Genomic DNA, 57,671 nt, shown 5'->3' on the forward strand with positions numbered 1-57,671 from the left:
GGCTGTATTTCGGGAGAGCATATAACAGCAGTCGCAATGACCGAACCTGGCACTGGTTCTGATTTGGCTAATATTAAAACTACCGCCATTCGCGATGGTGACGACTATATTGTAAATGGTCAAAAAACATTTATCACAAACGGTATTCAGGCTGATCTCCTATTAGTTGTTGTAAAAACAGATCCGAATGCTGAACCAAAACATAAAGGAATAAGTTTGCTGATGATCGAGGATGGAATGCCGGGTTTCTCCCGTGGACGCAAGCTGGATAAAGTCGGGATGCATGCACAGGATACAGCTGAATTGTATTTTGAGGATTGCCGTGTTCCTGCAACCAATGTAATTGGGGAAGCAGGCAAGGGATTTCGTTATTTGATGGAAAAACTGCAGCAGGAACGATTGGTTGTAGCTATTGCAGGCCAAACAGCATCAGAGGATATGCTGGAAATGACATTGGACTATGTAAAGTCACGAACAGCTTTTGGTAAGTCGATTGGATCCTTTCAAAATACCCAATTTAAGCTGGCTGAAATAGCGACACAAGTTGAACTTGGCCATTCTTTTATAGAGTCGCTGATTGAAGATCATATTGCTGGAGAAGATATCGTAACAAAAGTATCCATGGCAAAATACTGGCTCACAGATACTGCAAGACAAGTAGCTTCTGATTGCATGCAGCTGCACGGCGGCTATGGATATATGGAAGATTATAAGATCGCCAGAAGATACAGAGATGTTCCTGTAGCAACTATTTACGCCGGAACAAATGAAGTGATGAAAATGATTATTGCAAAAAATATGGGGTTATAGCAGGGGGATTGAGGATTACCAAATAACTGATGTCGCATCTGAGACTGAATAAATAGAGGATGCTACTGAATAAATCATAGTCGCAACCGCACCTTTTTGGGATTTCCATTATTATGTTGTTGATCATATAGAGTGGGAGTCTTGATTTGAATCACCATCATTTAATATCTATTTATGATAAATTTGTAGACTGCTGCGGAAAAGATTCCTAATTTCAGCGAAAATATGACATTATTTGTGGTATGATAATGGGAAAATAAGTGAGGAGCAGCTACCTATGAAACGAGGAAGTATAGTTGGCCTTTTCGTAGTCTTATTCATCTTATTGGCAGGATGTACGGATAATAATGATGAGGTTTTATATAGTAATAAACATGAATCAAAAGAAACAATGGTTCAACAAAAAGCTCCAAAAAAAATAATACAGGAAATAACATTATCTGCAATCGGTGATCTGTTAATTCACAGTCCTGTCTTCCAGGATGCGAAAGTAGAAGAAGGATACGACTTCACACCAATGCTGGAAAAAGTGAAACCTTATTTAAGTAATTCCACGGTTACAATAGCCAATCAGGAAACAATGATTGGTGGAGTTCAGTTAGGTTTGTCCTCCTATCCCTCTTTCAATAGTCCTTATGAAGTAGGAGATGCACTGAAGGATGCGGGTGTTGATGTTGTTTCACTTGCAAATAATCATACATTGGATCGTGGAGAAGCGGCAATCCAAAGTGCCATCAAGCATTGGGAAACGATCGATATGATGTACACAGGTGCATATAAAAATCAAAAAGACAGTGAAAATCTTAGAGTTTATGAGACAGATGCAGGTATTTCGATTGCCTTTTTATCCTATACCTATGGGACAAACGGCATCACAGTTCCTGCGGGGAAGGATTATTTAGTTAATTTGATAGATAAAGAACGTATTGCCAGTGAAGTTGCCATAGCAAAAGAACAGGCGGATGTGGTGGCATTAAGTTTACATTTTGGTAATGAGTATGAGCGCATGCCAAATGAAACACAGAAGGAACTTGTTCAGTTTGCAGCAGATCAAGGTGTACATATTGTAATCGGACACCATCCCCATGTACTACAGCCCTTGGAATGGGTAACAGGAAAAGATGGAAATAAAACATTTGTTGCCTATTCGTTAGGTAATTTCCTATCCAATCAACAGGATTTATATAAACGGATTGGAGGAATCTTAACATTTTCTATTAAGAAAACTTCGCAGGGCAGTGAAAATAAGATAGAGATACATTCACCGGAGTTTATTCCGACATTTGTTACGTTTCGTCAAGACTGGGCAGATTATGAAGTCGTACCAATGTATCAGCTGACAAATGAAGATCTATCAGGAGCAGCCAATCATTATAAAGAAATAAAGGCACATATGTCACAATGGATGCCGGAGCTTGAGTTTGTTGAGGAGTAGGATTTTCTATAGTGTTATTTTAAAGGAATGAGAATACCTTTTAATAAGGTTGGTTTTTAAAACCATTATGTGTAAAAGGGTTGGACACTCATAAGGATCCAACCTTTTTTACATACCTCCAAATTCTTCTACAATCCATAAAGTGGTTTCCTGCCTTATGCTAAAAGTAATATAATTCCGTAAAACGGGCCAGTTTGTCGAATATTTAGCAATTGAGGACAGCACCCTAAAGCTGTATAATTTATCAATGAAAGTAAAAAAAGAGCTTATCCATACTTAATAAGCTCTTTTAACCTAGTGGTATTCAATTCTCTCATCATAATTATTCAGCAGGTTCAAGTTCACTTTCAACAACCCATTTATGGTCAACAACTTTTTCTCCACCTGTAGTTGGAGTGAAGTCCACCATATATACGGTAGTATCTTCTGCTGAATCAATTGTTGCAGTTGCGCCATTCATCCCTTTCATATGATCTGTATTCAGGGTAACTTCAGTACCTGGTTCTAAAGGGGTATCTCCCGGATCTTCAACAAGAAGTTCCTCGTGTATAACCCATTTGTGATCTTCCACTGGTTCACCGCCTGTTGTCGGGGTATATGAAACAGTATAGGCAGTAGTGTCATATGCTCCTGTAATGGTAGCTTCAGCGTCGCTCATACCTTCCATATTCATATGTTTGACGTTAATAATAGCAGTACTTTCGGCTTCATATTTTGGATTCTCTGCCTCTTGCACACTGGCAGGAACTTCCCCAGAACTGGACATATGCTCAGACATATTACCTTGTGATTCGGAGGATGATTCCTCACTTGTATTTTGCTGACTTGCATTATTTCCTTTTGTATCGGTTTCCTCTTTACCACCGCCACATGCAGCTAATGTAAATGCGGAAACGATTAATAAAACCGCAATTATTATTATTTTTTTACCTTTCATGTTAATCCTCCTTAAAAATTTTAGAGACATAAGTAGTGCACCAACTGCTAGACTTAATATAATCCTTATCGGAACAATAGCCTGGCAGCTAACAGTATAGCAACAGTATTATATCCGGTTTTGTTCATCTATTAATTTATACCCCATATAGGTATGTATTAAACTGTTGTACTTTGGTAGTTTTTATTTTTTATAAATTTTTATTGCACATAAATAATAGCCCCAACGCAATCGTTAGAGCTTTGTATATTGAGTTTTATAAGTTTAAATCAAATATATAACAATAATGTAAAAGCCTTGCTTTTTATTTGTATCCTACAAATTATTTATTCCTTTAAAGGGCTCGAGTTATGGAGCAAAAACCTGCGCCCATATTACACATAAGTACCATTTAATGGAGTAAATTCTTGTGAAACAAGAAAGATTCTATTAAGGTAAACAGTAGTATATTATACAAAGGCGACAGGAGATAGTAACTATGAAGAAAATACTATTATCAATGGCGATTTTATTTACAACAGCATTATTGCTTATGGCGTGTAGCGATGATGCAAACCAAAACGGAAGCAGTGATACAACAGACACTTCAGAGGATGTCCCTGCTTCTCAATCTGAAACAGGTGATGATACGGAAGAAAGTGACCAAACAGATCAAAAAGAAGATGTGTCGGAGTCTGTGTCAGATTCTGAAATCGATGATTCTGACGAAATATTTTCAAAAGAAAAAGAAAGCGAAGAGGGTAAAGCACTATCCAAGTATACCTCTGAAGAAATAGAATATGCCCGAGTCTGGTTACAGCTTGGGGAGAATCAAGATATAAGTGAATTGAATATTGAACGTATTCCAGCCGGTGAGCCACTCAATCCTGACGATAAAACGAGTGCCAACTATCCGGAAGACGTTATTCAATTGGCAGGTTCTCGCTTAGTAGATGGATCTGTGACTTATAGCAGTAATGGAGATGGAACGATTAATGAGTATAATGTTCCTCTGCGTTGGGACGGCAAATACCCCGCCGGTGAAGACTTTTACAAAGAAATCATCGAGGGTACCAAACAAGTATCCATTGCCCCGGGTGATGACGAAAAGGTCGAAGAATTGATTAAAATACTTAATATGGATTAATAAACAATCGGGCGCACTTGTCGAACAAGGCGTCCTTCTGAATCGGTCATGATTGTTAAAGATCCAAGTTATAGAAAAAGGGGAACATATTTGGAATAATGTGTTAATAACAAGGTCATAGTTTTAACTGTACAATCTACTAATTTATTTTAGGAAGCCAAGCGAGAATCCTCCCTATTTCAATGGGGAGATGAATCGCTTTATCTTTCTATTTGTAGGCAAATTAAAAGCTTATTTATTGTTTTAACCAAATTTTCAGATATAATAATTGTATGGAAGATAAAAGGAAAAAACAAACCTCATTCATGCAAGAACTTGTGTTTATAACGTTAATTATTACATAGCTTGGTCAGTAAAATATCGAAAAAAAATATTGAATTTGAGTAGATTTTATCTTGAAACTGTTGGTTCCATTTCAGAAGATGCAATAAAAGGGATATCGAAAAACAAAATAATAGGGGGAGTGAGCATTTTGTCAGAAACAAAATCTGTTTTTTTATACGGGAAACCGACAGCTTCCAAAGCTAATGCATTATTAGCAACTCAAAAAGCGTATACAAACCTTGTAAATACTTTTATTGAAAAAATGGCTATTGACCATGAGTTTTTGCTAGATTTGTTAAATAACAACAACCAATCTCCGAGGATAAGAGAACTTGAAAAGCAAGTAAGAAAAAGCCATCAACTAGGTTCTGCATACGGCCAAAATGCGATTGATATGGTGGTAAAAGAATTGCATAACCACTCAGTTCGAATCCGCAATAAAGTCTATGGATACGTTCAACAACACCTACGGGATATGATAGATTACATTTCTTTTAAATCATTGTTAAATGCCTCGGTCAAGAATTTGGATGAAATCCAAATTGTGAAGAACATTTTGGAAAAAGAGAAACAGAAGAAGAAGCCCTCTCCATCAAAAATTGAAGAATTTGAAAACCTGCTAGGCAAACTGAAGTCATTAACCGAGGAGAAACGGACGTTTTATAAAGAAACAGTATCTACTCTCTTTTTGGAAAACCTAAAGTACTCCAGACTTCCTTTTATTAAGAACGCACCCCTACAACTAGATTCCCGCCTTTCAACAATCGAAGTATCGCATTCAACAAAAGAACATTTCATTGTTTTCGTGAAATTGCTTGGTGAAAAAGACCGTGTTGCATTTCCGGCAAGTACATCCAGAAATAGTCTTCGTCGTATAAATCAATACAAAACCGGCTCATTGACCTTAACCACAAACAAAAATGGGAAAGTTCGCATTGGAGTTCCATTCACAAAGAAAATCAAAAAGAAAGCAATCTCGAAGAAAAACATCCTCTCGATGGATGCCGGTATTACGGATTTAATCAATACCAACACCGGAACGCTTATGGAACATTTCAAGGAATGGGTAAACTTTACGGGGAGTTAGTTGAACCTAAATTATCGAATCGTTCTTCTTTGCGTAATAAAATGCGAGAGTATCAGAAACGATTAAAGCATTCTAATAATTCATTTGAAAAAGAGCAATTACGCACCAAAATATTTAATATCGCCAAATCATTAAATGGCACAAAGAAAAAAGATAAATGTCTTCGCAGGTATGCACACGAAGCTGATTTAAGGGTAAATATGTCAGTTAGCAGCTTTGTTGATGAAGCAACAAGAACGAATGCAACGTGCGTCTATGAAGACTTGGATATGATGGAATTCGATAGAGGGAAGAAGAGCAATAAACGCGACAGTATGTGGGTTCGTGGCCAACTAATTAAAAAAGTGAAGTCTAAGTTGGATTGGCTAGGAATTCCACATATTTCAGTAGACCCTGCTTACACGTCAAAAGCCTGTTCCAAATGTTCGAATGTTGATGATAAAAATAGAGACGGTAAATCATTTGTTTGTACCGTGTGCAAACATAAAGATGATGCCGACCATAATGCAGCTGTAAATATCGAATTAAGAGCATTTGATGATGAAATAAAAGCGATTGTAGATCAATACACATATAATCCAAAAAAACGTCATGAAGCTCTGAAAAAACTTTTGCTTAAACGTCACCGTAGCTATATGAATACGCCTGCAGCATAGCACATTCATATAGCCAAATGAACCTCTTACCTATCATTTGGGGACAATCTTCGAGTCGGGCATCGCCCATTTGTGATGCACTGGCCGAAGGTGTAATCTATAATAATCGGGAATATTGGTCTTGACCGTATTTTTGAGAAGTTAAAAGATGCTCGGTATTTCAATGCCGAGAGGTTCACGAATGAATACTAAAGGAGCGTGTTTGAATGCTCAGTACACTTTTGAGTTATATTGTTTTGGGCGTTTCTTTATCAGCACCTTTTGGGCCACAGAATGTTGAAATGATTAAAAGGGGTTTAAAGAACGGGATTATCCATTCCTTTTTTGTGCCATTCGGAGGAATTACTGCGGATGTACTATTAATGATCCTTGTCTATCTGGGTATTTCAAGATATTTAACAACACCATTAGCTCAAACTATCTTATGGATATTTGGTTTTATCGTTCTACTATACATAGGTATTAAAAGTATTGTTGTAGCAAGTAAGGGATTAGAAATAAATAATAATAATGTTACTAACGATAAATTAAGTAAATCTTACTTCATTGGATTCCTAATTGCTATTTCTAATCCCCTTAATATTATTTTTTGGGTTGGAATTTACGGATCAGTTTTAACCGATGCGATAAATACGATGGGAAAGGACACTGCATTTTTATATAGTAGTTCCATTTTTATTGGTATTATTCTATGGAATCTTTTTCTTATCCTGATAATTTACTTCGGTAGGAATTTTGTCAAACAGGGATTTCTTAAGTGGTTTTCCATTATTGCTGGTGTCGCCTTAATAGGATATGGTTTATATTTTGGATATAAAGCACTGATTATGGTAACTTGATCTTCTTCCAGACTGGAAAAATGGACTTTCACCCGATATTACTCAATCGGGCGCAAATGTGGAGGGAAATTAATAGCTGTAATATTTAAAGCACAGATTCTCTTGCTGTGCTTTTTTGCAAGAGACAAAAACCAATTGTTTCTCAACTTCCTTACAAAAGAAAAAGAGATAGCTGATTACCTTTGAAGATTTTTAAAAATAAAATAAATCCTCGAATTTTTCATTTAAAGCTAAACAAAGTAATAATGCTAGTCTTGCTGTAGGAACAAAATCACCAGTTTCAATATTACTAATTGTTCGATTCACAGATGATTTTATCATTTTGTGTAAAAGCGAAAAAGGTGCGGAACGGGTAATGCGAAGTGTTTCCAGATTCTTAGAGGAAGAACTGAGCCTTACCGTTAATCAAGAAAAAACCAAGGTAGTATATGCAAGAAAAGAGCCGTTTACGTTTCTTGGGTATGAATTCATAGGAGATATACAAAGGATAGACCCGAAGAAAGAAGCAAAATTCAAGAAACGGGTAAAAGAAATTACTCGAAGAAATCAAACGGTGGATATCCAGACGCTTATCAAAGAAAAGCTAAATCCATATTTGCGAGGATGGGCGAATTATTTCCGTTATGGAAATGTGAAAACCAAATTTGATGATTGGGATAGCTGGATAAGAAGAAGGCTTCGAATGGTCCAACTAAGGAGTTGGCGAAAAGTAAAAAACCTCCATCGTCTTTTGAGAGGAAAAGGATGGAAGGAAGAAAGTCTGAGAGGTATTCGTATGCTTGCATGGCGAAGTTCTAAGAGCCCCATGGTTCATGCGGCCTTAGATAACAAATTTTTCTCAGAACTTGGTTTAGTGAGTCTTGTATCTGTTTACGATGAATGTTATCTCTAAAAGGGATATATGGGAGGAGCCACATGCGACGATCCGCATGTGTGGTTCTGTGAGAGGCGTGGTCAGTAATGACGACGCCTACTCGATTCATGTGGGAGGTTTATTCAATCTTTTACACAACTGGATTCGATGGCATTCCAATGGTTTTCCCTTTCCATAATAAAACAAAAAACAGAGAGTGGATTAGGGTGATTTAGGTAGGAAGAAGGAAGTTCCAGGTATATATCAGCTTGGTTTTGTTCATCAATTTGTATTTCTTATAAATAATCTTGGAGCATCTTATTTAATGACAAATGTAACTACTAACGGGAAATATAAATTGCCATACTTAAGATAACGATAAAGGAAAGGGTGAACAGTATGACGATTGCTTCTATGCAAGGTGTTGTGAAACGGTATAGCTCAGATATTGCACTAGATTATGTAGATTTAGATATTCAAGAAGGCGAAATTATTGGCTTGCTAGGACCGAACGGAGCAGGTAAAACAACATTAATCCAAACTTTAACTGGGATGACACCTTTTGAACGAGGGAAGGTGGAGCTTTTCGGGCAGTCGAAAAATCCATTCTCCATTCAAAATAAGGAAAGGATGGGTCTTGTAACACAAGAGATTACGGTATTTGAAGAATTAACAGCTAGGGAAAACTTGCATTTTTTTGCTGGTGTCTATGGGCTAAAAGGGGAAGAAAAGAAGAGAAGAGTAGAAGAAGCGTTGGAATTTGTTGGCTTAGGAGATAAAGGGGCAAAGATGCCAACTAAATTTTCTGGAGGAATGAAGCGCAGGTTGAATATTGCTTGTGCATTGACACACCAACCTAGGTTTCTAATCATGGATGAACCAACGGTCGGTATCGATCCTCAGTCAAGAAATTATATTCTAGAAACGGTGAAGAAATTAAGAGAGAATGGTACAACGATTTTATATACCACCCATTATATGGAGGAAGTTCAAGCCATTGCTACTAGAGTGGTCATTATGGATCAAGGCCAAATCATAAAAGAAGGTACAGTAGAGGAATTAATTAAGACGGTACAGCACGAAGAAAAAATGAAGATTGATGTGACAGATGCTGATAGCGTGCCGATAAACGACCTAGAAAAGATTGCCGGAGTGAAAAAGGTTGTCCTATCGGGAAGCCAAATAACGATTATTTCAGCAGTTGGTTCGGGTAATTTAGATCGAATCTTAACACTTGTGAAGGAGTATACGGGAGTACTTGGAATTCAAGCGGATAAACCAAATTTAGAAGATGTCTTTTTAACGTTAACAGGGAAACAGTTAAGAGATAAGGGGGAAGAATAATGCGAGTTCTTTCAACCATCAAATTTACAGTATTACGAATGGTTCGTAACTATATAGTATTATTGTTGTTGCTTGTTGTTCCGATTCTTTTGATCACTTTTTTTTCGTATATTCTTTCAGGAGTTACGACAGAAACGGGAGTACCGCTTAGAGATGAAAATGCCATGCAAATGGTACTTGTTTTTCAGTTATTTGGTGGTTCCATTGTGATGTATATGATCTACAATGATTTGTTTACAGAAAATAAAATGAGAATATATTCCTTGCCATTTAACCAAACGATGTATGCTTTTTCAATTATGTTGTGTGGGGCCGTTTATTCCATTTTACTAGGTGTGATATTAATGGTGTATGCGCAACTCGTTTTAGGGGTTGTTTGGGGAAATTGGGTTTGGACAATTTATATCATTTCCTTGATGGCGATTTTATCCATTATTGTATGTTTGATTTTCACGTTTTCTGTAAAAAAATATAAAATAGCGGAACGATTAAGTGAAGTGTATGGAGTTGGCTTTGTTCTCTTAGCGGGATTCTTTTTTCCGATGCCTGAAAATGCTTTTTTTGATTTTTTTGGAACCTATGGAAATCCGCTGACTTTGTCAATAGGTGCTGTTCACGAGATGGACCAATCTAACCTTGGAGAGGCATGGTTTCAAGCGAATATTCTCTTAGGTGCGATTATCATCTTATTTATGGTGATGCTCATTTTAGGGAGGAGGAGAATGGGGTGACGATTTTTAAATTTGCCTTAAAAAGAAGCTTCAGTAACACAACGAATTTAATTTTTCTCACACTTTTTCCGATAGCTTGTATTTTTTTGCCTAATGGAGAGGATTGGCCCTTTCTTCCTTATGGTTATCAGTATTTTGGAATTTTAATTTTGTTTGTCGGCATACGGTTAGCTACGATAATTCTTGAAGATCGAGAAAAAGGAGTAGTTAAACGTTTAGCGGTTGCACCAATTAGCCATTTTCAGTATCTAAGTCAGAATCTATTAGCATATTCGGTTATCCTTATTCTACAATGTATCCTTGTCGTGTTTGGTGGTGTCCTTTATGGACAAGAACTTTATCAGCCAGGTTGGCTCCTGTTTTTATTTGTGTCGTTTAGCTTTGCTTCGTTAGCTATTGCGTTAGCATGGATTTCTATTTATCGTAAGAAAGATGTATCTTTTCTTGTTTATATGTCACTTATTTTTATCGTAATTATACTAGGTGGATTAATGATTCCAATTGAGATATTCCCTGATTTGTTAAAACGAATTGCTATCATATTCCCGACCTTTTGGTTAGCAGAAGGACTTAATTGGATTGTTTTTGGAGAAAATATCCTCGATTTTCTACTGATTAATGGGGTACTATGGTTATATACAATCATATTTATTATTATCGGGAGTACGAGAAAAATCTATTGATAAAAGGAGGGGAAAGGGATGAAGATGATTAAGGAACCGATGTTCTTTGTAAATGTTTGGCGCTTTTTAATGATAGGTGTCCTTATTCATTTATGGATCATGGAGGAAGCGACCACTAATTCCTTTATCCTGATCCTCCTTTTGATGATTATGACAAGCTTGCGCTGGCGATTCGCATTGCCGGTTTGGTCTGTTTTAGTAGATGCATTCATTTGCTTCTTGTTCTTTCCGTATACAGCTATTAGTTATTATGGGCTAGCAGTGCCTATTTTTGAGTTGACTATTAAAGGAAGAGCGGTTTTCTCCCTGTTATTCTTTATTAGTCTATTTTTTACTTCCGCATCTCCCAATTTGTTATTTTGGTTCTTTCTCCAAGCATTGTTTTTTGGTCTCTTTTCCTATTTGACATTAAAAAACCAAAAAGTGAATAAGTTAGAAGCAGATGAACAGCGAAAGGCCAGGTACGAGTTAGAACGAATAAAAATAGATTTGTTAGAGGCTAATCAATCGGTATCACAGCAGGCTGGATTAATGGAAAGGTATCGGATATCAAGAGAGCTCCATGATCATTTAGGACATGACTTAACAGGTGCATCACTTGCATTACAGGCCTATGAATATATCCAAGATCCTCATGAAGCGGATAAACTGCTAGAGGAAGTGAAAAATCGTTTAGAACGAAGCACAAAAAGCCTAAGGGAAACGGTACATAATATGACACCGACGACCTTAATGGGGGTAGAAAACTTAGAATATATTATAAACAATTATTATCAGATAGATATCGATTGGAAAAAATCAGGTGATACGTTACAAGTACCAGCTTACATGTGGAGCTTGTTAGAAGCTTGTTTGAAGGAGGCATTAACAAATGTGGTGAGGCATAGTAATGCGACAAAGATAGAAGTAGATTTACATGTCACGGGGACCATTGCTAGGCTAAGTATCCAAGATAATGGAACTGTCCCTAACCAAAATCAAACAGGCAGTGGTTTAAGGAGCTTACAGATGCGGGCCCGGTCTTTAGGAGGAAGCGTATCGATTAATCGTGATAATGGGTTTTTACTTGTTTGCGTTATTCCAATGGAAAAAGGGGGAGCTGATAAGTGAGATTATTAATTGTCGATGATGATCAACTTGTTTGCCAAAGCTTACAGCTACTACTCGCGAAGGAAGAGGATATTGAGGTAGTGAATATAGCTGCTAATGGACAGGCAGCGATTGAATTATGCCAAAAAAAACTACCAGATATCATTTTAATGGATATTCAAATGCCGGTAATGAATGGGATCGAAAGTACGAAGATAATCAAAGAAAAATGGCCTTCTGTCCACATAATGATGTTAACAACATTTCAGGATGAGAAAAATATTAGATTAGCATTAAAAGCGGGAGCAGAAGGATATTTATTAAAATCGACATCGATTGAAAACATGGCCCAGCAAGTAAGGACATTAAAAGCTGGTTCAACCGTTTTAGATGCAGATGTACTAAAAACAATTATGGAACCAGACAGGAAGGTATTTGAAGGATTAACAGAAAGAGAGACGGATATTGTCGGGTTAATTGCACAAGGGCTTTCGAACAAGGAAATAGCGGAACAGCTTTTCCTAGGTGTTGGAACCGTCCGAAATACGCTATCCGTCATTTTAGATAAATTAGAAATTCGTGACCGAACACAACTAGCGATTTATTATTGGCAAAGAAAGCAGGAATAAACAGGCTAAATCATTATTCACTAAGGTGTGCTGAAGATTCAGCCTGTTTATTTTTTTTATAAAATTTAAGTTTGAATAGTGGCATATATGATATCGAAAAGTCCCATTATGCTATTTTCGTTTTATAAACGTAAGCAAAATAAAGAATACCGAAAACCTGTAAAAGCAAAAGTAAGTAATAAATGGTACTGGCTTACACCACTCATTGTTATTATGATATGGGGTTACTTAAATTTCTATTCTGTATTCTCTACACCATTTGTTTCTATAGGTATCACTGATCCAACAATGCTAATCGGCATCTTACTCCTAGGATTCTTTTTTAATAGTGTTATCGAAGAATTTTTTATAAAGTTTGGTTGCAGATTCGTTTCGCATTACTAGGAACTTGGCCAGCTATTCTTCTTACGTCGCTTCTTTGGGCAAGCTGGCATATTGCGATACACGGTTCTGGATATGGATGTTGACGTTGCAACGGTCATTATAAACCAAGGTGTCATAGGCCTATTTTTCGGATATTTGTGGGCGCGTTATCGCAGTATATGGGTGATTATTATTGTGCATGGTTTAATTAATTCACATCCCCAGCACTTAATAGAGATTTTATTCAATTAAAGGGCTCAATTTTGGAGGGAAATTAATAAAGCACAGATTCTCTTCAGTGCTTTTTTGCAAGAGACAAAAAGATTTTATTCACAAAGGAAAAAGAGATAGCTGATTACTTATGAAGCTTTTTAAAAATAAAATAATTCCTCGAATTTTTTATTTAAAGCTAAACAAAGTAATAATGCTAGTCTTGCTGTAGGAACAAACTCACCAGTTTCAATATTACTAATTGTTTGACGCGATACACCTACCTTTTCGGCTAATTTGGATTGACTTAATTTTTGTTGTGCACGCACTGTTTTTAAATTGTTATAAAGGGTTAATTTTGTCATTTTATAATTCAGACATATCCATAAACACTATGGCTGATCCTGAAAGTAATATAGCCGCTCCAAATAACCAATACTTTTTAGAAGTGAGAACAAATTTCCCATAACAAAAAGCCCCAACCATACCAATGAATAAACTAAGTAACTCACCGTAACTTTCATTGGTTACATGTTTATACAAAATCATAAGGCTGATTACAATAAAAGCAAATGCTCCTGCAGCTGCTAATGCAAAGTCGTTAACATACTTGCGACCTTCATCCTTTTTTTCATTTTGCGCAGCTTTTAATATTTCTTCTTTTTTCATATTGTCACCTCGACAATTCTTGACAAGTTTATTTGACACTTCAATCTTAAGTAATTCTTGCACTGTTGTCAAGTTCACTTGTCGGTTATTAGAATTATTAGAATGAAATTCAATCATCTTACAGAAAGGGTGATATCCAATTTTTCTACTTATAAAGGTGATCTTGGGGGCACTACTATTTTTCGCAGGATTTAAAACTGCGGAAAAGACAAATAAAAGGAAGTGAATTACTACGACCGTAAAAGTATACTGCAAACGGGCGCAAGAATGGAATAAATCACTTGACCAGTTTTTTTAGAAAGGGCGATTGTTAAATAAGGAAAGGATTCAAAGGAACAACAAGTAAGATAAGTATAGGAAAAAGAAGTATGAATAATATAAAAGGATAATAAATAAGAATTATAGTTATAAGTGAGGTGTATCTAATGGGGCTATTGAAGAGAGATTCTAAAAATAAACGTCCCCCCACAGAAGAAATCGTCAGAGCCATTTCTGAGCGAGGACAAACGGTCATACCTAAAGAATTCCGGGAATATCTAGAAGTTCATGACGGAGATCAATTAAAATGGTCGGTGAATGAAAAAGGAGAGGTTGTGGTCTCGGTGAAGAAAAAAGAAGGTATCATGGACTTGTTTGGCTCTTTGCCGGTGCTCGAACAGAATGAGCGTGATTTTGAAGCTATTTTAGAAGAGTCGAAAAAAGAGCGGTTAGAAAAGAGAAAAAATGAGGGGGACACGATTATTGAACAAGACTGAAAAGGATGATACATATTATACATGACTAATATGTATCATCCTTAATCTTATACCCTTTTTACAGTTTAGGTCTTGATAATATAAAACGGTTCATCTTTATTTCAACATACAGATGCTCACCCCAGGGAACATTTTTCTTAAACCATTTTTGCTTTTTTATTTATTAGCTTTGACAAACCATACAAAATAACACCAATGGCTGCAAATGAAATGGTTGGTAAACTCATAGTTGCTCCAAAGTCTGGCATTATATAAATAACGAAAACGAACAAGCCAATTGAAAATGTGCTGAATGCCCAAATCTGGATAAATTCAACCCATTTCTTTTGTTTCTTTTTAGGAAATGCTGATCCTCTTAACCATCTGAATATAATTGTAATAAATAAATAGAGAATTAATAAATCAATGATGACAATGGCGATGCCAGAACCAATGGAGAAGGTTGTCATATCAGAACCTAAGTCAAAAAAGTAATACATTCCAAAGCCAACAATTCCATTCACGAAGCTGATGATTGCTAAAAATTGTAAGATAATATAAATGGAGAATCGTACTTGTTTTTTTCGGGTTTCTTCAGGTATTTCCCCAATCAATTCCTGACAATATTCTTTAGGATTGTTACCAAAAACGTCTGCTGCCGATCTCCCTTCCTCTTGTGCCTGAAGTAAATGCTCGAGTAATTCAAGTAATGTTTCCTCCGTGTATTGTTCTGATCTTGCTGAACTAAGGCGAATATACAGAAGCATATCTTCATAATAAGCTAAATTTGCTTCATTAAGCTGTTCTCTTTTTTCATTATTTAACTTAATAATTTCCTTTGCGTTCATGATCTTCTCCCCTTAATGTCAATAATCCGATCAACGGGTTCTTTGATCGATTCCCATTGATACATGAATTCAGAAAGTGCATTGTGGCCTCCTTCTGTTAATTGGTAATATTTTCGATTTGGTCCTGCTTCAGATTTTTTCATTTCTCCTACAATGAGATTCTCCTTCTGGAGCCTAAGTAATATTGGATAAATAGAACCTTCGCTAACATCCGATAATCCAAACTCCTGAAGTTTCACGGAAAGCTCGTACCCATAGGTTTGCTTCTGTTTTATAATGGATAAAATGCAGCCTTCCAGAATTCCTTTTAATAATTGGCTTCTCAGCGACAATTGCATCATCTACCTTGTATAACAATATAGTTAATATTTAATAAGCTACCTTGTTATGCAAAGTAGCTTATTATCATTATAGAAAAATTATATATAAAATGCAAGTGTTATTTGGTATAATTATCTCTATGCAAAAAATAATTATCCGGGAACATAAGGGAGATTTCTAAAAATGGAATGGAAAAATATATATCGTGGGTTACTTATGGGGGCAAGTGATGTAATCCCTGGTGTGAGTGGGGGGACAATCGCTGTATTGCTTGGAATTTACGATCGCCTTATTGCTGCACTTAATGGACTTTTTAGTAAGGATTGGAAAAAACATTTAGGGTTTATAATCCCGCTTGGCATCGGAGTTGTTACTGCAATATTCTTATTGGCTAATTTAATTGAATGGCTGTTTGAACATTATCCGGGACCAACGCAATTCTTTTTTCTTGGTTTAATTCTCGGTGTTCTGCCATATTTATTTCATAAAGCAGATGCAAAACAAACGTTCAAAATGAAGCATATTTTATTACTGGTTATTGGGATAATCCTCGTTGCATCAATGGCTTTCTTTAACCCAAATGAAGGTGCTGTCATTGAAAACGTAACAGGATCGACCTATGTTTTATTATTCTTTTCTGGCTTTATTGGAAGTAGTGCAATGATTATACCAGGTATTAGTGGTTCATTTATGTTATTACTGATTGGTGTATACACAACGATCATTTCAGCTATAAGCAACCTTCAACTGGATATCATTGCAGTAACAGGACTTGGTATTGCTGTTGGGTTAGTTGTAATGAGTAAAGTTATTAATTTCTTTTTAACGAATTATTTCACGGGGACATTTGCTGTTATTATAGGCTTGGTTATTGGCTCGATTTTCGTTGTTTTTCCAGGCTGGCCCACGGGAACATCTTTATTACTTCTCAGTGTTGTAACCTTTGGAGCAGGATTGTTTGTTGCATATATTCTGGGAAGAGTGGAGTACAAAGAGTAAGCAAACAATAAGACAAGTACTCAAAAAGTAGTTACAATGGCTGTAGAAGTAAAAAAAGAGGAGTGTAATGAAATGGAACATATACAAACAGAAGAGAAGTTCAATGAAGTCATCCAGAGTGAAGAACCGGTTATTATTAAGTTTTTTGCAGATTGGTGTCCGGACTGCAAGCGAATGGACATGTTCATTGGTGAAGTTCTGGAGGAATTTAATAACTATAAATGGTATGAAGTAAACAGTGATGAAGTAAAAGGACTTGCTGAAAAATACGAAGTAATGGGAATTCCAAGTATATTGATTTTCCAAAATGGTGAAAAGAAAGCCCATCAGCATAGTGCGTACACAAAATCACCTGAATCTGTCACTGAATTTTTACACCAGCAATTAGGATAAAAGGAAAACGATCATTCGCTAAAGGCGGATGATCGTTTTAATATTAGTAAAAGGTAAAATTCAATTTTTGATCTGTACTGAAATTTAATTCCCCGTTTTCCAGAAGGATGGAATCATTGGCTGAATCCAACTGAAAAGTTTTTTTGAAAAAGCCAGCCTCGCCTTTCCCATAAGTAATTGATTTTAACTGCTGCTTATTTATCAGACTGTTATCCTGAGGGATATTTTTTCCATTACCCCACTCAATTAAGAAAGGAAGTTCTTTTTCTGGAAAAAGCATGCGCCAATGCAAATCGGAACCATCCGGTTTTTGCCGGTACCCTGGTATGGGACCAGTATAAGGCAAGCTGATTACATCAAAATACTTTACATGCTCATCCATATTATTGATGCGCAGTGCAAACTGAATCATGCCCTCAATATCATTATTCAATGCTGAAACAAGCTGCTGGATTAACGGAATGTCTGACCTTTTTGCCAGATCTTCGTCAAATATTCCAAGCCATTCAATATAGCAGTCATTAGAAAAATAAGCCAAATAATTATATGTCCCCCAATTACTGTGCTTTCCACCCTTTAACGTTGTAACACCATGTTTCTCTCCAAAGTTTTGTGCAGCCTGTGCCGGGTCTTTTGCAGCGATGATGATGTGATCAATTGCCAGCATGAAAATCAACTCCTATTAGCTATTTCCTTATCGTAATATTATCTACTTATTAGTATAATGAAAAGAAAAAACATTCAAAATTAGTTAGGAGAAGATAAAAAATGCAAAATCCTATTCTTAAAGAATTTCCTCATGAATTTCAAACAGAACGATTATTAATCCGCTTGCCGCTTCCTGGGGATGGTGCGTTAATTTATCCTGCAATCAGAGAAAGTAAGCAGGATCTTAAAAAATGGCTGCCATTTGCACAACAAGAACAGACACTTGAGGATACGGAAGCTAATGTTAGAGAGGCACATGCTAAATTTTTAAAACGCGAGGATTTACGCCTGCATATTTTTCACCGCGAAACAAATGAATTCATAGGATGTACAGGATTGCACAGAATTGATTGGGAGGTTCCCAAGTTCGAAATTGGCTACTGGATTGATAGCAGGCAAGGTGGAAAAGGGTATATTACCGAAGCAGTTCAGGGTATTACTGATTTTGCTTTTACGAACCTAAAGGCAAACAGGGTAGAAATCCAATGTGACGCAAAAAACCTTAAAAGCAGACGGGTACCCGAACGGTTGGGATATACTTTAGAGGGGATTCATTATAATGATTCCATTGCAGTAGATGGCGATGAATTAAGAGATACATGTATTTATGCGAAAACAAAATAAATTATATGATATAGTACAGGAAAAGACATTATATAAAGCAGGTGGAGAGAATGGATCAGCCAGCTATTCTTATTGTAGAAGATGAGCAGAAATTAAGTCGAGTTTTACAATTAGAGCTTGAATATGAAAATTATAAAACAGAAATCGCTGATAATGGGAAAGAAGCACTTCGTTTAATGGAAGAAAAAGAATGGGATTTAGTTTTACTCGATATTATGATTCCGGGGTTAAGCGGCCTGGAAGTTCTGAGAAGGGTAAGACGGACAGATGAGCGTACACCAATCATATTATTGACTGCCCGTGATGAGATTTATGATAAAGTCAGCGGGTTGGATCTGGGTGCCAATGATTATATAACAAAGCCATTTCAAATTGAGGAATTACTTGCACGTATTCGAGTGCATTTAAGAACGCCACAGGTAAAGAAGATTGATGGAGAGCAGCTTTCTGTTGGAGACTTGCACGTCGATATGAATAGACGGGAAGTAAAGCGGTCTGAAAAACAAGTTGAACTAACGCCACGAGAATTTGATCTGCTTGTATGCCTATTGAAAAATAAAAATATTGTTCTTACAAGAGATAAGCTGATTGAACAGGTATGGGGATTTGATTATTTTGGTGATACAAACGTAGTCGATGTTTATATTCGCTATTTGCGTCAGAAAATTGATAAAGGGTTCGATGTGGCCTATATCCAGACAGTTCGCGGCGTTGGATATACGATAAAGGATATTGGCTGATGAAATTAAAGACAAAAATCCAGCTGTTTTCAAGCTTGTTTATGCTTGTATTGGTTTTGCTTGTTAATACGTCTGCTTATTTTTTGTTTTACAAAATTACTTCCGACAGAGAATTGGAGCAATTAACTGATCAAACTAATCTACTAGTTAAAACATTAGCAGAAAATCCGGATATTAGTAAAGAAGAAACGAGTGAACTTATATTTGCCTATTTACCAACGAACGGTATGGCTAAGGTGTTTCCAGAGGAAGGCCAACCTATAGAATGGCTTTATAAGGGGGAAAATGCATATAATGCCTTGGAAGGTGAATTCTCCACCACAGAATCTCAAGTCATTATTTCACCAGTGGATGGAGTAAGTATTGCTGTTATTTCAAAGCCAATTATATGGAATAACGGAGAAATTGTAACATTACAAGTATCCAATAATTTAATAGATTTTCGGGAAACAATGAAAAACCTGTTCTATGTACTGGTTATTGCTTCCGCTATTATGCTTATACCCTCGGTTATTGCGGGAGTGGTATTAAGCAGGTTTTTATTAAATCCAATAAAAAAATTAATTCAAACGATGAAAGAAAATACGCAGCATGCCAAATGGCAGAAGATTGATGTGGAAAATCGTTCTCAGGATGAGCTTTATGAAATGGAGCAGACATTTAATGAGATGATTGATTATTTAAAGGATAACTTTGAAAAGCAGGAGATCTTTGTTTCGGATGCATCTCATGAATTAAAGACCCCCATTTCGATTGTGAAAAGCTATTCACAGTTACTTGAGCGAAGAGGGATCGATAATCCTGCACTTGTTAAGGAGTCTATCGAGGCAATTGACTCTGAAGCTGACCGGATGCAAAAACTAGTGGAGCAGATGCTGTCACTGGCAAAGAATAAGCAGATTGCAGTTATGCAGCAGGTTGATCTTGTCGAACTCAGTGAGGAAACCACTAATACGTTTAGAAGTGCTTATTCAAGGCAGGTGACCTTTGAAAAAAGCACTGATAGTCTAGTTGTTAATGGAAACAAGGATCAATTAGAACAGATCATTTATATTTTAATTGATAATGCATTAAAATATAGCAAAAATGAGGTTAATGTTAAAATTTCTGAAAATAATAATCAAGTGGTTTTCAAAGTTAGGGATTTAGGAAAAGGAATACCTAAAGAAGAACAGGAGCGGATTTTTGAACGATTTTACCGAATGGATAAGGCCAGAAGCAGGGATACAGGTGGTACTGGATTAGGTTTGGCAATAGCAAAAGCTATAACGAATGAACATCGGGGCGATTTATCTGTAACCAGTAAAATGGGTGAGGGTTCTACATTCACATTAAGATTGCCATTGGTAAAAGAAAGCTGATGATTTTCTTTTCAAATTCTAATTTTCTTCGGTGATATGACAGAAATAACTAAAAAGCCAAGAAGGAGGAAAATACTTGAAAAAGAAAACAATCATTATTATTGCAGCAGTTGCAGTAGCTGCTGCCTTAGGATGGGGTATTTTTCAGTCTGGTGCGTCAACTGCAAACTCGGAATTTTCATCAGACGAGATACGTGAATTGGTCTTGAGCCAATATCCTGGGGAAATCACTCGACTGGATTTTGAAAAGGATATTAATGATGCAGTTTATGAAGTAGTAGTAGAAAACAACGGTAAACAGTATGTCATTAAAATGGATGGAATTTCCGGTGAAGTTTTAGATATGCAAGAGAAATTAATTAGTGAAAATAAAACGAAGGAAGAAGCAAATAATACAGAAAACAATAACAGAAAAACTGATAAAAAAGATGATACAAATGAAAACAGTGATGTTAATAATGATCAAAAGGGCAAAAATGGTGAAAAAAGTAGTAATGATGGAAAAATCAAAGATAATAACAGTAATAAAGATTCGTCAACTAATGCCGTAATTAGTAAAGACAAAGCAAAAGAAATTGCATTAAAAGAATTTTCAGGGACAATTGTAGAACTGGAGCAGGATGAAAATGATGGTCGACTCATTTACGAGATTCAAATTGAAGATGGGGAAGACGAGGCAGAGGTTGAAATTGATGCATACACGGGAGAAGTTATCTTAGTGGATATAGATTTAGAAGATGGTGATTGATAATAAGCTACCAGTTCATTCTGGCGGCTTATTTTTTTTGAGGAAAATGGTACATTTCGATGGTGATAAAATGTTAATGACATTCTCATCAAATTCTAATCTGACTCACAGCCTTCTTTCATACTACCTGGTTATGATATAAGTAACAACAAATCAAGGAGGAAAAAAACATGAAAAAGAAATTAGCTATCGCAATTGGAACATTAACAGGTGCTGCAGTTATAGGATTAGGAGTATATCAAACAGATGCAATCAAGGCGGATCCAAAATTAGCATCAGATGAGATTCGTGACATGATATCAGATCAATATGAAGGATCAATCACTGAATTTGAATTGGAAAAGGAATTTAACAAAGTAGTATATGAAGTTGAAGTAGAAGGTAATGGGAAAGAATACGATTTGAAAATTGACGGCGACACTGGGGAAGTATTAAAAGAAAATACAAAGGAAACTAAAACTAACGATGTTCCAACAAAAGAGCAGGATGTTAAAACATCTAACAAGGATGTAATCGGTATTGAAAAGGCTGAAGAAGTTGCATTAAAAGAATTTGCTGGAACAATTACAGACCTTGAGCTTGATGAAGACGATGGCCGACTTGTTTATGAAATAGAAATTGAAAATGGAAAAAAAGAAGCAGACTTTGAAATTGATGCCCTAACAGGAGAAATACTAGAAATGGAAATCGATTTAGAAGAAGATGATGATTAATTGTAAAGAACAATTTACGAATCTAATTGTTTTCTCATCCTATTATAACGGTAATTTCATCTTGAACAGGTAGAATAAAAATACCAACAAAACAAGGAGGCAAGAGAAATGAAGAAGAAGTTAGGTTTAACAATTGGAACATTGGCAGCAGCTGCAGTTCTGGGATTAGGCTTCTCCCAGTCAGGAGCTGTTCAGGCCGAACCGGATCTAACTACTGATGATATTCGCAACAAAGTTACAGCTCAATATCCAGGGGAAATAAAAGAACTGGAGTTGGAGGGTGATTCAAAAAATGCAATATACGGGGTAGAAATAAAAATTGAAGACAAGGAATACAAACTAAAATTAGATGGCAATACAGGAGAAGTTCTAAGTCTTGATGAAAATGTAAAAGCAATGTCACAAAAAGAAAATAATGATAAGAAAGCTATCAATAAATTATCTTTTAACGAGAGGATTTTAACTGCAGATGATGCAGTTGAAACAGGTGTTAAAGATGATGATAAATCAAATAAACAAGATAAAAAACAAGAAGGCAAAGTTGAAAAGCCGGCAAAGAGTAATGAAAAATCTGTTAAAGAAAAATCGGAATCCAACAATAAATTGGTTATAGCAGAAAAACCTTCCAGCAATAATAATGATGATGCAGATGACAGAGATGATAAAGTTGAAAAGGCTGATAAACTATCTAATAAAACTAAAGTTGTTAAAACCGACAAACCTGCCAAAAAGGAAAAACCTGCTAAGAAAGCAGTTATAAGTAAAAGTAAGGCAAAAAGTATAGCATTAAATCAGTTCTCCGGTAATATTGAGGAAATTGAGCTTGATCGAGATGATGGTCGCTTAATTTATGAAGTGGAAATTAAAAATGGCAACAAAGAAGCAGAAATAGAAATCGATGCTTATACCGGAAAAGTTATCTTAGTAGATATTGACACAGATGACGACGATGACGATGATTAAAATAAAAACTGCCGGATTTATTATCCGGCAGCTTTTACCTTTAAAGAAATTTATTTTGTTTTTATAACAAAATTATTTACAGCAGTTGCCGGCACTGTTGCATGCTTTTCAAAGTAGCTTCTGATCAGCTCAACGGCATCCTTTTGAATTTCTTTGACAACTGTTTTCCCTTTAAACATCTCATAATTTCCCCCACCACTGGCGCGGTAATTATTTAAAACAACATGATAAAATTCATTTTCTTTAAGGGCTTTTCCATGATAGGTTATATTTTCTACCCTGGCTCCGAATGGATTAGCTAAATTAATGGAGTAATTAATTCCTTCCCACATATCATAATTATAATGCTGTGGTTTGGGAGCAACATAGGCAGGGTTAACTTCTATCTCTCCATCTTTTCCAAGGACAAAGTATTCCGCACTTTTCTCTAAAGCATCTTTAATATCCTTACCGGACAATTCAAGTACAACTAGTGTATTGGGATACATATAATTGGAGACGACATCCCTCATTGTAACAACAGAACCAAATCCTTCTGAACTATTATTAAGCAGGGAAGAAACCGAAATGTCCACACCACTCACGTCCATTTGAACTTTTTGAATAAACTCGATAAAAGGGTGTTTTGAAATCCTGGCCTGAAGTGGGTTAGATATGGACATATCGCCCTCAATATAACCAATCGGCTGATCCAGCCACTTTTGAGTAAAAGCTTCCAATTCTTCCATATAGCTCATAATTTCCGGATCTGACTCTACATTATCAAGCGTGTGAATAAATGCATGCTTTTCATAGATTTCCCAGTCATTTTCGTCTGAATGCAGCTCAATATCGATTTCTCCATAATTACTTCCATTATTTCCAGGCTGGATAACCAATACGTCATTTATAGTACCTATTAATTTACGGTGCTGATGTCCGGTTAATAAAACATCTATACCATCAATTTGTTCACAAATGTCATACCCTTGATTTTCCCCCGTCAAAGCTTCGGTTGGCTCCCCTGTTTCAATATCTTTTTCAAATCCCCCATGATAGGAAGCAATCACAACATCGGGACTTTCTGCATCACGAATATGTTTTACCCATTTTTGAATTGTGGAAAAAGCATCAGCAAATTGGATACCTTTAATGTGGTCAGTTGATTCCCAATTAGGAATGTAGTGTGTTGTTATTCCAACAATGGCAACTTTTATCCCATTATCCAGTGTTTTTATAATATAAGGAGGGCCGAACTTTGGCTTTCCAGTATTTTCATTTAAAATATTTGCTGAAAGCCAGGGAAAGTTGGACTGATTAATAGCATCAGATAAAATTTCTGCCCCAAAATTAAATTCATGATTTCCAATGACTCCAGCATCGATTCCAATACGGTTCATGATACCAATCATCGGGTTTTCCTTTTCTGTATGTTCCTTCACATAATGTGTCATTAATGGTGTGCCTTGAATTAAATCACCATTATCAAGTACGATCACATGCTCATTTTCTTTGCGAATTTGTTTTACAATGGTCGCATATTTTGTAAGTCCAATATCAGCAGTTTCATTTGAACCATATAAAATTGGCATGGCATTTCCGTGGACATCACTTGTATATAAAAGTTTGATTTTTGCTGTGTTTAATTTCATTAATTTATGATACCTCCATATGCAAAGAAACGAAATTAGAGCATAAAAACACCCTATCATTTCGTTTCTTCTTAAAACTTTAATTATACTATTTTACTTCTAATTCGTGATGATGCAAAGTCGATAACAGTTACAACGATAATAATAGCCAATAGAATGGTTCCCATTTCGTTCCAGTTTCGGTTATTGGATGCGAAAATAATCATTGTACCGATACCACCGGCACCAACAATACCGAGGATGGAAGAAGCACGAATATCTATTTCAAATCGGTAAATAGCGAATGACAGGAATTCAGGAATAACCTGTGGCATTACAGCATAAAAAAGGATCTGAATTTTATTTGCACCGTTTGCTTCCATGGCCTGAACAATTTCCATATCAATCGATTCAATAATTTCAGAGAACATTTTCCCTAACATTCCAGTTGAACCTATCGCAATGGCAAGAACTCCGGCAAATGCGTTAGGACCAACAGCTACAACGAATAGAATAGCTAAAATAAGATCCGGGAAAGCACGAACTGCAGATAGAATCCATTTTCCAATCGTTGAGAAAATTTTCCCGCCCATCATGTTATGTGCAGCTAGAAATGCTAATGGTATTGCTAAAACTGCTGCCATTAATGATCCTGCGAATGCAATAAATATGGTTTCCAGCATACTTAAAGCAACTTCTCCGGTGGCTCCCCAGTCAGGATTGAATAGTTTAGGAATAACCCTGTGGAAGTTACTTATTGCCCGTTCAATAGCACGTCCCCAATCAATATCAATACTCAAAAAGGTCCATACGTATAAAGCTATTACTAAAAGCGTAATTATAACCCGCTTCACTTTTTTATAAAGCGAGTTTTTTGGCTTTGGAGGTAATGAATAAGTTTCCATTAGATCAGTGCCTCCCTTAATTTATTACTGATATACTCGATGACAATTACAACAATAAAAATAAGAACGATAATCATCATTGCATTTGGATAATTATAGAATCCCAGCTGCTGATTTAAAATCAGACCAATACCACCGGCACCAACATAACCTAATACGACAGATGCACGAATGTTAATTTCAAATACATACAGTACCAATGATGTAAATTGTGGTAGTACTTGTGGTACCAAGCCATACCATATAACCTGATAAACATTTCCCCCGGAAGCACGCATCGCTTCTAATGGATTCATATCAACAGATTCGATCGTTTCACTGATTAACTTAGCTAATATACCTAATGAGAAAACAATTAGAGCTAAAATACCGGGAAACAGACCAATTCCGAATAAACCAACAAAGATAACAGCTAATACTAAATCCGGAATGGTACGGAGTATATTTAAGAATGTACGGGTTGTATAGTATAAAGGCTTAAATGTCGTTACATTTCGAGCAGCTAAGACTGCTAAAGGAATAGTTAAGATAGATGCCACTGTTGTAGCAATAATAGCCATTTGGATCGTTTCCACCATCGGCCCCCAAATTGCAGGTACTACATTTAAGTTAGGTGGGAAAAACTTTTCAATAACTGTAAACATATTACCAAGTGCGCCAGCAAATCCACCAACCATCTCTTTTTGTGTCCAATACATACTGAATAAATAAATACCTAAAATCACAAAAAAGATAACAGTTATTTGCATTTTTATTTTAGCTGGGTAAATTGATGGTGTTTTCTTTTCGGCTAATGAATTGTTTTCATTTGTCACGATTCATCTGCCCCCCCACGCAAGTCATCCTCACGTATTGAACGGCCGTAAATTTCTTCAAATGTTTTTTCTGATACCTCTGATACCGGGCCATCAAATACAATTTCCCCGGCGCGCATGCCGATAATACGATCTGCATATTCCATTGCCATATCAATAAAATGCAGGTTAACAATTGTTGTAATGTTATCCTCTTTATTGATTTTCTTTAAATAAGTCATTACCTGATGTGATGTTGGAGGATCAAGCGACGCAACCGGTTCATCAGCCAGTATATATTTCGGCTTTTGTGTAAGAACACGTGCGATACTTACACGCTGCTGCTGACCACCACTTAATTCATCTGCACGATTATAAATTTTCTCATCAATATTTACTCGTTTTAAACTTTCATACGCAAGTCCAATGTCTTCCTTTTTAAATAAACTGAAAATAGATCTGAGTGTTCCTGTATGACCCAACCGACCTGCCAGTACATTTTTCAGCACATTGGATCGTTTAACAAGGTTATAGTTTTGGAAAATCATGCCGATCTTTGTACGGAGTTTTCGAAGATCTCCACTATGATAGTTAATAATATCCTCACTATCTACCAGCAGTGAGCCCGAAGTTGGAGTAACCAAACGATTTATACTGCGGATAAAAGTGGATTTCCCTGCTCCGGATAATCCAACAATTACAACAAACTCACCATCTTTAATGGTAGCATTTATATTTTTTAAACCTTCTGTACCATTGGGATATACAAGACCCACATTGTTAAATTCAATCATAATATGTACTTCCTCCAATTACAGACTTATATCCTGATTAATTTCTTGTAAACTAGGAAAAAAAGGGGAGTATTTTCTCCCCTTTTGAAGTTTTTAAAACCTATTTAATTTAATCTAAATTTAAAGTTCAATGTTATCTTTGAATTCCTGATATGTCTCTTTTACTACTTCATATTCTTCATCAGATGCTTCATCAATTGCATCCCAGTTATATACGTCATTCATAATTTTAATCATTTCTTCATCTTCATTAAATGATAGGAAAACATCTTTAATTTTCTGAACCAGTTCATCATCAAGCTCTTTTGTAACAGATATTGTATCATTAGGGATTTCAGCTGTATAACCAAGAACCGTTAGTTTATCCATAACATCAGGATATTCTTCTTCAAGCTCTGTGCGCACATCATCGAAAGTTGTTGCTACATCAGCATCGCCTTCATAGACTGCAATTGCCGAACTGTCATGTCCACCTGATTGAATAGATCCACTGAAAAAATCACTTTCCAATTCCGGTGCAGATGCATAATCAAATTCTTCCATTAATTGGCTTGCGGGGAATAAATACCCGGAAGTTGATCCCTGGTCAGCATATGCCCAGACTTTGCCTTCTAAATCTGCTAAACTCTCAATACCGGAATCAGAGCGTACTAGGTATTGTGCTTTGTATGTACCTGATCCGTATCTGATGGATTTTAAGATTACTTCTACTCCATATTGCTCGTTTGCTAAAACATAACCGAATGCAGGGATAAATCCGATTTGAACCTGATTTGCTCCCATTGCTTCAACTAACGCATTATAGTTGGTCATAACTTGACCTTTTACTTCAATTCCCAATTCTTCACCTAAGCGCTCTGCTAAAGGTTCCACTGTATCAGCAATTGTATCTGAATCCTGTGATGGTACAAATCCCATTACTAATGTTTCCGGTGTTTCGCTACCTTCACTTTCATCTCCACTGTCAGTACTTGTTTCTGCATCGTCAGACCCTTCACTGCCGTTACTGGAATCTGCATCATCAGAACCTCCGCATGCCGCCAGTACAAGTGCTAATGCCAACACAAGCAATAGACTATAAAGTTTCTTCATCATGACCCTCCTAGAGTATTATATATTTAAATTGTCTTACTCTTATATTAAATAACATTTAGGGTAAAATTACTAGTCTATTTTCATTATTTTACATGTTATTTACAAAGAATATGCAATAATGTGCGAATTAGTATGACTTATTTACTGGAATTCGATGTTTTGTGTTATTATACCTTCCGACGGATAAAAGTTTCTTTCTTTATAATAGTGGTAATTAGTATATATAAGTAAGTGGAAAACTACGCAGCGCATATGTCGTCTTTTGCATCAATTACTACAAGATACAGCCAAAATAACTGTTACAAAAGAACAATAATGACGGGAGTGGGAGAGATGCCTATCTATAGCAGAGGGTTATTTTTATATAATGGAAATTTGGAAAAAAATGATTTGGATAAAAAGCTTGCCCGGACATTACCAATATTGAGTCAGCGGGTAAAAGAATTAACTGTTATCCAAACGGCAACTATTGAAGAGGCTAAAAATGTATGTCGAGGCTTCGCTGATCAAATAGAACTCCTTATTATTCTCGGGGGAGATGGGACAGTTCATGAGTGTATCAATAGTTTAGCCACACTGGAAAATAAACCGGCTATCGCAATACTACCCGGGGGAACTGCAAATGATTTCAGCAGAATGCTGCATATGCCACAAAATTTACAAGCAGCTGCCCATGCAATTGTAGAGGGGGATATTGTGGATATTGATCTTGGAAAAGCCGATGATCAATACTTTCTCAACTTTTGGGGGATTGGTTTAGTATCGGAGACATCAAAAAATATCGATGATGATCAAAAGAAAAGCCTGGGAGTGCTTAGCTATTTTATGAGTACATTAAAGACGGTAGGCCAGGCTGAGTTGTTTTCCTATGAAATTATCGCTGATGACATGACATATGACGGGGAGGCTGTAATGATATTAGTGTTGAACGGAAAGTTTCTGGGTACAAAAGAGCTTCCTATTCCAAAGGTAAGTCCAACTGATGGGAAGTTAGATGTTTTAATTGTTAAAAACTCTAATCTAGCTTCCTTTCGTGAATTGTTATCCATGAACAATCCTGAATTAGACGCTGATGGCCTAACAGAATTAACCCATTTACAAGTAGAAGCAATTAAAATAAAGGCGGATAAAAGTAAAGTAATTGATATGGATGGCGAAATGAATGGGACAACACCGAGCGAAATAACTATTTTACCAAACCATCTGCAAATGATTCAGGCAGCTTCTGTGCTGTAAAAAGAAGAAAATTTTAAGTTAAAAGAGGCTCCTTATTGGACCAACTTTTCTTAGGCAGTGAAACTTCTTAGACAACCGAAACGTATATAGATTATTGAGATCAGATAGGTTGGGTGATAAATTTGATGGTTTTGGAAGTGAAAGACGTAAATGTTGAAATTAATCAAACGAAACTACTAGAGGATATTTCTTTTGAAATGGAATCCGGAACTGTGCTGGCATTGGTTGGCCATAATGGTGCAGGAAAATCCACATTGATCAAAAGTCTGTTAGGCATCTTGGAAAAATCAGCAGGGCAAATTATTATAAATGAAGAATATAATCAGGATAATTCCTTTTTAACTTTCAAACAAATGGTTTCCTACCTCCCGGAAGAGCCACTCTTATTAACTGAACTTACAGTCATGCAGCATTTTCAGTTATATGGCATGAGCTACGAACTGCCGGAGAATGTATTGAAAAAACGAATCGATCGTTATGTAAAAGGTTTTGAACTGGAAGATAAATTAAATGAGTATCCGGAATCACTCTCTAAGGGAATGAGGCAAAAGGTACAAACAATTTGTGCGTTGCTTCCTGATACATCACTTTTATTAATTGATGAACCATTTATGGGGCTGGATATTTATGCGATGGATTATTTAGAGAAGTTAATTAAGGAAAAGGCTGAAAAAGGAACAAGTATTTTGCTGACAAGCCACCAGCTTGAAAGAATAAAAGATATTGCAGATCATTTCATTATGCTGCAGCATGGGAAAATTCAAAGTCATGGGCCAATCGATGAATTCGAAACGATTCAAAGGAGAACAGCAGATGATTAGGGAAGCTCCTGTATGGAAAGCTTATTGGTTTATACGTAAAAATAGACGTCGTAAAAAAAGAAAAATAAATAAAATAGCTTTGGGACTCATGGTTGATAAAACAACAGGTGCTTATTTACTCTTATTAGGCGCATATCTTTTTGCGAGTTTATTTATATTTGGTGATTTCATTCAGGAATTTAATCCTTATTTTATATTAATTGAAGAAAACTTAAAGAAAGGATTTTGGCTTATATTAACTGCTTTGCCCATTCGATATATCATGAAATCTTTTCGTGAGCCTGGGTTGAAGTTTTCAAGCTCGGAATATCAATTAGGAATGCTGCCATACAGCAGGAGTAGGATTTGGCTGTTCGCACTTATTGAAAAATGGCTGAGACAGTTTGTTATTTATTCCATCATAGCTGGTTTGGTTATTTTATTAACACCAATATCCCATTCACTGGTAATTTCCTATGTCCTATTGCTTATGGTTTATGACATCATGATGTCAGTACCCCAATGGAGACTATTTCAGATTAGATTTTTGCCGAAATTAGGCTGGTTGCTCCTGGTGATTTTTATAAACATGTTTGGGGTTTTAACAACATCCCCCATTGTTGGTATAGTACTGTTCGCAATTATTATTGTTCTAAACTTTGTATTACTACGCTCATTATTCACACGTGTAAATTGGTCCAGGGTAACAGAAATCAGCGATTATCATATATGGAATATGTGGTTAATTGGAAAAGCATCCCAAACAAAATTTAAAAAGCAGAAAAAATATAGTGTTTTTCAAAATTCAATGAAACGAAAGAAGGCCTTCCATTCGGATAAAGCGTTACATAATCGCATGTGGAAGCTTTATTTAGCAAAAAACAATGAATTATTATTTCAATTAATTGGCGCCTTATTCCTCATGCTTGTTGTACTTCCTTTTATTAATGAAACACTTTTTTATATAGGATTGGCATTTGGTATCTATGCGTATGCCTCTGCAACTGTAAGCTTTTTTAGTGATCGATTTTCGTCAGATATACTTCATGTACTTCCATGGGATTTAACAAAGTATAATAAATCGTTCTTCAAATGGGTTCTGTATGGAGCTATTTTACCGCTTATTCCTATAATTATTTTTCTTGGAATACACATGACGTTTTGGGTTCCATTACAATTATTATTTTATAGTAGTACGTTTTTATACATTTATGATGTGAAAGTGGATAAAGCAATGGTAATGTTAGCGAAAAAGCCAGTAAACTTTCAGGTAGATGAAAGTATTGGTTTTGTATTGCTGATTCTTATCGTGTTTAGTGATGCTTATCCAATTATTTCAGTAGGTTTTATCGTCATTTTATTTTTATTAATGAAAAGAAGAAACAAACCCGTGCTATAAATTAATATTATTTTAAAGCTGAAAGAAGTGAACGATAATGGAAGAAAGATTATTATTAGAGAAAAAACAAGATCCCTCATTAAAGCTTTTTGTTGTTTTGTCAAAGGCGTATCGTGCAATATTGGAGCAAGTTGAAGCTGATATTCAGTCCAGAGGTCTTAACATAACAGATTTTGCCGTATTGGAGCTTTTATACCACCAAGGTGAACAGCCTCTCCAAAAAATAGGTGATAAGATATTGCTTACGAGTGGCAGTGTAACATATGTGGTTGATAAGCTTGAGAAAAAAGGTTATCTTGTGCGAAAGCCTTGCGTAAATGATCGTCGTGTAACTTTTGCATGTTTAACAGAACAAGGAACAACTTTACTGAAACAGATTTTCCCGGGGCATTGGAAGAGAATTAAAGAAATTATGAGTGGAATAAATGAAGACGAAAAGGAAATGGCAATTGATTTATTGAAACGGTTAGGAACAAATATACGTGAAATGTAGAAGTAGGGATTCTTATCTAGCTGTGATAAAAGTCATAGCAGTAACCAATTTAAATCGATAAAATGAAATTGGGATATGGGGATATCTCTACTCTAATAATAAGTGCCGGTTATTCGGTAGACTGGTATAACAAGTGGAAGAAGCGGATTTTATCTAATCATATGATAAAAATTGCTTCTTTCTTTTTAGGAAAAATTAGTTTACTACTCCCGGTTCTGTGGTAAATACTAAAAGCGAAATAAATAGTTGTAATGAATCTGTAATATTTTTAACATAATTGAGTTTAATGAAATAAACTTCAGGGTAATTATAAAGTGAGAATGTTACGCATTTATTTACTTTAAGGAAGGGTGTCACCAATGAGTGAAAGAAGTGTGATTATTTATATAAGCGAAAGTAATTCACAATGTAAAAAATTAATAGATCAAATGGATAAATGGGAAATTCCCTATAAAACAAAAAATGTTACTGAAAATAACAAATATATGAAGGATCTTCAGCAACAAGGGATATTTGGAACACCGGCTACATTTATCGAGAGCGAACAGGATCCTATTTTGGGTTTTCAAAAAAATAAAATAAAATATGCTTTAGGGATAGAGAATTATAAATTGTAGGTTATCATAAGAAGGTGAGAATGACTGTTAAAACAGATAGACACACACTTTAAGAGTCAGATGCATAAATTATTATAGATAAAAAATACAAAAAGGTGTGTGTATTATAATGTATTATAGGCCTTATCATTATCCGCCCGATTATCATTATTTTGCTGCAAATAATGATTCGCAGCAACCTTACAATCCATATACTCCATATGGGCCGCCACATGACCAAACACCCTTTGAACAATTTGCCAAGCCGCAGCAGCCAATGGATTGGCCTGCTGACTCCATGCAATCAAATCAAGCTTTCAACCAACAACCCAATATGAATGGGGTAAATAGTTTTATGACGAAATACCAGGATGAAAATGGGCAGATCGATCTTGACAAAATGCTAAGTACCGTAGGACAATTAGCCAATACTTATCATCAAGTATCTCCAATAGTGAAACAATTCGGATCAATATTAAAGAATTTCAGATAATCAACCAATTCTTAGAAGCTGATGATTAGTAATATATTCATTAGCTTTCGTTTTGTAAAAAAACAGTAATAATGGAAATTGAATGATGGTGCCAGTAGTAATATTTTGTCCTGTAAAAGGGTAAAAGAAACTAAGAAGGTAATATAAGAGGAGAATTTTTATGATTGGATGTTTAATTATCCATGGATACACTGGTGGCCCCTATGAAGTAGGACCTTTAGCAAATTTTCTTGAAGAAAATACGAATTGGTATATAGATGTTCCAACATTACCAGGTCACGGCAGAAAGTTGAATTTAAAAAATGTGTCACACAAGAAGTGGATTAAAGCCGCAGAAGAATCATTAAAACAAATGAGGGAAAAATATGATGAAATTTATCTTATAGGTTTTTCAATGGGAGGTATGATTGCTGCTTATTTAGCGGGCAAATACAAGGTGGATAAACTTGTTTTATTAGCGACTTCCGGTAAGTTTCTTTCCTTCAAACAAATAGGACTTGATCTTGGGGAAATAATGGTGGATGGAATGAGAGGAAACCTTGGGAAAAACAAGTTGTATATTCATTATAAGAAGAAGCTGGGAAACGTTCCATTTAAAGCTAATCTTGAATTTCTTAAGCTAATTAAATTTACCAGGCGTCATTTGAAAAACATTGATTCACCAGTATTAATTGCTCAGGGACAGCAGGATGGAATGGTTCCATATAAAACAGCATATTATTTGGACAAGGAAATTAAATCGAATCGGAAAGAAGTTGTATTTTTCGAACGCTCAAGGCATTTAATTTGCTTAGGGGATGATAAAGACACATTGAATACAATGGTCTATAATTTTCTCGTAAAATCGAATCAGGGTGAGTAAATGCCGATGTACCAGCTCACAAATAAAGGAAGGTCTGCTGAAATTTAGCAGACCTTCCTTTTATTTCTTATCTTTAAAAAAGGAAATAACTAATGCACCTTCGCCACCATAGGTTGATATTAATGGCCCGGTTTCTGTTAATAATTCGCCCTTAAACGGATATTTACTGCGAATTTCAGCTAGTACCTTTTTTGCACGATCTTCAGCGTTGCAATGTGTCATGGATATTACTTTATCTTCGAAGTTTTTGGTGTACTCACCAATTTGTTCAATAAAACGTCTAATTGATTTTTTATCCCCACGAACTTTTTCGGAAACTTCAATCGACCCTTCCTCACTTGCCTTCATTAACAATTTAATATTAAGTGTTTTGGCAATCGTACCTTTTACCTTGTCTAAACGGCCACCTAAAACTAAATTCTCAAGTGTTTTCAGTACAAATAAGGTAGTAGTTTGTTCCACACATTCATGGAGATGCTTTACAATTTCATCAAATGAATAATTTTCTTGATATTTAACATCTGCTTCGTGAAGTAGCAGGGCTATTCCACAGGAAGCGGTTTTTGTGTTGATTACTTCTATTTTTCGTTCTGGTTCTTCTTCAAGCAGCATGTTTTTTCCAATCAAAGCATTATCATATGTGCTACTTAACCCTTTACTTAAACTTAACATAAGGATTGGTGTTTCCGGATCAATCTGTTTATACGCATCATAAAAGTCATTTGGACTAGGTGCAGCAGAATGCGGAAGTTCATTATTTTCTTTAATTTTTTTATAAAAGGTTGGAAGGTCTATTTCTACACCACTCTTGTATTGATCATCCTTGAAATGTAAGTATAGTGGAACAACTGCAATATCAAGTTTATCATTTAGTTGCTTTGGAATATCTGCTCCACCATCTGTCATTAATTGGAAATCCATGACTTCACCCACTTTATTAGTAATTACTTTCATTATATCAGTTATTTAACCTGTTACTATACTCAAATACTTAATCTTTTTGTCTTTTTTCTGAAATGGTTACCGCCGACTTACGGGAAGTGCTTAATATAAAAAGGTATAAACCAAATATAACAATCGCTCCACCCAGCAATTGTGACCATGTTATTGTTTCCTGTAAAATAACATAGGCCAAAACTGTTGCTCCTACCGGCTCAAACACGATCCCCATCGATATAGTGGAAGCGCTCAGCCATTTTAAAGCCCAATTAAAAAGCGTGTGACCAAAAAATGTCGGGATGATTGCCAATGCTAAGAAAATCCACCAATTGTCAGCTGGATAACCTATAAAAGGATTCTGTAATACAATATTATAAAGAATTAATGTAATGGAACTTACGCCATATACAATAAATGTGTAGGTCATTAAAGAGAGATTCCTTCTGACATTTTGTCCAAACAGAAAATAAACTGTCATCGTTATCGCTCCGAGTAGCGCTAAGACATCTCCAAAAAGTGCCATTCCACCTATCTGGAAGTCACCCCAACTAATAATAAAACTACCGAATAAGGTGATAATCATACTAATAACTGCTCCGGATGAAAAACGCTCCTTGAAGAAAAGATAAGTACCTAAAAAAGCAAAAATTGGTTGTAAGGAAACCAGTACAGTTGAACTGGCTACAGATGTATAATTTAATGATTCAAACCAGAAAATAAAATGAAATGCCAGGAAAACACCTGCGAAAATGGAAAGGAGCCAATCTTTTTTGGTAATTAATTTAAATTCATGGCGATATTTCATTAGAATGATTGGTGACATTATAATAACCGCAAACAATAGGCGATACATAGCTGTTATCCCTGCAGGGGCAGTATCTGCCAATTTCACTAGTACTGCGGAGATTGATACAGATATAACCCCTATTACGACAGCTAAATATGGATTGAACGGGGGAAAACGCATACAATACCTCCCCAGGATGTAATATAATTTGGTAATCCTACTTATTTTATCATGGCAATCATAAAAAATCATTTTTGTTGTTAGTATCATCCCCAAAAATGTGTTATGATGTAACATGCATGTATTTCGAGTGAGGCCTCTTACCAAAATTGGATGAAGCCTTTTTTGTACTTTAGGAAAGTATAAAAATAATAATACTTTTAAAATGAATATAAAATATAATGAGATATGATCGGTTCTTACTATATTCCTGGCATTAACAGGGTGTTTAGCTCCCGAGATAGAAGGGAAAACTATTTAAAGACTAAAGTATGAGAAAAAAATTAAAGGCCTCTTTTGAATAAATTTGTACAACAAAAAGGAGTAGACGAATAAGTGACAACATTTAATGAACTAGGTGTATCCAGTCCTATTATGAAAGCATTGGAGAAAATGGGATTTGAGGAAGCTACACCAATTCAAGCAGAGACGATTCCTCTTGCTATGCAGGGGAACGACGTAATTGGACAAGCACAGACAGGTACAGGGAAAACAGCAGCATTTGGAATTCCGATGATCGAAAAGATAAATCCAAAGGAAAGAAAGATCCAAGGATTGATAGTAGCTCCAACACGTGAGCTGGCAATTCAAGTTGCAGAGGAAATTAACCGACTGGCAAAATTTAAAAGTGTTCGGGCATTAGCGGTATACGGTGGTCAGCATATGGAAAGGCAAATCCGTGCATTAAAAGATGGCCCACACATCGTAGTTGCAACACCAGGCAGATTGCTTGATCATATGCGTAGGAAAACAATTCGCATCAATATGGTTCAAACTGCGGTTCTTGATGAAGCGGATGAAATGCTGAACATGGGATTCATCGATGATATCCGTGACATTTTAAAAGGAATTCCGGAAGAAAGACAAACATTGCTATTTTCAGCAACAATGCCAAAGGAAATCCGTGATATTGCTACAAACTTGATGAAGGATCCGAAAGAAATCAAGGTAAAAGCAAAAGAAATGACAGTAGAAAATATCGATCAATATTTTGTGGAAATTCCGGAAAAGTTTAAATTCGATACACTAAACAATCATTTGGATATTAATTCTCCGGATTTGGCGATTGTATTCAGCCGGACGAAAAAACGTGTCGACGAAATTACGGAAGGTTTACAAGCAAGAGGGTACCGTGCAGAAGGAATTCATGGTGATCTAACACAAGGTAAGCGGATGTCTGTTTTAAATAAATTTAAAGGCGGCCGTGTAGATGTATTGGTTGCTACAGACGTTGCAGCACGTGGTTTGGATATCTCGGGTGTAACCCATGTGTATAACTTCGATATTCCACAGGATCCCGAAAGCTATGTACACAGAATTGGCCGTACGGGAAGAGCTGGAAGAGCAGGTGAAGCTATTTCCTTTATTACACCAAGAGAGATTGCACATCTGAAATCAATTGAAAAAGTTACAAAGAGCAAGATGAAACGCTTGATGCCTCCAACCAATCAGGATGCTCAAAAAGGTCAACAGCAAGTAGCAGTAGAAAACATTATAAAAGCGATTGATCAAAAAGATTTAAAAAATTATCATGAAACAGCTAATCAATTATTGCAGGACAATGATTCGATCACTGTAATCGCAGCAGCATTGAAATTACTAACAAAAGAACGCAGAGACACACCGGTTAGAATTTCATCTGTGGCACCAATCAGTGTTAAAAAGGCACATGGTTCTAAGGATAATCGTCGTTCCAACAATAAGCGTTATGGTTCTGGACAGCGTGGTCAAGGTGGACGTAATCAAGGTGGTCGCAACCAGGGCGGACGCAATCGCAAAGGTAACTTCCAAAAAAGAGGAAACCGTGACTAACCTCAAATAACAAACTTACGAAAGCTCCTTGGATAGGGAGCTTTTTTGTTTATCTGGTGTGGGTTGTTGCTGGAGAGGGATTTTATCGTCCGGAGCGTAAATATATCTACCGGAGACCGGAAATATCGTCCGGAGCGTAAATACATCAGCCAGAGCTCTGAAACATCAGCCAGAAAGCCGCAACATCAGCAAAATAATCCAAATATCGACGGTTACAAGCTATAATAGAATTATTAATGGAACTTTATATTACATTAACCGTAGTACATACTAGAAATAACATAAGGAAGCGAGGAAAACCTATGAGACAACCACCAATTAATACGATTGCTCCTGATGCAATAAAAGCCTGGAAAATAACGGCTGCCATTGTTGTTGGGGTATTTTGGCTATTAACCATTGCGCTTGCAATAATCTCTTCTATTTTTGAATACTCTTATTGGTATGCGGCAATTGCTGCAGCAATTAGTGGTGTATGCACATATTTGTTTGTGTTTTTGATTCCTAAACTCCGCTTTAGAAGATGGCGCTATGAAGTTTTTGAACAGGAGATATACATACAGCATAGTATCATGATTGTTTCAAGAACATTGGTACCAATGATACGTGTACAGCATGTTGATACAAAGCAGGGGCCTGTTTTAAAGAAATACCAGTTGGCCAGTGTTACCATTTCAACTGCAGCTACAACTCATGAAATACCTGCACTGCTGGAGGAAGATGCTTCGGAGCTGCGTGACCGGATTTCGATGCTGGCAAGGGTGGATGAAGATGATGTCTAACGGGGAGCGTCTGCATCCTGCAGCGATTCTGTTTAATTTTATAAAAGTTATCAAGGAAGCCCTTTTTGCTATTATTCTTGGTTTTATTACCTTTAGGGATGAATCATTTTTTTACTTTATTTTAATCTCTTCAGTTTTAGTGATTTTACTGATTATTTATAGTGTCGCATCATGGTACCGTTATACTTATAGAATAGAAGCGGACGAGCTTCGGGTTGAATATGGAATATTTATCAGAAAGAAGCGGTTTATTTCCATCAATCGTATTCAGTCCATTGATCTAACAGCTGGTGTCATCCATCGAATATTTAATCTTGTAAAAGTAAAAATTGAAACTGCCGGAAGTGGTATGAGTTCGGAGGCTTCATTGACAGCAGTGAAACTTGCAGAAGGAGAACGATTAAGGAATGAGTTAAAAAAGGAAAGAACTCCTCTGAATGACGTTGAGGAACAGCTGGTTGATGAGGAACCAAGTTATAAAATTTCATTCAAGCGACTATTTCTGGCAGGCTCCACCTCAGGTAGTATTGGAATAATACTTGCTCTATTTGCTTTTGTTTTCTCAGAGCTGGAACAATTCATCCCGAATCGGTTTTATGATAATACAGTAGAGTGGATTATCGGCTTAAGTCTGTTTTTTATCATTGGTTTAAGTATAGTGGTTCTGATTCTTTTATGGTTGTTTGGTATTGCCGGAACCATGATTAAATACGGGAATTTTACGATAACAAGAAATAAGGATGAGTTATTTATTACCAGGGGGTTACTTGAGAAAAAGCAGTTAACGATACCCTTAAGAAGAATTCAAGCTGTAGGAATTCAAGAGAGTTTGATTAGACAGCCATTGGGATATGTTACTGTATTTGCTGAGGTTGCCGGTGGGTCTATGGATAAAGGTGAAGAGTTTTCAACGGTATTATTCCCAATTATGAAGGCCGATGAAGTTGAGGACTTCCTGCAGGAACTTTTGCCTGATTATGCAAAACAGCCGGAGGAGCTAAATCCTTTACCTAAACGGGCATTGAAATTTTATCTACTTCGCGCCACACTGCCAATAACTTTAATGTTTGCTGCAGTATTGTACTTTTTACCGCCATTCATTTGGATCCCTATTGTATTTTTTATTGGTGCATTGTTTTTAGGTTTTCTGCGATTTAAAGATGCCGGGTATGATGTCGAGGGTAAACGATTATTGTTAAGTTACCGTACCGTCAGTAAAATGACGATGATCATTTATCATAAGCGCATACAGGCATTTGAGAAAAAACAGCATAAAATTCAAAAAGCACAAGAACTTGCAACAATGAAACTGTCAATAATTGCAGGATTAGGCGGGAAACATTATACGGTAAAAGACATGGAAGAAAGAGATGTTGACTTACTCTCTGACTGGTATTCTTATCGAAAATAAAAAAACCTGGTCAGGTGACCAGGTTTTTTAAAATCGGCTCAGCAATCCCAGAACAACCAGAATTCCTAATATAATCCAAAATATATTCTTCTTTAGTTTGGAAGGGATACGTCTTTTCTTCCAGCGGTTGGGATCAAATTGAATGGAATCATCATCACGATAACGCCGGTTTCTCCAGGGTGAAAAAGGACGTACATTGCTTAATACCAGTGGTGCAATAATAAAACCACCGAAAAAGCCAAAGATATGTGCAGATATGTTGATGTTTGACCGTAGGAATGTCATGATCAAACCAATTATAAAAATAGTCATGACAATCTGAGAATTAGCCTGGTCAATTAAAGATTTCCTGAAAGCGATCATGAATACATAAATACCAAATAAACCGAATATAGCTCCCGAGGCACCTAGGTGCATATAAAAAGCTGTGGGTTCAAAGGCATATGTCGCAATATTACCTGCTATTCCTGCTCCAAAGTAAGCAATAATGAATTTAAACCTACCAAGCATCTGCTCTAAAGCAGGCCCAAATAAAACGAGTGCAAATGAATTAAATAATGCATGCATTAAATCACCATGGAGAAAAATGGATGTGATTAATCTCCAGTACTCCCCATTATGGGTTAAAAGGTTAATTCCAACCCCCCACTGGTATAATTCTAAACCAAATGGCAACTGCAAAAAATTGATAATCAGCCATAAAAATAAATGTATAATAACTAAACTTGAAACTATTGGGTAAAACTGGATAAACTCCTTCAGGCTTCTTTCATTACGAATAAACATTTGAATCCCCCAGCAAATTAGTTTTTAATCTATTTAAATTACATGAACCTCCCCTGAAATTCGGGTATTATTATTATTATAATAAGCAATTTATGATCGTATGACCATTATTAGCGTACTAAACTATCTATATGTATTGCAATGATATTAATCTTATGAAGAGAAGGGTAAGGGCTTATGATAAAAGGCATAGGAATCGATTTAATAGAGCTTGATCGTATTAAAGACAGTTTGGAGAAAAATAAGAGGTTTGTTGATCGAATTTTAACACAAAAGGAAAGAGAAGTATTTAATAAACTGCAAAATGACCATAGAAAAGTAGAATTTCTTGCAGGAAGGTTTGCTGCAAAGGAAGCATTTGCGAAAGCTACAGGAACGGGAATTGGAAAATTAAGCTTTCAGCATATTGAGGTATTTGCTAATGAAAAAGGCGCTCCGGAAATAAAGGCAATAGGTTTTGAGGTTGAGAATATATTTGTTTCCATCACGCATTCAAGAGATTATGCTACTGCCCAGGTTATCATTGAAGCAAAAACTTAAGACCTTGTATTTAAGCATATTTGCCAAGGTTGTCTCATATATTTTAGTGCGGGTAGGAGGGAACAAATTGTATATTGTCACCGCAAAAGAAATGTACGATATCGATCATTTCATTATGCATGAAATAGGGGTCGGCGGCAGGCTAATAAAGGGAAATGCAGGCAGAGCCATTAATGTAAAAATAGAAGATAGTCTGGATAAAACGAATTAGGTTCTGTGTCTTTAAACTTCTGAACAATGTGTGGGATGGTTTCGTTATTGCACGGAGGACATTATTAAACAACGCACACAGGCGTAATTGTCGTACAAGTTATTTCGAGTGGGAAAACTACCAGTGAAGCCCTTTTCCATGAATTTTTTTCCTGAAAATATGGGGACTCACCCTACCGTAGTGCAAGAGGAGGTGTTCGTTTCGGATGTGCTTACAGGCATTGTTTTAGCAACAGTTTCGGCAAGCAAAAGGTATTTTCCAGGCTTTATGTAACGTTTGTTTTATTCATGGAAAGTCAGCAGATCTATTAGTTTGGGAAAAAACATTCCTATTTATGATTTAATGGCATGTAATTGATGGTATTTCAAGTGTATATCGTACATTTTCTTGATAATTGCGGGATAAAGTTCCCTTTGTTTTGAACTGAGACAAGGGAGATATGTCCATGAAAAAAATGTTAGGTATTTGGGGAGCAATTGTTTTAGGTTCTATTTTAGTTTTATCTGCATGTGGCGAAAAGTCCCAGGAGGATGTTGTTGAGAAACTTCAGGAAAATCTAGAGGATATGGATGGTTATAAAGCTAAAGCAGAAATGGCAATGAATACAGGGCAGGAAGAGCAAAAGTTTAATATAGATATTTGGCATAAGAAAGATAATTTTTACCGGGTTGCATTGGAAAACAACCAGGACGAAAAAGGTAGCCAGGTTATTTTGAAAAATGAAGATGGTGTGTTTGTCTTAACACCCGCTTTGAATAAGAGTTTTAAGTTTCAAACAGAATGGCCGGATAACAGCAGTCAGCCATACCTTTATCAATCACTTGTAAATGATGTTTTAAAAGATACGGAAGCAGAATTTGAGGCAACTGATTCTGAGTATATCTTTAAAACAAAGACAAATTACCAAAGTAATAACAATCTGCCATTTCAGGAGATTCACTTTGATAAAAAAACATTTACACCTACTCTTGTAAAAGTACTTGATAAAGATAGAAAAGCTTTGGTTGAGGTGAAATTCTCAGACTTTAATACGGATCCAACGTTTGAAAAAGATGATTTTACCATGGAGAAAAATATGGCAAGTGCGACGATCGATACCCCGGTATCAGGGGAGCCTGCAGATCAATCTTCGCTCACAGTCTTTTTACCGGAGTATATGGCTGGTGCTGAATTAACCGCAAAAAAAGAAGTAGATCTTGAAAGTGGAAAGCGTGTTATTCTCACGTTTACCGGTGAAAAGAATTTTACACTGGTTGAAGAAACTGCTGAAGTTCTACCAACCTTGTCCATGCCAAAAGAAGTGAATGGGGATATCGTGAATCTTGGGTCTACAGTAGCAGCACTTTCGGAAAATAAGATTGAGTGGAGTCTTGATGGCGTTGATTTCGTATTAGCCAGTGATGAATTAACGAGGGAAGAATTAATTCAGGTAGCCCAATCAGTCCAGGGTCAAGAAGTGAAGTAAATGAAAAAGTGGCAAGCAGGCTCACGTACAGAGAGGGGGTCTGCTTTTTTATTAGCATTAAATGAAAAACCAAGCATATATTTAACTGGAGTGGATGGTTAATTTGCAGGTGGGAGATTGACTCAAACTATAATGAATTGGAAAATATTCTACGCATAAATAAGAAAGTTTTTAAAATGCAATATCTAGGACATTATATTTATATACCCCAAAAAAATGAGAATAAACGACAAAAAGCATATTTTTTATAAAAAAATATGGAGAACCCTTTGCAAACGTGTGGATTCAATGATATTATTATAATGAATTTCATATTGTTCGTTCAACAGTTGGCGGAGGTGCATGGTTTTGTCAGAGAGCTTGCAGGAGATCTTAGTAAAATTACCAAAAAACCTATTAAATGAGGTGGATGGATTAATGAAATATGAAAATAGTGACTTAAGTGATTTCATATGTCAGGCAACCAGGAACTATTTGCAGCATAAAAAAGATGAGCATATACAGCAATTTCGTGAAACAATGCAAAGAGGATACGAAGAAATGGGCCGCATTAATCTAACAATCGCATCAGAAGCTTTTCAAGCCGAAGAGGAGGCTGAAAACACCTTAGAGCGCTCTGTGATCGGGGTGTAATAATTTGATCGTTCAAAGAGGCGAAGTATATTTCGCTGACTTATCCCCTGTCGTCGGATCAGAGCAGGGAGGCGTACGCCCGGTATTGATCCTGCAAAATGATATTGGAAATCGGTTTAGCCCAACGGTTATTGTAGCGGCGATAACAGCTCAGATACAAAAGGCTAAATTGCCAACACATGTAGAAATTAACGCAAAACGTTATGGGTTTGATCGGAATTCTGTTATTTTGCTGGAACAGATCCGTACGCTGGATAAGCAACGACTAACAGATAAAATTACCAAGCTAGATAAAGAAATGATGAAAAAAATAGATCAGGCATTAGAAATAAGTCTCGGACTTAAAGATATGTATGATCATTAAGTAATACTCTTGTTAATAAATACAGGAGTATTTTTTGTTTGGACTTTTTTCCTGCCCAAACATTGGAACACTACCTTCATTAGTGTATGTTTTTTTGTTTAATTATGTTTATGATATAATTGAAAAAATACGCTACCTAAAATTTGACTATATTATTTGCAGAAAAGTTGTTTACATGTAACAATATTCATAATTATATAACTATCAATGGAGGTAAACCATGGATGAGAAATTTAAAAAAATAGTGATTGAAAACAGTGATACGATTGTTCAAATGTGGATGGAGGAAGTCAATTCATTAAAGAATATCAATTACACGGCGACTATTTCTGATGAATTATTTGAAAGCACAAATAGAGAGTTTGTAAATGTTATTTTCTCAAGTATTACAAATCGGGGCACATCAAATTCTGTGGAAGTATTCTCAGAAAAGATTATTAATCTTGGATGGCCCTTAAGCTATATCACAGATGGTTTGCAGGTTTTCAGAAGAGTTACCGCAGACTATATACTCACGCAGTCAGAGAAGGTGGACTCCAATCACTTTTCCAATATATTAAAAAGTGTGGATTTATGGGTGGAGCCGCTGATCCGTCAACTGGTTAACGAGTATTCAGGAAGCTGGGAGCATATCGTTTCCTTGCAGCGGGTAGCTCTGCAGGAATTATCTGCACCTCTTATTCCTGTGATGGATAAGATTACGATCATGCCATTAATCGGAACAATTGACACAGAACGAGCAAAATTAATTATGGAAAATCTGCTTGAAGGTGTGATTAAACATAATTCAGAGGTTGTTTTAATGGATATTACAGGTGTTCCAGTTGTTGATACAATGGTTGCGCACCATATTATCCAGGCTGCTGAAGCAGTGCGTTTAATTGGATCTACCTGCATTCTTGTTGGTATCCGTCCGGAAATAGCTCAAACCATTGTAAATCTGGGTATCGATCTGGGGAAATTCCCGACAAAAAGCTCATTGAAAAAAGGGTTTACAAGTGCTCTTGAGATCACCAACCGCAAAGTTGTTGATCTTGAAAGTAAAGAGGCAAGTATTGAGAAGATGATCGATTCATTACAAGGGGAGTGATCAAACTTGAGAATACCTATTTTGAAATTACATCATTATTTATTAATCTCTATTCAAACAGAAATGGATGATAATACTGCCATTCAATTTCAAGAAGATTTACTTGATAAAATTCATAAAAGTGGTTCAACAGGTGTAGTGATTGATCTAACATCTGTAGATATTATTGATTCGTTTATTGCAAAGGTACTGGGTGATGTAGTAACAATGTCAGATTTAATGGGAGCGAAAGTAGTTCTGACCGGAATTCAACCGGCAGTGGCAATGACGCTGATTGATCTTGGTATTCATATGAAAAATGTCCCAACAGCTCTTGATTTGGAACAAGGACTGATCAAACTTCATCAGGAATTGGGGGTCTAGCCATGAAACCTCAATCCTGTGTGAATATTAATAAAGAGTGGGATATCGTTGGTGCCAGACAAGTAGGCCGTGATATGGCAAAAAAACTCGGTTTTGGTACGGTTGATCAGGCACGGATAGCAACAGCGATATCAGAGTTAGCTCGTAATATATACTTATATGCCGATAGTGGACAGATCTGCTTTGAGGTAATTGAAAATATGCAACAGCAAGGTATATGTATGACTGCTATTGACACAGGTCCCGGAATTGAAGATATCAGCCAGGTCATGCAGGATGGCTATACAACATCCGGAGGGCTGGGTGCTGGTCTTCCTGGGGTGAAACGCTTGATGGACGAGTTTGATTTGAAGTCTGAAGAAGGTAAGGGAACCAAAATAAAAGCTGTTAAATGGCTTAGATAAAACAACTAAACTAACATGCAGTGGCTTCCACTGATGTTAGTTTAGCTCATGCAAATCAGAAAGTACTACAGGACTAAGTATTTCCAGAGATTGCGGCGAATACAGTCGACTACCTTTAAAACGGGAAATTAAAAGAGATAATGTTGTGTCATAGAGCACAACAATTAAATACGAGATTATTTTTGAACAGGGGGATAATTGGATGGCTAACCTTATAAATCTAGATGCAGCAACCTATAAAGATTTAATGCAACATTATATTAAGACACAGGATGAAAAATCATTATACCAGATTGAACAAGTAAGTAAAAACTTCATTAAAAATAATATCCTTCCAGAAGAAATTGTGAATTTACATATCCAGGCATTATCTGAGTTATATCCCAATCTTTTAGAAGACTTTCAGCACTCCATGGATTTTTTATTGGAGGCAATGATTTCCTATGGTCTCGCACATCAGGAATATCAAAAGTTAAGAGAGGAACAATATGCACTGAAATCAGAGATATCTGTTGCTGCCAGTATGCAGGATACATTACTTGGAACGACAAAGCCGGAAATAGAAGGATTGGATATCGGGGTATTAAGTGTTCCTGCAAATCAAATGAATGGAGATTACCACCATTTTGTTAAAGGGAAAGATGGTACACTTGGAATAGCTATAGCAGATGTTATTGGAAAAGGGATTCCTGCGGCATTATGTATGTCAATGATTAAATATTCGATGGACAGCTATCCGGAAGAATCAATGAGCCCAAGAAACATATTAAAGAATCTCAATCGCGTTGTGGAAAAAAATGTGGACCCCAGCATGTTTATTACGATGTTCTACGCACAGTATATACCCTCAGAAAGCAAGCTTCACTATTCATCGGCAGGACATGAGCCTGGCTTTTATTACAATGCTGAAAATAATACGTTCGAAGAGATAAAGTCGCGTGGCCTTGTGCTGGGTGTCTCTCCTAATACCGAATATAACCAATATGAATTGAAAATTAACAAGGATGATATGGTTATTTTGTTAACAGATGGCGTAACAGAGTGCAGAGATGGAGATCGCTTTATTGAAAGCGAGGAAGTTCTGGATGTAATAAAAAAATATGCGGATCTACCAGCACAGGAAATGGTCAATCAAGTATATAAACACTTTGAACGGCTGCAAAATTTTCAACTAAGAGATGATTTCACATTAATGATTTTACGAAAAAGAGTTTAATCAAAAATAATAAAGGGTAATGTATGAGGAAAGTGTGACTAATTTTATTTAATCGTACCGACGGAAATATAGGGATAATATAGATCAAATGTGGCTATAGGAGGAATAATATGAATTTAGTAATTGATATCGTCGATGAGAATAGGAAGTCGATCGTTAATCTTTCCGGTGAGATTGATGCATATACGGCACCAAAATTAAAAGAAGCTATACTTCCCTTGACCAAACATAGTGGTCATTTAGTGGAGGTTAATCTGGAAGAAGTTAATTATATGGACAGTACAGGATTAGGTATTTTTATCAGTGCTTTAAAATCCACAAAGGAAAATGATAGTCAAATGAAATTAGCGAACCTGCAGGATCGCGTTTTAAGGCTGTTTAAAATTACGGGACTGGATAACATTATCGAGATAAACGCTGCGATTCGAGGTGGAAATGAATAATGACAAATTTTGATTTTATTGAAATGAAGTTTCCGGCAAAAGCGGAATATGTAGGGGTAGCACGCCTAAGTATTTCCGGAATTGCAAATAGAATGGGTTTTACCTATGAGGATATTGAAGATTTAAAGGTAGCTATATCAGAAGCAATAACTAATGCAGTGACCCATGCCTATCATGAAGATGATAAAGGCGAAGTAACCATTGGTTTTGGCGTATACGAAAATCGGCTGGAGGTCATGGTAGCTGATCATGGCGGCAGCTTTAATTTAAATGAAATAAAAAATGGGATTGGACCATATAAAAGTAATGAATCTGTTGAAAACTTAAGAGAAGGTGGTTTTGGCCTCTTTTTAATCAATGCTTTAATGGATAAGGTTCAAATAAATAATAACTTCGGCGTAATAGTTCTCATGACGAAGTACCTGAATGAAACAGAGGTGGGCTTTGATGACGACCAAATCTCAACCACACAATAGCGGAAGAGATGAGGTTTACCAGTGGATTGAATTCCTGCAAAAAGAGCCGACTGATGAGGTAGTGCAAGAGAAAATTGTTCTTACTTATAAAGATCTAGTGGAATCACTTGCAAGGAAATACTCAAGAAATAGTGTGATCCACGAAGACTTGGTGCAAGTAGGTATGATTGGATTATTAGCTGCAGTTAGAAGGTATGATGCTACATTTGGTAAATCCTTTGAATCCTTCGCTATTCCCACCATTATTGGTGAAATCAAGCGATTTATTCGAGATAAAACGTGGAGTGTCCATGTACCGCGTAGAATTAAAGAACTTGGACCAAAGATAAAAAAGGCTTTGGATGAATTAACCATAATGAATCAAAAATCCCCGACAGTAAAGGAAATAGCAGATTATCTGGACGTTTCTGAAGAAGATATATTAGAAACGATGGAAATGGGTAAAAGTTATAAGGCACTTTCAGTGGATAGGAAAATTGAGGCAGATTCAGATGGAAGTACTGTTGCTATATTGGATTTGGTGGGAAAAGATGATGGTGGCTATGATAACATCGATCAAAAAATGATGCTTGAAAAAATTCTCCCTGTACTTTCGGAAAGAGAACAGCAAATACTGCAGTGTACCTATTTTGATAATATGAGTCAAAAGGAGACCGGAGAACTGCTGGGTATTTCACAAATGCATGTGTCAAGGCTGCAACGTCGCTCTCTAAGAAAGCTTAGAGAGGCAATTCAATCTGATAGCACGGAGGTATTTGATTGAGTACGCAGAAAAAAGTAGACGTATCAGCTTTCCAAAAAGCAAAAAAAGGAAATTATTATTGTGGGGACAGCTACTTTTATACAGAAACAGAAAATGAGTTTGTGTGTGCAATAGCTGATGGACTTGGCAGTGGTGAATATGCAATGGAATCATCCCGGATTGTGATCGATATTATAAAAAGTAATATATATACGACCGTGGAGCAGCTCGTGAAAAAATGTAATGAAAAGTTATTTGGAAAACGCGGCGTAGTTCTTGGTATTTTAAAATTAGATTTCAAATCACATATGTACTCTTTTTCCTCGATTGGAAATATTGGTGTTATGAGAGTAACAAAGGATCGGAAAAAGAAGCGGAATATACCAAATGCAGGGTATTTAGCCGGATATCACAGACCGTTTAAAGTGGTTCAGGAAAAGCTTGAACCAGAGACTAACTTTATTATGTTTTCGGATGGTGTTTCTGATCGCGAGTTATCACAGGGTTTTTTAATGAACAATGATGTAGATACAATTATAAAAACCTATGAAAATACAAGCGATAATCTTAGAGAAGATGATACGACATTAATTGTTATGAGATATAAAGAATAATTGGACTGGTGCATGAGTGCCAGTCCAATTATTTTTGAGCTATTAGGAAAACGAAGCTTTTTTTGGTAAAATAGAAAGGTATGTAGAGGAGGAAATAGTGTGGCTATTGAATTAAACCAGGAAATAAACCAATGGGTCTCTAAAGAAGCCCAAGTAAATAAAAGTACTGTTGAAAAGGTAATTGCTTTATTGGATGAAGGCAATACGGTTCCGTTTATTGCGCGTTATCGTAAGGAAGTTACCGGTGGGTTGGATGAAGTCCAGATTAAGCTGGTGCAGGATAAATGGAATTATGCACTTAATTTATCGGAAAGAAAACAAGAAGTGCTTCGAATCATTGATGAACAGGGAAAACTAACAGAAGAACTGGAAAATGAAATTAAAAAAGCTGGACAATTACAGCGGGTGGAAGATTTATACAGACCCTATAAACAAAAACGCCGAACAAAAGCAACCATCGCGAAGGAGAAAGGGCTGGAACCACTCGCTGAATTAATCTGGCAACAGGAAACAACTGCTATTAACATGGAAGCTGAAAAGTATTTCTCTGAAGAGCATAAATTACATACCATTGAAGATGTATTAGCCGGAGTTAATGATATTATTGCGGAATGGATTTCCGATGCACCGGAATATCGTGAATATATACGTGAAGAAACATTTAAACGGGGTACAATTCAATCTGAAGTGAAGCATGCTGATAAAGATGAAAAAGGCGTATATGAAATGTATTATGACTATAGTGAAGCGGTAAGGTCAATGGTGTCACATCGTATTCTGGCTTTAAACCGTGGGGAAAAAGAAGATGTGCTTAAAGTTACGATTGAACCGCCGATTGAAAGAATAGTGGATTTTTTACGCCTTCATATTATCAAGAAAAGTGCAAATGAAACATTGATTGAAATTATACAAAATGCTATTGATGACAGCTACAAACGTTTAATACAACCATCTATAGAACGTGAAATCCGCAGCAGTCTGACAGAAAAAGCTGAAGAACAGGCAATTGATGTATTTTCCGAAAATCTTAAGAACTTGTTACTTCAGCCACCATTGAAGGGAAAAACCATTTTAGGTGTTGACCCGGCTTTTCGTACAGGCTGCAAATTGGCAATAGTTGATGAAACGGGAAAAGTTCATCATGTTGGTGTGATGTACCCAACAGCACCAAAAAATGATACCGTTGGTGCAGAAAAAATAACAATGCAATTTATCAACAAATATAATGTGGAACTAATCGCTATCGGTAATGGAACAGCTTCACGGGAAACCGAGCAGTTTATTTCAGATGTAATCACAAATAATTCATTGGATATTCCTTATATTATTGTAAATGAAGCTGGTGCGAGTGTGTATTCTGCATCAAAATTGGCTCGTGAAGAATTCCCGGATCTGCAAGTAGAGGAGAGAAGTGCAGCCTCGATTGCCCGGAGAGTACAAGACCCGCTGGCTGAACTTGTGAAAATTGATCCGAAATCTATTGGTGTTGGTCAATATCAGCATGATGTTAGTCAAAGGGCATTAAATGAATCACTTTCCTTTGTTGTTGAAACAGCAGTTAACCAGGTGGGTGTCAATGTGAACACAGCATCATCTTCCCTTTTGCAACATGTAGCCGGATTAAGTAAAACAGTTGCCAATAATATTGTTGGCAAACGAAATGAAGAAGGTAAATTCACCAATCGCAAACAATTGAAGAAAATACCACGGCTTGGTGCAAAGACTTATGAACAGGGGGTTGGTTTCTTGCGAATTATTGATGGAGACCATCCATTGGATCGCACACCAATACATCCGGAAAGCTATGCACATACAGAAAAGCTTCTGAAAATGCTTGAGTGTGGACTTTCAGATATAGGGTCGGAAAAACTGCGTGAAAAAATAAATACATTAGACAAAAAGGAAATCGCAGCAAGCCTGGAAATTGGGGAGCCGACATTAATCGATATTATGAGTGCATTAAGCCGCCCTGAACGCGATCCGCGTGATGATTTTCCGCAGCCATTACTCAAGCAAAACGTTTTATCGATGGAAGATTTAAAGCCTGGTATGGAAATGCAGGGAACCGTAAGAAATGTAGTGGATTTTGGTGTCTTTGTTGATATCGGAGTTAAACAGGATGGTTTGGTCCATATTTCGAAAATGGCTAATAAATTTGTGAAGCATCCAATGGATATTGCATCAGTAGGTGATGTTGTCACTGTTTGGGTGGAACAAATTGATGTAAACAAAGGCAGGATTGCATTATCGATGGTTAAAAGTGAAAAGTAGTGTAGTGCAGGATGGATTTTTATACTTAATAGGTAAAAGCAGGGGCAGCTAATTGTAACGGGTTCAGTTACCGTGGAGAAAATACAAAATAATACGCTATTTGGGGATAGAAATCACATATGATTTAGTATCCCTAATTTTATTGTTCTGATAATCTTTATATCATATTATATGCTGAAAATCATATAAATTAACATAGCAATTAACAGGAGAACATAAATTTATGTTCTCCTGTTAACTTATGTACTAAAATCATTGTTAAATTGGTTGTTATTTCCTTTGTAATTTAGGGTGATAATTATAACAGGAAGGTGATGACGATGAAGTTTATAGAACCTAAAAATAAGAATGCTGAAAAGGTGAGTTGGGAATTATCGGAGTATACGAGAGCTATTCTAAGGGAGGAAAAAAGAAAACAGTAAAAACACCAGCACAACGATTAGGAATTATCATTTAACAGATATAATTTATTTAAGATAGCGGTACTTTAAGAGAAAATATATTTAATAAAATGGAATGACTGTAAAAAGTATTTGACAGTCATTCCATTTTATTTTATGATGAGGGTGTAAAAGATGTTTTACATCTATTTGAAGGTGGAATTCATATGCAAAATAAAATTAGAGAATATCGAGAAAAGAAAAGTCTTTCCCAAGGAAGGTTGGCAGATTTATGTAATGTAAGTAGACAGACAATCAACGCTATTGAAAATAATAAATATGACCCAAGTTTACAATTAGCCTTTGATATCGCAACAACATTAGGTGTAAAAGTGGACTATTTATTTTTAAATGAAGGAGGGGAAAAAGATGATAAAAAGGCGTAATCTAATGCGTGTGTTTGGTGTTGCTGCTCTTATAATGATAGCAAATATAATTTACAAAATATCTTCAGATAAAAACGTTGATGTGTTTGATGTTTTATCATTGGGAACATTTGTATTAATGTTTATATCTACAATTACTTGGGGGAACAAAGAAGAGAAAAACGGCTTATATCAAGGGGATGAACTTGGACAAAGAATAATGGAGAAAAGTTCTAAAATAAGTTACACTATTTTATTATTCACTATAATGGTGGCTGTATTTGCTGATAAATTTGTGAATGGTACAGTTAATCTGTTTTTATTGCTTGTGTTAGGTTTTGCGATGATAACATACCCTTTCGTTGAATACTTCATTGCTAAAAAATACAAATAAATTAATTCTTAATAGAACATCTTCTTTAATCGCCCAATTGTTGAATAAAAAAAGTAATTTATACCATTTAAAAAGCCCAGATTTATATCTGAGCTTTTTTGCTTGTTATTTGTACTGTTAATTTGTTGTCAAGATGTACGCTAATTGGTGTATTAATTCTACTGCTATTAACCTTTTTCTCCCCTATAACTGAACCCGTTAAGCTAATTGGAGACCCCTGCTTTATTTGTTTGCGCTGATAAAATGATCACATGAATATGATGTGAATTAGACTGAATAAAACTCAAATTAGACCGGATAAAAGGCGATATAGGCTGAAGGAACTCTAAATAAGCCTAATAAAAAGACTGCCCATTTGGACAGTCTTTTGTGTTTTAAATTATTCTACTTTACCTGCTGCAACTTCTGCTTCACTTACAGAAATACCAAGTGCTTTCGCTACACCTTCACCATAAGCAGGATCTGCTTTATAGCAATGAGCGATATGTCTAAGCTGTACTTCTTTTGTAGTACCTCTCATATTACGAGCTGTATTTTCAAATAGTCTTTGTTGGGCATCAGGGGTTTGCAGTCGGAATAACTTTCCTGGTTGTTCAAAATAATTATTATCATCTTCACGGAAGTTCCAGTAATCAGCATCTCCTGTAATTCCTAGAGATGGTTCCTGGTATTCCGGCTGATCTTGAAGCTCACCATAGCTGTTTGGCTCATAGTGTGTTAAACCACCTTGGTTGCCATCAACGCGCATTGCACCATCTCTATGATATGGATGGAAATTTTTTGCGTTTTTCGGGTAGTTAACTGGAACTTGCCAGTGGTTAACACCTAAACGGTAGCGCTGTGCATCTCCATAAGAGAATAGACGTCCTTGTAGCATCTTATCTGGTGAGAAACCAATTCCAGGTACAATATTAGTTGGAGCGAATGCTGCTTGCTCAACATCTGCAAAGTAATTTTCTGGATTTCGGTTAAGTTCGTATTCACCAACTTCGATCAGTGGGTAGTCACCTTTAGGCCAAACTTTTGTTAAATCAAATGGATTGTCTTTGCTGTTTCTAGCCTGTTCTTCAGTCATTACTTGAATGTACATTTTCCATTTTGGATTGTCACCACGTTCAATTGCGTCATATAGATCTCTTTGATGACTTTCGCGATCTGCACCTACAATGTCTTCTGCTTCCTGGTCAGTCAGGTTTTCGATGCCTTGTTGTGTACGCATGTGGAATTTAACCCATACTCGTTCATTATCTGCATTAATCATGCTGTACGTATGGCTTCCAAATCCATGCATGTGACGATAACTCTTTGGAATACCGCGGTCACTCATAACGACGGTCACTTGATGTAGTGCTTCAGGAAGACCTGTCCAGAAATCCCAGTTATTTTGCGCACTGCGCATATTTGTACGAGGGTCACGTTTAACTGCGTGGTTTAAGTCAGGGAACTTTTTAGGGTCTCTCATGAAGAATACAGGTGTATTGTTACCAACCAGGTCCCAGTTACCTTCTTCTGTATAGAATTTTAATGCAAAACCACGGATATCACGTTCTGCGTCTGCTGCACCACGTTCACCGGCAACTGTAGAATGACGAACAAACATCTCTGTTTTCTTTCCTACTTCAGAAAAAATAGCAGCTCTTGTATATTTAGTGATGTCATTTGTTACGGTAAACGTACCAAATGCACCAGACCCTTTAGCATGCATACGACGCTCAGGGATAACTTCTCTATCGAAGTGCGCCATTTTTTCAAGGAACCAAAAATCCTGCATTAATAACGGACCTCTGGGGCCAGCTGTCATTGAATCCTTGTCGTTCGGTACTGGAGCACCAAATGCAGTGGTTAATTTCTTTTTATTTTGATTTTCCTTTTCACTCATAAATATATCCCTCCAAGTTTATTAAATACAATTAATATAATATCATATTGATTATAATAATACTAGTTTGATAGCTGGAATTACAAGGTTATTTGCATAAGAATAGAGTCTGAAATAATTAAGAGACTTCCTTATATTAGATATAGTAAAAGTGTTTTATTTTTTTAACTATTATATAGAAGGTAATTTAAAGGCATTTTTTCTCATTTGTAATTATTAATTGATAAACGAAGACATGTCTGATGAAGATTTAAGAAATATCATGTGAAGTACTATCTATTAAAATAATAATAATAATAATCTATTTCCCTCGTAATTAGTAATTAATATTGCTTACTACTAAGTTAAAATCATAGTTAATGGAATTAAATGTAGAAAATATGATAAAGTAATGTTGAATATAATGTTAATGATAAGGAAGATTTTTCAAATGGATCCTTTAATTGAAGAAGAACTATATAAATTAGTGAATGAACTTTCATTGGATTTTTTCAATAAGCCATTTAAACATGATGTTAATTTCAATCATCGTTTACGAACGACGGGTGGCAGGTATATCCCTGTGAAGAGAAGAATTGAATTAAATCCCAAATATGTAAACGAAATGGATTGGAATGAATTTATAGGGATTATTAAACACGAACTATGTCACTATCATCTTCATATAGAAGGAAAAGGTTATAAACATGGTGATAAGGATTTTAGGGAACTATTAAGAAAAACGGGATCTCCAAGGTATTGCAGACCATTACCATCTCAGGTGAGTGATTATAAACATATATATGTATGCAAAAAATGTGATCAGGAGTATAAAAGAAAGCGCAGAGTACATTTGAAGAAGTATAGATGTGGCAAATGCGGGGGTAAGTTGGCGGAAAGTCAGAAGGTATTATAGGGGATCTAAAGTTTTTATCGAATCCCATTGACGAAATATGTCATCCATGTTAAATTAAATAAGCTAATAAATTCACGGAAATGAATAATTAAAATTTCGTAAAAAGTAATTGACAACAAATTGAATTTACTGTAATATATTTCTCGTTGCCATTATTTCTGATGTGCTGATCGAATGTACAGTAGATGAGCTTCGAAATTACTTAGAATACAACAAGTGCAATATGTTAGATTGAATTACCTTGAATAACTTATATTAGATTATTCCACAGTAGCTGGCCGCAAGCATCATTGAACAAACTTCTATGTGTAGGCTTGCGAGGAGTGCTAACACCACCGAAATCACTTGCAACACGACGAGCACAACATGTTAGATTATATTACCTTTAAGAACTCAGAAGAATTTATATTAGATTATTCCACAGTAGCTCAGTGGTAGAGCAATCGGCTGTTAACCGATCGGTCGTAGGTTCGAATCCTACCTGTGGAGCCAAATGGAGAAGTACTCAAGTGGCTGAAGAGGTGCCCCTGCTAAGGGTATAGGTCGTGTAAGCGGCGCGAGGGTTCAAATCCCTCCTTCTCCGCCATTTTTTAATGGCCCGTTGGTCAAGCGGTTAAGACACCGCCCTTTCACGGCGGTAACACGGGTTCGAATCCCGTACGGGTCATCTTTCTTTAAAAATAAAATAGGTTGGGTCCGGTAGTTCAGTTGGTTAGAATGCCTGCCTGTCACGCAGGAGGTCGCGGGTTCGAGTCCCGTCCGGACCGCCATTTGTTGGGCTATAGCCAAGCGGTAAGGCATCGGGTTTTGATCCCGTGTATCCTAGGTTCGAATCCTAGTAGCCCAGCCATTTTTTTATTTCCATGAGATTGTTCAAAGATTATGTCGAATATTTTTGATAATGAATATAATAGAGTAGACCGTTACTTCGATCGGTAGAGTGAGTTACCGACATACCGAAATCAATTACAAAACAACGAGCATCCAAGATGAATGCTCTCTAATGAAACAATCCCTTTTATATAGCAAGTAAACTTAAACAGCATGAGCCATTAGCTCAGTCGGTAGAGCATCTGACTTTTAATCAGAGGGTCGGAGGTTCGAATCCTCCATGGCTCACCAATAAAATAGTAAGCAAGCGGGTGTGGCGGAACTGGCAGACGCGCTAGACTTAGGATCTAGTATCTTCGGATGTGGGGGTTCGATTCCCTTCACCCGCATTAAAAAAATGCTGTGGATTACTACAGTGAATTATTTTTCTAATAGTTAGGTTAACATTAAAATCTATGCGGTCGTGGCGGAATGGCAGACGCGCTAGGTTGAGGGCCTAGTGGGGGCGACCCTGTGGAGGTTCAAGTCCTCTCGGCCGCACTAAATAAATTACTTGCAAAAGTAAATCCTGTATGTTACATTTAAAAATGTTGCTTTTAAAGCGCTCGTAGCTCAATTGGATAGAGTGTCTGACTACGGATCAGAAGGTTAGGGGTTCGACTCCTCTCGGGCGCGCCATTACTTCGGGAAGTAGCTCAGCTTGGTAGAGCACTTGGTTTGGGACCAAGGGGTCGCAGGTTCGAATCCTGTCTTCCCGACCATCGAAATTGTTTATTAGTAATACGATATTAAATAGAATTTCTTATATTGAATGTATCTGTGTTTTAGTAACGAGCGATATTTCTGACGAATTATGTGCGAGTTACCCAATGCATTAGTCATTATTAAATAAGATCAAATATTTTAGAACAGCATTTTTAAAGTCGAAAGTAAAGTTAAATAAAACATCTTATATCATGCGGGTGTAGTTTAGTGGTAAAACCTCAGCCTTCCAAGCTGATGATGAGGGTTCGATTCCCTTCACCCGCTCCAATTCAATTATTTATTGTGGGCCTGTAGCTCAGCTGGTTAGAGCGCACGCCTGATAAGCGTGAGGTCGGTGGTTCGAGTCCACTCAGGCCCATTTGCTACAAAAAGCAAATAAAAAAAGAGTTGACATTAACGAATCAACGTGTTACATTAATTAAGTCGCCGAATTGAGAGCGACAAGAAATTTGCTCCTTGAAAACTGAACAAAACAACCAGTATGTCAAGAGAAACATGACTGTTTTTCTTAAACTAAAAT

The 57,671-nt window shown here is 36.3% G+C and carries 63 protein-coding genes, 12 tRNA genes and 1 pseudogene (1 of these 76 only partly in view); 61 read left to right on the top strand and 15 right to left on the bottom strand.

Features of this window, described 5'->3' with window-relative positions:
- Positions 1-810 carry the 3' portion of an acyl-CoA dehydrogenase family protein gene (locus CIL05_RS06080; RefSeq protein ID WP_095654631.1) on the top strand. The gene continues 339 nt to the left of window position 1, outside the view, so 810 of the gene's 1,149 nt are visible here — the last part of the coding sequence; its start codon lies off the left edge, out of view; its stop codon occupies positions 808-810.
- 277 nt (positions 811-1,087) lie between these two features.
- Positions 1,088-2,245, top strand: a complete 1,158-nt coding sequence (locus CIL05_RS06085) for a CapA family protein (protein WP_095654632.1) — start codon at positions 1,088-1,090, stop codon at positions 2,243-2,245.
- A 322-nt stretch (positions 2,246-2,567) separates the two neighbouring features.
- Here CIL05_RS06085 and CIL05_RS06090 read toward each other — a convergent pair whose 3' ends face one another.
- Complete coding sequence (locus CIL05_RS06090; RefSeq protein ID WP_095654633.1) at positions 2,568-3,182, bottom strand: YdhK family protein; 615 nt, start codon at positions 3,180-3,182, stop codon at positions 2,568-2,570.
- Between the two features lie 478 nt (positions 3,183-3,660).
- Between CIL05_RS06090 and CIL05_RS06095 the strand changes: the two genes are divergently transcribed.
- From CIL05_RS06095 to CIL05_RS06145, 11 genes and pseudogenes are all read left to right on the top strand, one after another.
- Positions 3,661-4,308 (top strand): YdeJ family lipoprotein, encoded by a 648-nt coding sequence (locus CIL05_RS06095; protein ID WP_095654634.1) that lies wholly within the window; start codon positions 3,661-3,663, stop codon positions 4,306-4,308.
- A gap of 472 nt (positions 4,309-4,780) precedes the next feature.
- On the top strand, positions 4,781-5,719 hold the full coding sequence (locus CIL05_RS21960; RefSeq protein WP_133065291.1) for a hypothetical protein: 939 nt from the start codon (positions 4,781-4,783) through the stop codon (positions 5,717-5,719).
- Entirely contained in the window at positions 5,695-6,375 is a 681-nt protein-coding gene (locus CIL05_RS06105; RefSeq protein WP_095654635.1) for a zinc ribbon domain-containing protein, read from the top strand. Before CIL05_RS21960 ends, CIL05_RS06105 begins: the two co-directional genes overlap by 25 nt.
- A gap of 206 nt (positions 6,376-6,581) precedes the next feature.
- Positions 6,582-7,214 carry a LysE family translocator gene (locus CIL05_RS06110; RefSeq protein WP_095654636.1) on the top strand — a complete coding sequence of 211 codons (633 nt, stop codon included), beginning with the start codon at positions 6,582-6,584 and terminating at the stop codon, positions 7,212-7,214.
- A 292-nt stretch (positions 7,215-7,506) separates the two neighbouring features.
- Positions 7,507-8,106 carry a group II intron maturase-specific domain-containing protein gene (locus CIL05_RS06115; protein WP_439144828.1) on the top strand — a complete coding sequence of 200 codons (600 nt, stop codon included), beginning with the start codon at positions 7,507-7,509 and terminating at the stop codon, positions 8,104-8,106.
- A gap of 360 nt (positions 8,107-8,466) precedes the next feature.
- Positions 8,467-9,411, top strand: coding sequence for an ABC transporter ATP-binding protein (locus tag CIL05_RS06120; RefSeq protein WP_095654638.1), 945 nt, complete (start codon positions 8,467-8,469; stop codon positions 9,409-9,411).
- On the top strand, positions 9,411-10,142 hold the full coding sequence (locus tag CIL05_RS06125) for an ABC transporter permease (protein WP_095654639.1): 732 nt from the start codon (positions 9,411-9,413) through the stop codon (positions 10,140-10,142). The genes CIL05_RS06120 and CIL05_RS06125 overlap by 1 nt, the downstream gene beginning before the upstream one ends.
- Positions 10,139-10,825 carry an ABC transporter permease gene (locus CIL05_RS06130; RefSeq protein ID WP_095654640.1) on the top strand — a complete coding sequence of 229 codons (687 nt, stop codon included), beginning with the start codon at positions 10,139-10,141 and terminating at the stop codon, positions 10,823-10,825. The genes CIL05_RS06125 and CIL05_RS06130 overlap by 4 nt, the downstream gene beginning before the upstream one ends.
- An 18-nt stretch (positions 10,826-10,843) precedes the next feature.
- Positions 10,844-11,935, top strand: coding sequence for a sensor histidine kinase (locus CIL05_RS06135; protein WP_095654641.1), 1,092 nt, complete (start codon positions 10,844-10,846; stop codon positions 11,933-11,935).
- A complete protein-coding gene (locus CIL05_RS06140) occupies positions 11,932-12,543 on the top strand; it encodes a response regulator transcription factor (RefSeq protein ID WP_095654642.1) in 612 nt (203 codons plus the stop codon). The genes CIL05_RS06135 and CIL05_RS06140 overlap by 4 nt, the downstream gene beginning before the upstream one ends.
- Positions 12,544-12,642: 99 nt before the next feature.
- Positions 12,643-13,158: pseudogene (locus CIL05_RS06145) on the top strand (CPBP family intramembrane glutamic endopeptidase); the annotation flags it as partial.
- 119 nt (positions 13,159-13,277) lie between these two features.
- Here the strand turns inward: CIL05_RS06145 and CIL05_RS06150 are convergent.
- Positions 13,278-13,481: a helix-turn-helix transcriptional regulator gene (locus CIL05_RS06150; protein ID WP_095654643.1), complete on the bottom strand. Its 204-nt coding sequence runs from the start codon at positions 13,479-13,481 to the stop codon at positions 13,278-13,280.
- Between the two features lies 1 nt (position 13,482).
- Entirely contained in the window at positions 13,483-13,785 is a 303-nt protein-coding gene (locus CIL05_RS06155; RefSeq protein WP_095654644.1) for a DUF6442 family protein, read from the bottom strand.
- Positions 13,786-14,210: 425 nt separating this feature from the next.
- Here CIL05_RS06155 and CIL05_RS06160 point away from each other — a divergent pair, with 425 nt between their 5' ends.
- Positions 14,211-14,540: an AbrB/MazE/SpoVT family DNA-binding domain-containing protein gene (locus CIL05_RS06160; protein WP_095654645.1), complete on the top strand. Its 330-nt coding sequence runs from the start codon at positions 14,211-14,213 to the stop codon at positions 14,538-14,540.
- Positions 14,541-14,677: 137 nt separating this feature from the next.
- Here CIL05_RS06160 and CIL05_RS06165 read toward each other — a convergent pair whose 3' ends face one another.
- A complete protein-coding gene (locus CIL05_RS06165; RefSeq protein ID WP_095654646.1) occupies positions 14,678-15,367 on the bottom strand; it encodes a DUF1129 family protein in 690 nt (229 codons plus the stop codon).
- Complete coding sequence (locus CIL05_RS06170) at positions 15,364-15,699, bottom strand: PadR family transcriptional regulator (RefSeq protein ID WP_095654647.1); 336 nt, start codon at positions 15,697-15,699, stop codon at positions 15,364-15,366. Before CIL05_RS06170 ends, CIL05_RS06165 begins: the two co-directional genes overlap by 4 nt.
- Before the next feature lie 172 nt (positions 15,700-15,871).
- On the opposite strand from CIL05_RS06170, the gene CIL05_RS06175 reads away from it, so the two are divergent.
- Positions 15,872-16,687: a DUF368 domain-containing protein gene (locus CIL05_RS06175; protein WP_095654648.1), complete on the top strand. Its 816-nt coding sequence runs from the start codon at positions 15,872-15,874 to the stop codon at positions 16,685-16,687.
- A 36-nt stretch (positions 16,688-16,723) separates the two neighbouring features.
- Positions 16,724-17,080, top strand: a complete 357-nt coding sequence (locus tag CIL05_RS06180; protein WP_107505447.1) for a thioredoxin family protein — start codon at positions 16,724-16,726, stop codon at positions 17,078-17,080.
- A 43-nt stretch (positions 17,081-17,123) separates the two neighbouring features.
- Here the strand turns inward: CIL05_RS06180 and CIL05_RS06185 are convergent, their stop codons facing one another.
- The gene (locus tag CIL05_RS06185) at positions 17,124-17,747 is read right to left on the bottom strand and encodes a VOC family protein (protein WP_095654650.1); all 624 of its coding nucleotides are present in this window, start codon (positions 17,745-17,747) and stop codon (positions 17,124-17,126) included.
- A 101-nt stretch (positions 17,748-17,848) separates the two neighbouring features.
- Between CIL05_RS06185 and CIL05_RS06190 the strand changes: the two genes are divergently transcribed.
- From CIL05_RS06190 to CIL05_RS06215, 6 genes are all read left to right on the top strand, one after another.
- The gene (locus CIL05_RS06190) at positions 17,849-18,412 is read left to right on the top strand and encodes a GNAT family N-acetyltransferase (RefSeq protein ID WP_095654651.1); all 564 of its coding nucleotides are present in this window, start codon (positions 17,849-17,851) and stop codon (positions 18,410-18,412) included.
- A 50-nt stretch (positions 18,413-18,462) separates the two neighbouring features.
- The gene (locus CIL05_RS06195) at positions 18,463-19,152 is read left to right on the top strand and encodes a response regulator transcription factor (protein WP_095654652.1); all 690 of its coding nucleotides are present in this window, start codon (positions 18,463-18,465) and stop codon (positions 19,150-19,152) included.
- A complete protein-coding gene (locus tag CIL05_RS06200; protein ID WP_095654653.1) occupies positions 19,152-20,513 on the top strand; it encodes a HAMP domain-containing sensor histidine kinase in 1,362 nt (453 codons plus the stop codon). The genes CIL05_RS06195 and CIL05_RS06200 overlap by 1 nt, the downstream gene beginning before the upstream one ends.
- 76 nt (positions 20,514-20,589) lie before the next feature.
- Complete coding sequence (locus tag CIL05_RS06205; protein ID WP_095654654.1) at positions 20,590-21,261, top strand: PepSY domain-containing protein; 672 nt, start codon at positions 20,590-20,592, stop codon at positions 21,259-21,261.
- A gap of 170 nt (positions 21,262-21,431) precedes the next feature.
- Positions 21,432-21,974: a PepSY domain-containing protein gene (locus CIL05_RS06210; protein WP_095654655.1), complete on the top strand. Its 543-nt coding sequence runs from the start codon at positions 21,432-21,434 to the stop codon at positions 21,972-21,974.
- A 108-nt stretch (positions 21,975-22,082) separates the two neighbouring features.
- Positions 22,083-22,937: a PepSY domain-containing protein gene (locus tag CIL05_RS06215; RefSeq protein WP_095654656.1), complete on the top strand. Its 855-nt coding sequence runs from the start codon at positions 22,083-22,085 to the stop codon at positions 22,935-22,937.
- A gap of 50 nt (positions 22,938-22,987) precedes the next feature.
- Here the strand turns inward: CIL05_RS06215 and CIL05_RS06220 are convergent, their stop codons facing one another.
- The 5 genes from CIL05_RS06220 to CIL05_RS06240 form a co-directional block, all read right to left on the bottom strand.
- Positions 22,988-24,568: a bifunctional metallophosphatase/5'-nucleotidase gene (locus tag CIL05_RS06220; RefSeq protein ID WP_095654657.1), complete on the bottom strand. Its 1,581-nt coding sequence runs from the start codon at positions 24,566-24,568 to the stop codon at positions 22,988-22,990.
- Positions 24,569-24,651: 83 nt separating this feature from the next.
- Positions 24,652-25,452: a phosphonate ABC transporter, permease protein PhnE gene (gene phnE, locus CIL05_RS06225; RefSeq protein WP_095654658.1), complete on the bottom strand. Its 801-nt coding sequence runs from the start codon at positions 25,450-25,452 to the stop codon at positions 24,652-24,654.
- Entirely contained in the window at positions 25,452-26,267 is an 816-nt protein-coding gene (gene phnE, locus CIL05_RS06230) for a phosphonate ABC transporter, permease protein PhnE (RefSeq protein WP_240510129.1), read from the bottom strand. The genes phnE (CIL05_RS06225) and phnE (CIL05_RS06230) overlap by 1 nt, the downstream gene beginning before the upstream one ends.
- Positions 26,264-27,040 carry a phosphonate ABC transporter ATP-binding protein gene (gene phnC, locus CIL05_RS06235; RefSeq protein ID WP_095654659.1) on the bottom strand — a complete coding sequence of 259 codons (777 nt, stop codon included), beginning with the start codon at positions 27,038-27,040 and terminating at the stop codon, positions 26,264-26,266. The genes phnE (CIL05_RS06230) and phnC overlap by 4 nt, the downstream gene beginning before the upstream one ends.
- Positions 27,041-27,160: 120 nt before the next feature.
- Positions 27,161-28,132, bottom strand: a complete 972-nt coding sequence (locus CIL05_RS06240) for a phosphate/phosphite/phosphonate ABC transporter substrate-binding protein (RefSeq protein WP_095654660.1) — start codon at positions 28,130-28,132, stop codon at positions 27,161-27,163.
- Between the two features lie 336 nt (positions 28,133-28,468).
- On the opposite strand from CIL05_RS06240, the gene CIL05_RS06245 reads away from it, so the two are divergent.
- The 7 genes from CIL05_RS06245 to CIL05_RS06275 all read left to right on the top strand — a co-directional run bounded on the left by CIL05_RS06245 (position 28,469) and on the right by CIL05_RS06275 (position 34,014).
- Positions 28,469-29,371, top strand: a complete 903-nt coding sequence (locus CIL05_RS06245; protein ID WP_095654661.1) for a YegS/Rv2252/BmrU family lipid kinase — start codon at positions 28,469-28,471, stop codon at positions 29,369-29,371.
- Between the two features lie 125 nt (positions 29,372-29,496).
- A complete protein-coding gene (locus CIL05_RS06250; RefSeq protein WP_095654662.1) occupies positions 29,497-30,192 on the top strand; it encodes an ABC transporter ATP-binding protein in 696 nt (231 codons plus the stop codon).
- Entirely contained in the window at positions 30,185-31,570 is a 1,386-nt protein-coding gene (locus tag CIL05_RS06255; RefSeq protein WP_095654663.1) for a hypothetical protein, read from the top strand. Before CIL05_RS06250 ends, CIL05_RS06255 begins: the two co-directional genes overlap by 8 nt.
- 37 nt (positions 31,571-31,607) lie before the next feature.
- Positions 31,608-32,063, top strand: a complete 456-nt coding sequence (locus CIL05_RS06260) for a MarR family winged helix-turn-helix transcriptional regulator (protein ID WP_095654664.1) — start codon at positions 31,608-31,610, stop codon at positions 32,061-32,063.
- Positions 32,064-32,422: 359 nt separating this feature from the next.
- Positions 32,423-32,680, top strand: coding sequence for a thioredoxin domain-containing protein (locus CIL05_RS06265; protein ID WP_095654665.1), 258 nt, complete (start codon positions 32,423-32,425; stop codon positions 32,678-32,680).
- A gap of 109 nt (positions 32,681-32,789) precedes the next feature.
- A complete protein-coding gene (locus CIL05_RS06270) occupies positions 32,790-33,152 on the top strand; it encodes a YppG family protein (protein ID WP_095654666.1) in 363 nt (120 codons plus the stop codon).
- Positions 33,153-33,312: 160 nt separating this feature from the next.
- Complete coding sequence (locus CIL05_RS06275) at positions 33,313-34,014, top strand: alpha/beta hydrolase (RefSeq protein ID WP_095654667.1); 702 nt, start codon at positions 33,313-33,315, stop codon at positions 34,012-34,014.
- 60 nt (positions 34,015-34,074) lie between these two features.
- On the opposite strand, the gene CIL05_RS06280 is transcribed toward CIL05_RS06275, so the two are convergent.
- Positions 34,075-34,935, bottom strand: coding sequence for a DegV family protein (locus CIL05_RS06280; protein ID WP_095654668.1), 861 nt, complete (start codon positions 34,933-34,935; stop codon positions 34,075-34,077).
- A 70-nt stretch (positions 34,936-35,005) separates the two neighbouring features.
- Entirely contained in the window at positions 35,006-35,920 is a 915-nt protein-coding gene (locus CIL05_RS06285; RefSeq protein WP_095654669.1) for a DMT family transporter, read from the bottom strand.
- 375 nt (positions 35,921-36,295) lie between these two features.
- Here CIL05_RS06285 and cshA point away from each other — a divergent pair, with 375 nt between their 5' ends.
- From cshA to CIL05_RS06300, 3 genes are all read left to right on the top strand, one after another.
- Complete coding sequence (gene cshA / locus CIL05_RS06290; protein WP_095654670.1) at positions 36,296-37,771, top strand: degradosome RNA helicase CshA; 1,476 nt, start codon at positions 36,296-36,298, stop codon at positions 37,769-37,771.
- A gap of 302 nt (positions 37,772-38,073) precedes the next feature.
- On the top strand, positions 38,074-38,553 hold the full coding sequence (locus CIL05_RS06295) for a PH domain-containing protein (RefSeq protein WP_095654671.1): 480 nt from the start codon (positions 38,074-38,076) through the stop codon (positions 38,551-38,553).
- On the top strand, positions 38,543-39,964 hold the full coding sequence (locus tag CIL05_RS06300; RefSeq protein WP_240510130.1) for a PH domain-containing protein: 1,422 nt from the start codon (positions 38,543-38,545) through the stop codon (positions 39,962-39,964). The genes CIL05_RS06295 and CIL05_RS06300 overlap by 11 nt, the downstream gene beginning before the upstream one ends.
- Before the next feature lie 27 nt (positions 39,965-39,991).
- Here CIL05_RS06300 and CIL05_RS06305 read toward each other — a convergent pair whose 3' ends face one another.
- Entirely contained in the window at positions 39,992-40,750 is a 759-nt protein-coding gene (locus CIL05_RS06305; RefSeq protein ID WP_095654673.1) for a rhomboid family intramembrane serine protease, read from the bottom strand.
- 177 nt (positions 40,751-40,927) lie between these two features.
- Here CIL05_RS06305 and acpS point away from each other — a divergent pair, with 177 nt between their 5' ends.
- The 16 genes from acpS (at position 40,928) to CIL05_RS06380 (ending at position 52,781) form a co-directional block, all read left to right on the top strand.
- The gene (acpS, locus tag CIL05_RS06310) at positions 40,928-41,290 is read left to right on the top strand and encodes a holo-ACP synthase (RefSeq protein WP_095654674.1); all 363 of its coding nucleotides are present in this window, start codon (positions 40,928-40,930) and stop codon (positions 41,288-41,290) included.
- A gap of 67 nt (positions 41,291-41,357) precedes the next feature.
- On the top strand, positions 41,358-41,501 hold the full coding sequence (locus CIL05_RS22080) for a hypothetical protein (protein WP_165769052.1): 144 nt from the start codon (positions 41,358-41,360) through the stop codon (positions 41,499-41,501).
- 445 nt (positions 41,502-41,946) lie between these two features.
- On the top strand, positions 41,947-42,966 hold the full coding sequence (locus CIL05_RS06315; RefSeq protein ID WP_095654675.1) for a LolA family protein: 1,020 nt from the start codon (positions 41,947-41,949) through the stop codon (positions 42,964-42,966).
- A 348-nt stretch (positions 42,967-43,314) separates the two neighbouring features.
- The gene (locus tag CIL05_RS06320; RefSeq protein ID WP_095654676.1) at positions 43,315-43,599 is read left to right on the top strand and encodes a CopG family ribbon-helix-helix protein; all 285 of its coding nucleotides are present in this window, start codon (positions 43,315-43,317) and stop codon (positions 43,597-43,599) included.
- Positions 43,600-43,603: 4 nt separating this feature from the next.
- Positions 43,604-43,963 (top strand): type II toxin-antitoxin system PemK/MazF family toxin, encoded by a 360-nt coding sequence (locus CIL05_RS06325; protein ID WP_095654677.1) that lies wholly within the window; start codon positions 43,604-43,606, stop codon positions 43,961-43,963.
- 220 nt (positions 43,964-44,183) lie between these two features.
- A complete protein-coding gene (gene rsbRA / locus CIL05_RS06330; RefSeq protein WP_095654678.1) occupies positions 44,184-45,053 on the top strand; it encodes an RsbT co-antagonist protein RsbRA in 870 nt (289 codons plus the stop codon).
- A gap of 6 nt (positions 45,054-45,059) precedes the next feature.
- Positions 45,060-45,416, top strand: a complete 357-nt coding sequence (locus CIL05_RS06335) for an STAS domain-containing protein (protein WP_095654679.1) — start codon at positions 45,060-45,062, stop codon at positions 45,414-45,416.
- A 2-nt stretch (positions 45,417-45,418) separates the two neighbouring features.
- A complete protein-coding gene (locus CIL05_RS06340; protein WP_095654680.1) occupies positions 45,419-45,820 on the top strand; it encodes an anti-sigma regulatory factor in 402 nt (133 codons plus the stop codon).
- 202 nt (positions 45,821-46,022) lie between these two features.
- Positions 46,023-47,036 carry a PP2C family protein-serine/threonine phosphatase gene (locus CIL05_RS06345; RefSeq protein WP_095654681.1) on the top strand — a complete coding sequence of 338 codons (1,014 nt, stop codon included), beginning with the start codon at positions 46,023-46,025 and terminating at the stop codon, positions 47,034-47,036.
- A 110-nt stretch (positions 47,037-47,146) separates the two neighbouring features.
- Positions 47,147-47,479 (top strand): STAS domain-containing protein, encoded by a 333-nt coding sequence (locus tag CIL05_RS06350; RefSeq protein WP_095654682.1) that lies wholly within the window; start codon positions 47,147-47,149, stop codon positions 47,477-47,479.
- On the top strand, positions 47,479-47,955 hold the full coding sequence (gene rsbW, locus CIL05_RS06355) for an anti-sigma B factor RsbW (RefSeq protein WP_095654683.1): 477 nt from the start codon (positions 47,479-47,481) through the stop codon (positions 47,953-47,955). Before CIL05_RS06350 ends, rsbW begins: the two co-directional genes overlap by 1 nt.
- A complete protein-coding gene (gene sigB / locus CIL05_RS06360) occupies positions 47,927-48,718 on the top strand; it encodes an RNA polymerase sigma factor SigB (protein ID WP_095654684.1) in 792 nt (263 codons plus the stop codon). Before rsbW ends, sigB begins: the two co-directional genes overlap by 29 nt.
- On the top strand, positions 48,715-49,311 hold the full coding sequence (locus CIL05_RS06365) for a SpoIIE family protein phosphatase (protein ID WP_095654685.1): 597 nt from the start codon (positions 48,715-48,717) through the stop codon (positions 49,309-49,311). Before sigB ends, CIL05_RS06365 begins: the two co-directional genes overlap by 4 nt.
- 99 nt (positions 49,312-49,410) lie before the next feature.
- On the top strand, positions 49,411-51,582 hold the full coding sequence (locus CIL05_RS06370) for a Tex family protein (protein ID WP_095654686.1): 2,172 nt from the start codon (positions 49,411-49,413) through the stop codon (positions 51,580-51,582).
- A gap of 547 nt (positions 51,583-52,129) precedes the next feature.
- Positions 52,130-52,408, top strand: coding sequence for a helix-turn-helix transcriptional regulator (locus tag CIL05_RS06375; RefSeq protein ID WP_338066925.1), 279 nt, complete (start codon positions 52,130-52,132; stop codon positions 52,406-52,408).
- A complete protein-coding gene (locus tag CIL05_RS06380; RefSeq protein ID WP_095654688.1) occupies positions 52,392-52,781 on the top strand; it encodes a DUF2178 domain-containing protein in 390 nt (129 codons plus the stop codon). The genes CIL05_RS06375 and CIL05_RS06380 overlap by 17 nt, the downstream gene beginning before the upstream one ends.
- A gap of 379 nt (positions 52,782-53,160) precedes the next feature.
- Here the strand turns inward: CIL05_RS06380 and CIL05_RS06385 are convergent, their stop codons facing one another.
- Complete coding sequence (locus tag CIL05_RS06385) at positions 53,161-54,660, bottom strand: catalase (RefSeq protein ID WP_095654689.1); 1,500 nt, start codon at positions 54,658-54,660, stop codon at positions 53,161-53,163.
- A 430-nt stretch (positions 54,661-55,090) separates the two neighbouring features.
- Between CIL05_RS06385 and CIL05_RS06390 the strand changes: the two genes are divergently transcribed.
- From CIL05_RS06390 to CIL05_RS06450, 13 genes are all read left to right on the top strand, one after another.
- On the top strand, positions 55,091-55,555 hold the full coding sequence (locus tag CIL05_RS06390; RefSeq protein ID WP_095654690.1) for a SprT family protein: 465 nt from the start codon (positions 55,091-55,093) through the stop codon (positions 55,553-55,555).
- 417 nt (positions 55,556-55,972) lie between these two features.
- Positions 55,973-56,047: transfer RNA gene (locus CIL05_RS06395), tRNA-Asn, on the top strand.
- Positions 56,048-56,050: 3 nt separating this feature from the next.
- Positions 56,051-56,141 (top strand) — tRNA-Ser (locus tag CIL05_RS06400).
- Between the two features lie 9 nt (positions 56,142-56,150).
- Positions 56,151-56,222, top strand: a tRNA-Glu gene (locus CIL05_RS06405).
- 26 nt (positions 56,223-56,248) lie between these two features.
- Positions 56,249-56,325: transfer RNA gene (locus CIL05_RS06410), tRNA-Asp, on the top strand.
- 5 nt (positions 56,326-56,330) lie between these two features.
- Positions 56,331-56,405, top strand: a tRNA-Gln gene (locus tag CIL05_RS06415).
- A gap of 196 nt (positions 56,406-56,601) precedes the next feature.
- Positions 56,602-56,677, top strand: a tRNA-Lys gene (locus tag CIL05_RS06420).
- Between the two features lie 16 nt (positions 56,678-56,693).
- A tRNA-Leu gene (locus CIL05_RS06425) sits at positions 56,694-56,775 on the top strand.
- A gap of 68 nt (positions 56,776-56,843) precedes the next feature.
- Positions 56,844-56,926 (top strand) — tRNA-Leu (locus CIL05_RS06430).
- A gap of 61 nt (positions 56,927-56,987) precedes the next feature.
- Positions 56,988-57,064: transfer RNA gene (locus CIL05_RS06435), tRNA-Arg, on the top strand.
- A gap of 6 nt (positions 57,065-57,070) precedes the next feature.
- Positions 57,071-57,147 (top strand) — tRNA-Pro (locus tag CIL05_RS06440).
- A gap of 197 nt (positions 57,148-57,344) precedes the next feature.
- Positions 57,345-57,418: transfer RNA gene (locus tag CIL05_RS06445), tRNA-Gly, on the top strand.
- Between the two features lie 17 nt (positions 57,419-57,435).
- Positions 57,436-57,509, top strand: a tRNA-Ile gene (locus CIL05_RS06450).
- Positions 57,510-57,671 lie beyond the last annotated feature (162 nt).

It is taken from the genome of Virgibacillus profundi, assembly GCF_002287375.1.
In the GTDB taxonomy this organism is placed as follows: domain Bacteria; phylum Bacillota; class Bacilli; order Bacillales; family Amphibacillaceae; genus Virgibacillus_K; species Virgibacillus_K profundi.

Excerpts from the sequence above, each read along its gene's own strand:
- CIL05_RS06095 (WP_095654634.1), top strand. The coding sequence starts at position 3,661 with ATGAAGAAAATACTATTATCAATGGCGATTTTATTTACAACAGCATTA.
- CIL05_RS06260 (WP_095654664.1), top strand. The coding sequence starts at position 31,608 with ATGGAAGAAAGATTATTATTAGAGAAAAAACAAGATCCCTCATTAAAG.
- CIL05_RS06255 (WP_095654663.1), top strand. The coding sequence starts at position 30,185 with ATGATTAGGGAAGCTCCTGTATGGAAAGCTTATTGGTTTATACGTAAA.
- CIL05_RS06085 (WP_095654632.1), top strand. The coding sequence starts at position 1,088 with ATGAAACGAGGAAGTATAGTTGGCCTTTTCGTAGTCTTATTCATCTTA.
- CIL05_RS06090 (WP_095654633.1), bottom strand. The coding sequence starts at position 3,182 with ATGAAAGGTAAAAAAATAATAATAATTGCGGTTTTATTAATCGTTTCC.
- CIL05_RS06305 (WP_095654673.1), bottom strand. The coding sequence starts at position 40,750 with ATGTTTATTCGTAATGAAAGAAGCCTGAAGGAGTTTATCCAGTTTTAC.
- CIL05_RS06350 (WP_095654682.1), top strand. The coding sequence starts at position 47,147 with ATGAATTTAGTAATTGATATCGTCGATGAGAATAGGAAGTCGATCGTT.
- CIL05_RS06295 (WP_095654671.1), top strand. The coding sequence starts at position 38,074 with ATGAGACAACCACCAATTAATACGATTGCTCCTGATGCAATAAAAGCC.
- sigB (WP_095654684.1), top strand. The coding sequence starts at position 47,927 with ATGACGACCAAATCTCAACCACACAATAGCGGAAGAGATGAGGTTTAC.
- CIL05_RS06125 (WP_095654639.1), top strand. The coding sequence starts at position 9,411 with ATGCGAGTTCTTTCAACCATCAAATTTACAGTATTACGAATGGTTCGT.
- CIL05_RS06155 (WP_095654644.1), bottom strand. The coding sequence starts at position 13,785 with ATGAAAAAAGAAGAAATATTAAAAGCTGCGCAAAATGAAAAAAAGGAT.
- CIL05_RS06160 (WP_095654645.1), top strand. The coding sequence starts at position 14,211 with ATGGGGCTATTGAAGAGAGATTCTAAAAATAAACGTCCCCCCACAGAA.
- CIL05_RS06385 (WP_095654689.1), bottom strand. The coding sequence starts at position 54,660 with ATGAGTGAAAAGGAAAATCAAAATAAAAAGAAATTAACCACTGCATTT.
- CIL05_RS06345 (WP_095654681.1), top strand. The coding sequence starts at position 46,023 with ATGGCTAACCTTATAAATCTAGATGCAGCAACCTATAAAGATTTAATG.
- CIL05_RS06200 (WP_095654653.1), top strand. The coding sequence starts at position 19,152 with ATGAAATTAAAGACAAAAATCCAGCTGTTTTCAAGCTTGTTTATGCTT.
- CIL05_RS06340 (WP_095654680.1), top strand. The coding sequence starts at position 45,419 with ATGAAACCTCAATCCTGTGTGAATATTAATAAAGAGTGGGATATCGTT.
- CIL05_RS06185 (WP_095654650.1), bottom strand. The coding sequence starts at position 17,747 with ATGCTGGCAATTGATCACATCATCATCGCTGCAAAAGACCCGGCACAG.
- CIL05_RS06165 (WP_095654646.1), bottom strand. The coding sequence starts at position 15,367 with ATGAACGCAAAGGAAATTATTAAGTTAAATAATGAAAAAAGAGAACAG.
- CIL05_RS06380 (WP_095654688.1), top strand. The coding sequence starts at position 52,392 with ATGATAAAAAGGCGTAATCTAATGCGTGTGTTTGGTGTTGCTGCTCTT.
- CIL05_RS06180 (WP_107505447.1), top strand. The coding sequence starts at position 16,724 with ATGGCTGTAGAAGTAAAAAAAGAGGAGTGTAATGAAATGGAACATATA.
- rsbW (WP_095654683.1), top strand. The coding sequence starts at position 47,479 with ATGACAAATTTTGATTTTATTGAAATGAAGTTTCCGGCAAAAGCGGAA.
- CIL05_RS06220 (WP_095654657.1), bottom strand. The coding sequence starts at position 24,568 with ATGAAATTAAACACAGCAAAAATCAAACTTTTATATACAAGTGATGTC.
- CIL05_RS06215 (WP_095654656.1), top strand. The coding sequence starts at position 22,083 with ATGAAGAAGAAGTTAGGTTTAACAATTGGAACATTGGCAGCAGCTGCA.
- CIL05_RS06265 (WP_095654665.1), top strand. The coding sequence starts at position 32,423 with ATGAGTGAAAGAAGTGTGATTATTTATATAAGCGAAAGTAATTCACAA.
- CIL05_RS06105 (WP_095654635.1), top strand. The coding sequence starts at position 5,695 with ATGGGTAAACTTTACGGGGAGTTAGTTGAACCTAAATTATCGAATCGT.
- CIL05_RS06150 (WP_095654643.1), bottom strand. The coding sequence starts at position 13,481 with ATGACAAAATTAACCCTTTATAACAATTTAAAAACAGTGCGTGCACAA.
- phnE (WP_095654658.1), bottom strand. The coding sequence starts at position 25,452 with ATGGAAACTTATTCATTACCTCCAAAGCCAAAAAACTCGCTTTATAAA.
- CIL05_RS06135 (WP_095654641.1), top strand. The coding sequence starts at position 10,844 with ATGAAGATGATTAAGGAACCGATGTTCTTTGTAAATGTTTGGCGCTTT.
- CIL05_RS06390 (WP_095654690.1), top strand. The coding sequence starts at position 55,091 with ATGGATCCTTTAATTGAAGAAGAACTATATAAATTAGTGAATGAACTT.
- CIL05_RS06195 (WP_095654652.1), top strand. The coding sequence starts at position 18,463 with ATGGATCAGCCAGCTATTCTTATTGTAGAAGATGAGCAGAAATTAAGT.
- CIL05_RS06270 (WP_095654666.1), top strand. The coding sequence starts at position 32,790 with ATGTATTATAGGCCTTATCATTATCCGCCCGATTATCATTATTTTGCT.
- CIL05_RS06210 (WP_095654655.1), top strand. The coding sequence starts at position 21,432 with ATGAAAAAGAAATTAGCTATCGCAATTGGAACATTAACAGGTGCTGCA.
- CIL05_RS06300 (WP_240510130.1), top strand. The coding sequence starts at position 38,543 with ATGATGTCTAACGGGGAGCGTCTGCATCCTGCAGCGATTCTGTTTAAT.
- CIL05_RS06190 (WP_095654651.1), top strand. The coding sequence starts at position 17,849 with ATGCAAAATCCTATTCTTAAAGAATTTCCTCATGAATTTCAAACAGAA.
- CIL05_RS06280 (WP_095654668.1), bottom strand. The coding sequence starts at position 34,935 with ATGGATTTCCAATTAATGACAGATGGTGGAGCAGATATTCCAAAGCAA.
- CIL05_RS06245 (WP_095654661.1), top strand. The coding sequence starts at position 28,469 with ATGCCTATCTATAGCAGAGGGTTATTTTTATATAATGGAAATTTGGAA.
- CIL05_RS06175 (WP_095654648.1), top strand. The coding sequence starts at position 15,872 with ATGGAATGGAAAAATATATATCGTGGGTTACTTATGGGGGCAAGTGAT.
- CIL05_RS06275 (WP_095654667.1), top strand. The coding sequence starts at position 33,313 with ATGATTGGATGTTTAATTATCCATGGATACACTGGTGGCCCCTATGAA.
- CIL05_RS06120 (WP_095654638.1), top strand. The coding sequence starts at position 8,467 with ATGACGATTGCTTCTATGCAAGGTGTTGTGAAACGGTATAGCTCAGAT.
- CIL05_RS06315 (WP_095654675.1), top strand. The coding sequence starts at position 41,947 with ATGAAAAAAATGTTAGGTATTTGGGGAGCAATTGTTTTAGGTTCTATT.
- CIL05_RS06240 (WP_095654660.1), bottom strand. The coding sequence starts at position 28,132 with ATGAAGAAACTTTATAGTCTATTGCTTGTGTTGGCATTAGCACTTGTA.
- CIL05_RS06110 (WP_095654636.1), top strand. The coding sequence starts at position 6,582 with ATGCTCAGTACACTTTTGAGTTATATTGTTTTGGGCGTTTCTTTATCA.
- phnC (WP_095654659.1), bottom strand. The coding sequence starts at position 27,040 with ATGATTGAATTTAACAATGTGGGTCTTGTATATCCCAATGGTACAGAA.
- CIL05_RS06285 (WP_095654669.1), bottom strand. The coding sequence starts at position 35,920 with ATGCGTTTTCCCCCGTTCAATCCATATTTAGCTGTCGTAATAGGGGTT.
- acpS (WP_095654674.1), top strand. The coding sequence starts at position 40,928 with ATGATAAAAGGCATAGGAATCGATTTAATAGAGCTTGATCGTATTAAA.
- CIL05_RS06250 (WP_095654662.1), top strand. The coding sequence starts at position 29,497 with ATGGTTTTGGAAGTGAAAGACGTAAATGTTGAAATTAATCAAACGAAA.
- rsbRA (WP_095654678.1), top strand. The coding sequence starts at position 44,184 with ATGGATGAGAAATTTAAAAAAATAGTGATTGAAAACAGTGATACGATT.